The sequence below is a fragment of the Streptosporangium longisporum genome (genome assembly GCF_039534895.1).
In the GTDB taxonomy this organism is placed as follows: Bacteria; Actinomycetota; Actinomycetes; order Streptosporangiales; family Streptosporangiaceae; genus Streptosporangium; species Streptosporangium longisporum.
Genome location: NZ_BAAAWD010000010.1, coordinates 113387 through 167647, shown reverse-complemented (window position 1 = coordinate 167647; position 54261 = coordinate 113387). Strand labels below are relative to the sequence as shown.

The following is a 54261-nucleotide window of genomic DNA, read 5'->3' as shown; positions in this document are numbered from 1 at the left end:
GCCTCGGAGAGCGCGCGATCCCCTTCACGGTCACCGGGAACAGGAACAGGGTCTCCGGGCGTGGAAGCGCCGGAAGCCGCTCCGGGCGTGCCGGAGATCGTTTCCGGAACCGCGGAAGCCGTAGCCGTCCGGGAGGTCCCGGAGGCCGTTCCGTGAGCCGGGGAACCGGCCGCCCCGCCTTCGGTCCCGGTCTCCGTGCCGGTCTTCGTCTCGCTCTCGGGGGCCGCGGGCACCGGAGGAACGCCGTCCGTCGAGTCACCGAGCCCGTCCCTGGACCGGACGGGCCGCTTCCACCGGTAGGTGTTCGCCTTGATGTACACGTCGTCGTGCCTGGACAGCCGTGCCTGCACACTCCGCCAGGTCCGGTCCACGATCGCCGGGTCCAGGCCCAGCTCGACGAGGAGCTCCTTGATCGCCGGCGCCTTGAGCCCTCGCGGGCTCTCTCGCAGAAGGTCCAGGACCACGGTGACCGGATCGGCCGTGAAGCGCTCGATCAGGGAGGGCAGGTCCATCAGGAACTGGTGCCGCCGGGTGCCGACGACGGCCAGCAGGTTCTCACCGCCGAGTCGTACGTTCTCCTCCACCACACCGTCGTCGTTCCACCGGACCCTGGCGAGGGTCCCGGTGCGTGAGAGCACCGCTCCCACGCGGAGTCGCTCATCCGGACCCTGCGGCCTGCGTACCGCGACCTCGACTCGATCCACGACAGCAACTGTAGGGCCATCGGCCCGGTACCTCCGTCGCGGGATCCGCGCGCCGGCGGCCGACTCCGGCCAGACTCGCTCACCCAAAGTGCCCACTGTGTCACGCTCCGACTTCCTAGCATCGGGGGCATGAACCAGTCCACGGCACCCGCGCCCCGGCGCGTTCACGAGATCGACGCCGTGCGCGGCTTCGCACTGGGCGGCATCCTGGCCGCCAACATCGGTTTCTTCGCCGACCCCGGGTACGCCGCCGACCTGGGCACCATGCCGCTCAGCGAGGGTCCGGTCGATCTGGTCGTCCGCACTCTGACGCTGACGAAGTTCTACGTCGTCTTCGCGTTCCTGTTCGGCTACTCCTTCACGTTGCAGCGGCGGGCATGGGGTGAGGGGGACGTCAGGACGCGCATGCTCCGCCGCTGCCTGAGCCTGTTCGTCCTGGGCGTGCTGCACGGGCTCCTGCTCTGGGCCGGCGACATCCTCACCCTGTACGCCGTGCTCGGCGTGCTGCTGCTGAGAATGCGCGGCATCCGGCCCGGGACCGCGATCAGGGCCGGATGCTGGATCATCGGCGTGACGGCGGCGATCTGGCTCGTGCTGGCCGGGCTCGTCATGTCCGGCCTGGTCGGCATGCCCGCCCCGGCGCCCGACGGTGCGGCCTCCGCGCGGGTGGAGGCCATGGTCACCGGCGGTCCGCTGACCTTCCTGCGGTTCCAGCTGGAGACCTATCCGGTCCTCGCGCCGATCGTGTGGCTCGGCCAGGGCTCGATGGCGATGGCGATGTTCCTGTTCGGCATGGTGGCCGGCGAGTACCGGCTCTTCGAGGAGCGGGAGCGCTGGGCCCACCTGGTCCCGCGGATCCTGTGGCTGGGGTACGGCGTCGGCATGCCCGTCGCGGTCGCCGTCACCTGGACGTCCCAGTCCCACGGCGCCACGGAGCTGTTCGGCCTGGCGGTCAACACGGTGACCTCGCCCCTGCTGTCGGCCGCGTACGTGGTCACCCTGCTCGCCCTGATCGGCCGCGTCCCGGCGATCGGCAGGGCCCTTGCTCCGGCCGGCCGGGCCGCGGCCTCCAACTACATCGGCCAGTCGGTGCTGGCCTGCCTGGTCTTCACCGGGTACGGCCTGGGACTGGCCGGCAGGCTGACGCCGGTCGCCGTGATGGGCGTGGCCGCGGCGATCCACGTGATCCTGCTGGTGCTGAGCGACCGCTGGCTGCGCCACCACCGGCAGGGCCCGGTCGAATGGGTGCTGAGACGCTTCACCGCCTCCGCCCCGGCTCCGGCACGAGCCCGCTGACCGGCCCGTCCCCCCGCAGAACGGCGGTTACCCGGATGGGACGAGGTCAGGGCATCATGCCTCCATGGATCTGAACTACTACGACACCCTCATCGCGGTCGCGGACGACTGCCCGGTCGACGGTGCCGTGGTGCCGGCGCCCAGGGCCGGGAAGAGGACGGTCGCGGTGGTGCAGTTCGAGATGATCGACGCTGATCCGGGTGGCCTGACCCAGGAGGACGTGCTCTTCGGAAGCTGGCTGAACCGGCAGGAGCCGCAGCCACCGGCGGCCGAGTGGGTAGAGCTGCGCGAGCGGTTCTTCGCCACCCCGCAGGCGTGCCTGCGCTCGTCGCCACTGCCGAAGAAGTATGGCTGGGGACTGCTGTTCGACGAGGCCGGGCGGGTGAGGCTCTGCCCGATGGACTCGGCGGAGTACAGGGACATCGTCACCGGAGAGGTGACCGGGGTGAAGATCCTCAAGGCGCTCCGCTCCCGCCGGGCGTAGCACCCCCGGGCGGCAGGGCACTCAGGCGGTGGCGTCGGTGAGGGCCTGGAACAGGCGCCGGGGGTCCTCGGCCAGCCGGTTGCACACGTACAACCACCATTCGGTGCCGAAGACGACGTACTCGCGGGTGGGGTGACCGCGTTCGGCCATCGCGGCGAGACGGTCGGGACCGAGGCCGAGCAGGGTCTCGAACTCCCACGGCGCGTCCTTGTGGCCGGTCCCGCCGAGGTGGTGGTCGATGCGGTGGATCAGGTCCCAGTCGTGGGTCGCGAACGAGCACGCGTGTCCCGAGTCGGCCAGCATCTCGGCGTAGCGCAGGTAGGCGGCGGGGAGCGCGGGGTCCTCGCGGGCGTAGGCGAGGTCCTCCGGCTCCAGGAACGCCCCCTTGACCAGGCGGATGCGGCCCGGCAGGGCCAGGAGCGCCCGCAGGTCGTCGCCGGTGCGGTGCAGCCTGGCCTGGACGGTGATCCCGACGTGGCCGAAACGCTCGCACAGCCCGCGGTGCACCGACAGGACCGCGTCGGTGCGGTCGGAGCCCTCCGCGGAGATGATCATCTCCCGTCCGGTGTCGGCGGTGGCCCGGGCGATGCGGGTGGCGTTCTCGAGGGCGAGTTCCTCGTCGATCGCCAGGCCGATGTGCGAGAGGTCGAGGGAGACCGAGCAGCCCGGCGGGAGCCTGCGGGCGGCGTCGACGAACACGTCCGTCTCGGTGCGGGACCGCTCCGGGTCGCGGCAGCTCTCCCCCATGTACTCGGCGTTCGCACGGTGGCCGCTCGCGATGACCTCCGCCACGCGTCCCAGGGCGTCCTGGAGGCCGTCACCGGCCACGAAGCGCCGGGCGACCCGGCGGGCGATGGGGCCGAGCACCGGGTCGGCGGGGATCCGCCACTTGAGCTCCTCGTCCAGGGCGAGCGTGCGCAGGACCTGGGCCGCATCGGCGGAGGCGTCGTCGGTACCGGTGAGCTGGGTGATCGTCATCGTGCGCCTAGCTGTCGAAGGTGAAGGGACCGCCGCGGGGACGGGCGGCCCGGTGTCAGCCTTCCAGCCGTCCGGCCGCACAGAAAGTGGCAGCAATGCCTAATATGCTGAAATTACTGCCATGGTTCTCATGTCAGGTTCGCCCCATCCACTCGGAGGACCTCGGTGCTGAGCAATGTCGCCGTCCTGGCGCTCGACGGCGGGCACGCGTTCGAGCTCGGGGTGTTCTGCGAGGTCTTCGGCATCGACCGCAGCGACGACGGGCTGCCCGCCTACGACTTCGCGGTCGTCTCCGCCACCGGGAGGAGCGTACGGACCAGGCACGGCTTCCAGGTCGAGACCCCGCACGGGCTGGAGCGGCTGGAGTCGGCCGACCTCGTCGGCGTACCGGCCTCGGATCCGGACGTACGCCATCCCGGGGAGCTGTTCGAGGCGCTGCGGGCGGCGGTAGGGCGCGGGGCGCGCGTGCTCAGCATCTGTTCCGGCGCCTTCCTGCTCGGCGAGGCCGGTCTGCTGGACGGCCGCCGCTGCACCACCCACTGGCGCTACGGCGAGGAGCTCGCCCGCCGTCATCCCCTGGCCCGCGTCGAGACGGACGTCCTCTACGTCGACGACGACCCGGTCATCACCGGCGCCGGCACCGCCGCCGGGATCGACACCTGCCTGCACCTGGTACGCAAGGAGCAGGGCAGCGCCGTCGCGAGCGACATCGCGCGGCGGATGGTGGCCCCGCCGTATCGCGAGGGCGGCCAGAGCCAGTACGTCAAGCGCCCGGACCTCAAGCCCGGGACCGGTCATCTGGCACCGCTGCTGAGCTGGCTGGAGGCCAACCTCCACGAGGAGCTGACCGTGGGGGGCATGGCCCGACGGGCCGGCATGTCGCCGCGGACCTTCGCCCGCCGCTTCCACGAGGAGATCGGGACCACACCGCTCCAGTGGATCACCGGTCAGCGCGTCCTGCTGGCCCAGCACCGGCTGGAGAACACCGACGAGCCGATCACCACCGTCGCCGAACGGGCCGGTTTCGGCTCGGTCGCCACGTTGCGCCACCATTTCGCCCGGCGCCTGGGCACCACCCCCCATGACTACCGGCGCGCCTTCCGCGGCACGGCGGGTGACCGGTCACGGTAGGCGCGCTCCGCGAGCCGTCCGCCCCCGGTCCCGGACGTACCAGAAACCGGACGTCCCGGAAACCGGACTCCCGGAAACCGGACGGCCGGTCCCGCCGGGGAACCACAGGCCCTACGAGCGCACGACCGCCACGGTGCAGCGGGCGTGGTGCAGGACACCCCGGCTGACCGAGCCCAGCAGCAGCGAGCTCAGGGCACCGCGGCCGTGGGAGCCGACGACGAGCATGTCACTGCCCTCGGAGGCCTCGACGAGCGCGTCGACGGGGTGCGCGCACCGGACGTCCTCGACGAGATCGACCCCGGGGTACTTCTGCCGCCAGGCGGCGAGCCGTTCGGCCACGACCACGTGCTGGGCGGCGCGGATGTCGTCCATGGCGTAGGCGGCCTCCGGGGCGAAGGCGTGCACCGGGAGCTGCCAGGCGTGGACCGCGCGCAGCGTGGCACCGCGCAGGCCCGCCTGGTGGAAGGCGTAGGCGAGGGCGGGTTCGCAGGCGTCGGAGTCGTCGACACCTACCGTGATCTCGTCGCGCGCCGGCCCGGCGCTCGGGTGGACCACCACGACCGGGCAGTGCGCGTGCCCGGCGACGTGCATGCTGACCGAACCGAGGACGGCCGCGGCGAAGCCGCCGAGCCCCCGGGTGCCAATGACGATCTCCTCGGCGGCCTGTCCCTGGTCGCGCAGGACCAGCGGGGGCGGGCCCTCGATCAGGGCCGTGCTCACCTCGACGAAGGGCCGCCGGGCGCGCACCGTGGCCTCGGCCTCGGCCAGCACCCTGCGGGCGTCGGCGGTGATCACGTCTTCTTCGAGGACGATGGACCTGGGGACGTCGCTCGGCCGGGGGTACACCGCGTTGACGACGCGCAGCGGCAGGCCCGCGCGGGCGGCGTCGTCGGCGGCCCACTCGACGGCGGCGGTCGCGCCGGTGGAGCCGTCGGTCCCGGCGATGATCGGACCGGACATGGCCGTTCTCCCTTCGTCCGGAGGATCCGTCGGATCCTCCTCCACCATCGGACCTCGGCCGGGCATCCCGGTTCCAGGGTCGCAGGTCCCGACCTCACCGCCTCGGGACAGGGTCTTTCGTCCCTTCCCGCCGGGAGGACGCACCACACGCGGGCACACCGCGCCACCGCGCCACCGCGCCATCGCGCCATCGCGCCATCGCGCCATCGCGCCATCGCGCCACCATGGGACCGAAGTCCCTGCCGGGAGGGTCGTTCGGCCGCTGTGGAGACCAACCGGGCCGTGGTCGTATGGAGAGGTGAACCGAGGATCGGACACGTCGAGGAGGCCCGCATGACGGCGTACCTGGTGGGAACGGGCGGTCCGGCCGCGGACTCCGTGCGGATCGTGGTGGACGGGCGCGGGCCGGGCGGGTTCACCGGGCCGCCGCCCGACCGGGGCGGCCACGGAGGCCCGCACCACGTCCGCTGCCCGGTCGCCGTGGTACGCACCGCCGGGAGGGCGTGATGGAGACCTCCCCGGAGATCACCTCGGTGCTGCGCGCGGCGGTCGAGGCGGGCAGGTGGGCGCCGTCGGTGCACAACACCCAGCCCTGGTCGTTCGTCATCGACGGCTCCGAGCTCGCGCTGCGCGCCGACGACGAGCGCAGGCTGCGCCTGGGCGACGCCACCGGCCGGCAGATGCTGATCGGCTGCGGCGCGGCCCTGCTCAACGTCCGGCTCGCGCTGCGCGCCCTGGGCCACGAGCCCGTGGTGCGCGTCCTGCCCGACCCCGACCGGCCCGTCCTGGTGGCCATCGTGCGCGCCGGTCAGGCCGTGACGGCCGACGACGACACCCGGCTGCTGTACGCCGAGATCGAACGCCGGCGTACCCACCGGGCCGGTTTCACCGACCTTCCCGTCCCCGACCGGCTCCTGCGGGCCCTCGCCGCCCGCGCCGGGACCGAGGACGCGCACCTGCACCTGGTGTCCTCCGAGGCCGAGACCCGGATCCTGGCCCAGATCACCGGCGCCGCCCAGGACGCCCTGTCCCGGGACCGTCCGGCCGACCTGGAGGTGGCCCGCTGGGCCCGTCGCCCGGGCAGCGGGCGGACCGACGGCGTACCGGCGACGGGTTACCCGCGCGAGCCCCGGGTCACCCGCCCGCACTTCGCCCAGCGCGACTACGCCCACGGCCACCCCTGGGGCGGTGACGACGACCAGTTCTTCTCCACCTCCACCGGCGTGGTCGCGATCCTGACCACCTCCGGTGACCGGCGTCCCGACTGGGTCGGCGCCGGGCAGGCCCTGCAGCGTCTGCTGCTGCACGCCTGTGCCCACGGCGTCAGCGCGGCCTTCCACACCCAGGCCCTGGAGAACCCCCACCTGCGCGCCTTCCTGAGCGAGGAGCTCTGCGCCGGACGACACCCGCAAATGATCATGAGGTTGGGCGTCACGTTCGACGGCTCCTCGGCCGTCCGGCGTCCCGTCGGCGACATCCTCGACGAACGCTGACCTCCGGCCCCGCTATCGGCCTCCGGCCCCTGCCCTCCGCTCCCCGGCCGGCGGGCGGCCGGGCACACCGCACCGGGACGGGCCCGGAAAGGGCTCCTAGCCCACGTCCACCGAGGACAGGCGGCGGCCGGTGACGTGCTCGGTCCCCACCACGATGTAGTGGTCCCGGCTGCCCGGCGCCCAGGCGTGCAGCGGAAGCCCGGCCAGGTACTCGATCTCCTCCGGCTCGCGCACCGCCCGTGCGGACCCGACCACCGTGACCGACCATCCGGTACGCGTCCCCGGGTCGAACTCGTCGGCCTCGAACGCCACGATCGCGTCCTGTGCCGCCGCGGCCAGCTTGGAACCGACGGCGGTACGGATCACCAACCGCTCGGCGTCCAGCACGAAGTTGACCGGCTGCACCGCGGGCAAGGCGCGGTCGGTGAACACGATGCGCCCGATCGGGACCGACCCCAGGAGCGCCACGCACTCGTGCCGGGAGAGGATCTGCAGACCTGCCGAGTCGAGCTTCATACCCTCCAGGCTGCCTCCTGGTCTTCGGCGGGCGTTAGGGACCAAAGTCCCCTCCTTCCCGGCGATCTGCCCCGGCCGTCCCGTCGCGGCCCTGACCAGGCGTTCTCACCGCCGGACACCCCCGCAGGTTAGCCCCCGCGGCGTGGGGGCACGGAGGTGCGTATGGCACAGGTGTTCGACGAGTGGGAGTCCACGATGAAGCTGCCCACACCCCGAGGTCCCCTCACCGCCTTCCTCTTCGAGGAGCTGGCGAGCCCGCCCCACCGTTTCGATCCGCCCCCTTTTTTCTCCCCTCAGGGACCTGTGCTGTACGACGAGGACCTGCAGCTGGCCCTCTTCGCCTGTTACGAGCTGCACTACCGGGGTTTCGAGGAGGTCGACGACGAGTGGGAGTGGAACCCCTCCCTGCTCGCCGTGCGACAGGACCTGGAGCGTCTGTTCGAGGAGGGCCTGCGCCGCACCGTCCCCCTCCCTCCCCCGCCGGGCGGCACGCCCATGCGCCGCGCGCTCGCCGACCTGGTGGCGACCACCGACGGTGGCCCCGGGCTCGCCGCCTTCCTGGCCAGGAAGGCCGATCTGGAGCAGTTCCGCGAGTTCGTCGCCCACCGCTCGGTCTACCACCTCAAGGAGGCCGACCCGCACACCTGGGCCATCCCCCGCCTGCACGGCCCGGCCAAGGCGGCCCTGGTGGAGATCCAGATCGACGAGTACGGCGGCGGCCGCCTGGACCGCATGCACTCGGAGCTGTTCCGCGCCACCATGCGCTCCCTGGACCTGGACGACTCCTACGGCGCCCACCTGGAGCGGGTCCCGGCCATCACCCTGGCGATCGGCAACACCATGTCGCTGTTCGGCCTGCACCGCCGCCACCGCGGTGCCCTGCTCGGGCACCTCGCGGCCTTCGAGATGACCTCCTCGCTGCCCAACCTCACCTACGCGCGCGGGCTGCGGCGGCTGGGCGGGGACGCCGTGGCCTGCCGCTTCTACGACGAGCACGTCCAGGCCGACGCCGTCCACGAGCAGATCGCCGCCCACGACATGTGCGGCGGGTTCGCCGACGCCGAGCCCGGCCTCGCCCCGGACGTCCTGTACGGCGCGGCCTGCGGCCTGACCCTGGACCGCCTGTTCGCCGAGCACCTGATGGACCGCTGGCGGCTCGGCGTCTCCTCGCTGCGCCAGGCCGACCTGATGGCGGCGGGCCGGTGACGGACATGCCGACCATGGACTACGTCCTGCCGCTGCGCTGGGACGACGACGGCGACCTGGACGAGCTGACCGGGTACCTGCGCGGGCTCAGCGGGCTCGTGAACGTCACCGTCGTCGACGGCTCCCCCTCCCCCCTGTTCGAACGGCACGCCGACCGCTGGAAGGGGCTGGTGCGTCACGTGCCCCCCGACGCCGACCTGCGGTTCGCCAACGGCAAGGTCAACGGGGTGATCACCGGCATGCGCCTGGCGCGCGCCGAGCACGTCGTCATCGCCGACGACGACGTCCGCTACGGCGAGGCCGAACTCACCAGGATCGACGCCCTGCTGCGCACCACCGACCTGGTCCGCCCGCAGAACTTCTTCGACCCGCTGCCCTGGCACGCCCGCTGGGACACCGCCCGCAGCCTGCTGAACCGCGCCGTGGGCGCCGACTATCCCGGCACGTTCGGCATCCGCCGCTCGACGTTCGTCGCGATGGGCGGCTACGACGGCGACGTGCTGTTCGAGAACCTGGAGCTCATCCGCACCGTCCGCGCCCACGGCGGGCGTGAGGAGCGCCCGCTGGACCTCTACGTCCGCCGCCTGCCGCCGGATCCGGCCAGGTTCTGGTCGCAGCGGGTCCGCCAGGCCTACGACGACCTGGCGCAGCCGGCCCGGATGGTGCTCTTCCTGGCCGTCGCTCCTTTGCTGGTCGCCGGCCTGCTGCGGCGCCGTCCCCGGCCGATCCTCGCCGGTGCCGCCCTGACGGTCGCGATGGCCGAGACCGGCCGCAGGAAGGCGGGCGGGCGCAGGGTCTTCCCCGCGGTCACCGTGCTGTTCGCGCCGGTCTGGGTGCTGGAGCGCGCCACCTGCATCTGGCTGGCCCTGGCCTCGCGGGTCGTCCACGGCGGTGTCCGCTACGCCGGCCGTCGCCTGCGGACCCCCGCGCATCCCGTCCGCCATCTCAGAAGGCTCCCGCCGTCGGATCGTGTCCTGACCGGCCGGTGAGGGAAAGCGACCGGCCGGTGAGGGAAAGCGTCGGTGGCCGGTGACAGACTGCGACCCATGACGATGGAGACGGTCGTGCTCACCGGTGCCGCCGGGCGGGTCGGGTCCGTGCTGCGGGGGCCGCTGCGCGCCCGGGTGCGCCGGTTGGTCTCGGTGGATCGGGTGCCGCTGACCGCTGAAGGGCCGAACGAGGAGGTCCGCCGGTCCGACCTGTCCTCGGCCGGGGAGGTGGCGTCGGTCGTCGAGGGCGCCGACGCGGTCGTGCACCTGGCCGGGGTCCCGGACGAGGCTCCGCTCCCCGACCTGCTGGAGGGCAACGTCCTGGGCACCCAGTACGTGCTGGAGGCCGCGCGGCGCACCGGCGTCGGGCGCGTGGTGCTGGCCAGCAGCAACCGGCTGACCGGCTGCTATCCGGCCGGCCGGACGGTCTCGGCGGACATGCCTCCCCGCCCGGACGGGCTGTACGGGGTCAGCAAGGTCGCCGTGGAGGCGCTCGGCCGCCTGTACGCCGACAAGTTCGGGCTCCAGGTGGTCTGCCTGCGCATCGGCAGCCTGGAGACCGAGCCCGCCGATCCCCGGCACCTGGCCACCTGGCTGAGCCCCCGCGACTGCGCGGGCTTCGTCTGGGCCGCGCTGACCGGGCCGGACGTCACCTTCGCCGCCGTGTACGCGGTCTCGGCCAACACGCGCCGGTTCTGGCAGCTGGACGACCGGCTCGGATACCGTCCGCTCGACGACGCCGAGGCGTACGCGGACCGGTTCGCGGGGGCGGCGGGTCACCTGGGCGACGACGACCCCCAGGGCGGTGACTTCGCCTCCGCCGACTACACCCTTCGGCACCTCTCCGGCGGGTGAGCGTCCGGGAAGCGCCGGGGGCGTGGGCCCCTCCTGGAACGGGTCTTCGGGTGAGCGCCCGTCCGGAACGCGCCACGGCCGTCCCCCTCTCTCCGAGGAGCGGACCGTCGGTCTCTCCGGGAAGCGGGCCGTCAGCGGCTCGGCGCCTCGCCCAGCAGGCGCAGCTCCTCGTCGAGGATCGCGCGGACGTCCTCCGGCGTGAACAGATGCGGATGGGTCGCGGTCTGCAGCGTCAGGCCGTCCACGAACACGTGAAGCCGTGCGGCGTGCCGCTCCAGTCCGGCGTCGCCGAGTTCCCGCCCGATCTCCTCGGGGAACGGCACCCCGCGGCAGGAGGCGACGGCGAGGCGGCAGACGTGACGCTCCCCCGCCCAGGCCGTGGCGCGCAGCTCCGCCAGCGACTCGTCGACGCGCGAGCGCACCAGGCAGGCCAGCCACACGTCCACCTCGACGCGGCGGTTCTCGTCCAGCGGGAGGAGCTCTTCGAGCATGAGCCGGGCGCGCCGCGCGCCCGGCAGATCGGCGCGCAGATGCCCGGCGATGCGTGAGGCGAAGCTCCGGCCGATCGCCCGCGCCGCGAAGGCGAGCAGGGCGGGCTGGTTGTCGAAGTAGTGGCGCAGCCCGCCGGGTGAGACGCCCGCGGCCTCGGCGACCCTGCGGACCGTCGCGCCCTCGATCCCCTCCCTGCTGATGACCCGCCACACGACGCGGACGAGCTCCTCCCGTCGCTGCTCATGGTCGACGATCTTCGGCATGGCTTCCATTACAGCACGCCCGTACGATTTCCTATAAAGTACAAACGTGTTAAATAAGACGTCACGACGGTCGCCGTCCCCCGGAGCGCCCGCCCTGGCCGTGCTGGTCACAGGCCTGGCCGTGATCGCCGGATCGGCCCTCTGGCTGGCCTGGACCACCGGCGGCGAGATCAGGTACACGGCCGACCACGGCGGCACCCGGCCCATGTGGCACGTCTGGGTCCCGGTCCTGGCCGGGCTGCTCCTCACCCGGCTGCTGCCGCCCCGGCCGCCTCGGGGCGACGGCGCGCCGGTGACGCGGGAGCTCCGACTGCAGGCGGGCGTCCTGCTGGCCGCCGCCGTACTGTTCGCGGTGACGCTGCGCCTGGTGACGGCCGGCCACGCCGCCGAGCCGGCGCACACGATCCTGAAGCTCGTCCTGCTGGTGGCGGTTCCGCTGCTGCTGTTCCGGCTGACGCGCCGTGGCGCGCCGGACCGGGAGGTGGCGGCACCGGCAAGCCGCGACGCCTCGGACCGGGAAGCGGTGCCGTCGTCCCGTACGGCACGCCGCGACGCCACGAGGGGACAGGAGGCGCGCGAGCGGCCCTCGGCGTGGCGCCGTTACGGACCGGCGGTGCCGGTGGCGGCCTGGATCGTCCTGTCCTTCGCCGGACCGTTCGCCCGGCCGTACGGCGACTGGACGTCCGGCCTCGACCCGGTGACGGTGCTGGTCACCATGGTCACGGTGTTCGTCCTCAACGCCCTGATCGAGGAGATCTTCTACCGGCGCTGGCTCCAGACCCGGTGGGAACACCTCCTCGGCCCCTGGCCCGCCGTCGTGCTCGCCTCGCTGGCCTTCGCGGCCTGGCACATCGGCATCCAGGGCACCGGCGACCTTCCCACCGATCTCGCCTCGGTGTTCGCCGGCCAGGGGGTGCAGGGACTGTTCCTCGGCTACCTGTGGAGCCGGTACCGGCTGATGTGGCCCGTCCTCACCGTCCACGGCGCGATGAACGCCGCCCCCACGCTGCTCGGCCTGCTGTAGCGCCCGTCACCGCGGGCCGCCCCCGGTCGCTCCGGTCGCCGATGAGCACGGTGAGCGCCGGTAGCACCGTTGAGCGGTGAGCACCCGGCGGGCGATGAGCACCGACGGGCACCGTGAGCGCGGTGAGCGCGGTGAGCGCGGTGAGCGCGGTGAGCGCGGTGAGCGCGGTGAGCGCGGTGAGCGTCGCCCTGCCCGCGGCGAGCGGCGATTGCCGGTACGGCCCCGGCCCCGCTAGCATCTCCTCCATGACGTTCGCGTTCTTCTTCAGCCTGCGTTAGGCCCCCACCGGCGAGACGAGGTCGTCCCGTCGCCGGTGACGCGAGGCGGCGTGGCGCCGCCTCGGGCCGACGTGGGAGAAGAACGATCATCATGCGCGAACGCGCACGTTTCCTCACCGCTCCGCGTCCCAGCGTCCTCGCCGTCCGGTGACGGCGGCGCGCCTGGTGGCGCGGTGCCTCCGTGGTCTGGAGCAGGCGGTCGCCGCCGAGATCCTCCAGCCCGGGCTCTCGACGGTCACCCGTCTGGGGCATCGCGAAGTCCACTTTCACACCCTCCGCCCTGGGCCGCGGGCCGTCGGGCTGAGCACCGCCGACGACGTGTTCCTTCTGGCCGCGCAGGGGGCCGACATCGGCACCGCCAAGGAAGGACTCTCCGGGCTGGCCGAGCTGGCCGATGAGGCCGACCTCGACGAGCTGACGCGGTCGCGGCGGCGGCACGGCGGTTCCGGTCCGGTCACCGGCGTCGAGGTCTCGGCGTCGTTCCTGGGCGGGCGGAACTTCAACCGCTACGACGCCGAGGACGCGGTCGGCCGGGTCCTGGCACACCGGCTGGGGGTGGGGTACCACTCGCGCCGCACGGGCCTGGCGCCGCCCGCCGGTCACACCGGGTGGCGGCTGACCCTCGACGGCGTGCGGGCCACCCTCATGCTGAGGATCACCGACCGGCCCCTGCACCGGCGCGACTACAAGCGGCGTTCCCTGGCGGGGACCCTGCACCCTCCGCTGGCCGCCGCCATGGCGCGGATGGCCGACCTGCGGCCGGGGCTGACGGTCCTCGATCCCTGCTGCGGCGCCGGGACCCTGCTGATCGAGGCCGCCTCCCAGCGGCCGGGGGTGTTGCTCCGCGGCTTCGACCTGTCCCCGGACGCGGTGCGGGCCGCCCGGGAGAACGCGGGCACGCTGCCGGTGACCGTCACGCGGGCCGACGCCGGCCGCCTGCCGCTGCCGGACGGCGGGGCCGACCGCGTCCTGTGCAACCCGCCCTGGGGCGGCCAGGTCGCCGCGGGCGGCCTGCTCGCCTCCTCCCCGGAGCGCTGGTGGGCGGAGCTGCGGCGCGTCCTGGCCCCGGCCGGCACGGCCGTGCTGCTGCTGCCCGACGCCGGTGACATCGCCACCGGCATCCGGTGGGGCCTCGTCCCGACGCACGTGCAGCGGGTCCGGGTCTCCGGTGCGCAACCGTTCGTCGTCCGGTTCACCGCCCCCGGCCGACCTGACCGCACGGGCCGCCAGGGACGCCCAGGACATCCAGGACATCCGGGAGGGGACGCGGGATGACGGGCCCTCCGTCGGGCGGGGCACGCGGGCCCCCGGCCCGGACGCCGCGTCGGGCGCGACCGGCGGGCTCATCCGTCCCCGGTCCCGCGGTGGCGCGCCCCCAGCTCCGTCACGAAGGCGGTGAGCAGGCGGGCGAACTCCCGCCGGTCGCGCTCGGGCCAGCCGCGCATCGCCGCACCGAAGACCTCGCGGCGGAACCGGTGGACCCGCTCGGCGTGCTCGGCGCCGAGCGCGGTCAGCTCCAGCGTGCTGCGACGGCCGTCGTCCGGGTCGGCCACCCTCCGGACCAGCCCCGCCTCGACCGCCCTGGCCACCAGCCGGCTGGCGCGGGGCTGGTCGACGCCCAGCCGGTCGGCGACCGAGGTGACCGTCACGGCGCCCTCCCCTTCCTCCACCGCGTCGATCACCCCGAACAGGGCGGGATCGAGCGGGGCGGGCACTCCGGGGTCGGCTCCGGCCGCGAGACGCTGGAGCGCCCGGCGGGTCTGGCTGCGCCGGATCTCCACCATGGCCCGTTCGACGGCGGCGACCGCCTGCTCATCCTCCATGCCCCGATTGTACATGTAAGAAGACATGTTAATGTCAAAGAACATGCTTCTCTCGAGAAAGGCGATCACCATGGAGACCTCCGAGATCATCGGGCAGGGACGTCCCCTCGGTTACTGGATCAAGCACCTGCACGGCGCCCTGGAGGGGTCCCTGGACGACCTCCTCGCCGGCCAGGGGCTCACCCGCCGTCACTGGCAGGTCCTGAACGTCCTCGCCACCGGCTCCCCCACCGGCTCTCCCACCCTCTCCGAGCTCGACACCGTCCTGGCCCCCTTCCTCGACGAGGAGACGCCGACCCTGCGTCCCGTGGCCGGCGACCTGCGCGAGCGCGGCTGGCTGTCGGACGGGGAACGGCTCGCCCTCACCCCGGACGGGGGCCGGGCGCACGGGGAGCTGCGGGTGCGGGTGGACGCCGTCCGGGCCCGCGCCACCGAGGGGATCGGCACCGAGGAGTACCTGGCCGCGATCGACGTGCTGGCGCGGATGTCGGCCAACCTGCAGGCCCGCTGACACCCGGGCCCGGGAGGCGGGGCCCCCGCGGTGATTTCCGGATCGGGGAACCGGCCCGGGCCGACCCTGCGATAGACCCGAGTGTGCGCCCCTTTCTCCCTCGCCGCGACCCGCCCCCCGTCGGACCGCTCAGTGACGACGCCGAACTGCTCGCGGCCGTCGTCGCCGGGCGGACGGAGGCGTTGAGGATCCTGCACCAGCGGCACGCCCCCTGGCTGCGGGCACGGCTGGCCCGGCGCTGCGCCGACCCCGACCTCGTCGACGACGCGATCCAGGACACCTTCGTCGCCGTCTGGCGTGACGCGCGCCGGTACCGCGCGGCGCAGGGACAGGCGGCGGCGTGGATCTGGACCATCGCCGTCCGCAGGCTCATCTCCGCGCTGCGGCGGTCCGGCACGGGCCGGGACGTCGTGCTCCCGACCGAGGACCACCGCTCCCCGGCCTCCTCCGCGGTCACCCAGTCGGCCGAGGACGCGGTACTGGTCGGGGTCGAGCACGGCGACCTGGGCGGCGCGCTGGCCCGGCTCTCCCCCGACCTGCGCGCTGCCATCCAGGCCACCGTGCTCGACGGCCTCACGGTGCGGGAGGCCGCACACCTGCTCGGCGTTCCGGAGGGCACCGTCAAGACCCGCGTCATGCGGGCCAAGGCCCGGCTCAGGGGGTATCTCGCGTGAACACGCAGTGGCATCTGCCCGGCGAGCTGATCGAGCGCTACACGACGGGCCACCTGGAAGCGGTCCAGGTCATGTCCGTGGAGACCCACCTGATGGGGTGCGCGCGCTGCCGTGAGGCGGTGCCGTACGAGCGGGAATGGCTCACGGCCGGGTGGGAGAGGATCGCCGACGCCGTGGACCGGCCGCGGCCGAGGCCGGTCGCGCGGATCCTGCGGCGGTGCGGCGTCCCCGAGCACGTCGCCGTCTTCCTGGCGGCGACCCCCGCCCTGGCGCGGGGCTGGCTGGTGGCCGTGACCGCGACGGTGGCCGCCGCCGTGGCCGTGGCCCACCTCGTCGACTCCACCGGCGCGGCGTGGACCGTTCACCCGCTGTTGTTCTTCCTCACGGTCGCCCCCGTGCTCCCCTTGGCAGGGATCGCGCTGGCCTACGGGCCGCGCGTCGACCCCGTCCACGAGACGCAGGCCGCCACGCCCATGGCGGGTTCCCGGTCGCTGCTGCTGCGCGCCCTCGCGGTACTGGTGTGCGCGATCGTCCTGACCGGGCTCGCCACGCCGCTGCTGCCGGGCCCGCCGGGCCTGGCCGCCGCGTGGCTGCTGCCGGCCCTCGCCCTGACCGCCACCACGCTCGCCCTGGCGACCCGCGTCGCCCCGCCGGTCTCGGCGGCCGTGCTCATCGTGGCCTGGTCCTGCGCGGTGCTGACCACCGGGGGACTGACCGGCGACGGGCTGGTGCTGTTCTCCCCTGCCGCGCAGATCCTGTACGGCGCGGCGACCGTGCTCCTGATCCCCCTCGTCCACCTGCGGCGTGCCCGCTTCGACCCTGGAGAGCCCCGATGGAACCGACCGTCAGCGTCCAAGAACTGACCAAGAGATTCGGCCGCAAGGTGGTGCTCGACGGCCCGACCCTGCGCTTGGGGCCCGGTGTGACCGGACTGCTCGGCCCCAACGGGGCGGGCAAGACCACCCTGCTGCGGATCCTGGCGACCACGCTCGCCCCCGACGGCGGCCGGATCCGCGCCCTCGGCCTGGACCCCGCCGACCGCGCGCAGCGCACCGAGTTGCGGCGCCGCCTCGGCTACCTGCCACAGGATCCCGGCTTCTACCCGCATTTCACCGTCTTCGAGCTGACCGAGTACGTCGCGATCCTCAAGGAGCTCAACGGCCGGCACGAGCGTCACCGGCAGGTGCGCCGGGTGCTGGCGGAGGTCGACCTGGCCGACCGCGCCCGGACTAAGGTCCGCAGGCTCTCCGGCGGGATGCGGCAGCGGCTGGCCCTGGCCCAGGCGCTGCTCGGCGATCCCGGCCTGCTCATCCTGGACGAGCCCACGGTCGGCCTCGATCCCGAGCAGCGGATGCGGTTCCGCGCCCTGGTGTCGCGGCTCGGCGAGAGCCGTACCGTGCTGCTGTCCACCCACCAGACCGAGGACGTCGCGGCGCTGTGCGAGCGGGTGGTCGTGATGAAGGGCGGCCGGGCGGTCTTCGACGGCACCCCTGCCGGCCTGGCCGCCACCGCCACCGGCCGGGTCTGGTCGTCCGAGCGCTCACCGGCGGCCTCGGAGCTGTTCTGGCGGACCGCCGACGGCCGTTACCGGACCCTGGGCGCCCGGCCGCCGGGAGCCGTCCCGGCCGAGCCCGGCGTCGAGGACGGCTACCTGCTGCTGCTCGGCGGGGACGCGAGGGCCACCGCGTGAACGGGGCCCTGGTGCTCTTCGAGGCACGGCGCCTGGCGCGCCACCCGGCCCCCTGGGCGGCGGCGGCACTGGCACTGGCGTCGGTGGCCGTCCGAAGCGGCGCCTGGCTGCCCGACCTGACCGTGGTGGCGATCGACACGGTCACCGGGTCGGCGCTCGTCGCCGCGGCCGTGCTGGTCGTCGCCCACCTCGCCGCGAGCCGGGACCGCAGGCACGGCCTGCCCGAGACGCTGGCCGCGATGCCCGCGCGCGAGGCGGCGCGCACCCGGGCCGTGGTCCTGGCGGCACCGGCCGCCGGCGGCCTGGTCACGGCCACGATGATCTTCCCGTACCTGCTGGTCGTGTCGGCGTCCGACACGGCGGCGGGGCGGCTCGACCCCTACGAGGCGCTCGGCGGGGTGGCGCTGACGATGCTCGCCGCGTCGGCCGGTGCGGCGCTCGGCCGCTGGACGCCCTGGCCGGTCGCGCCACCGGTCGCGATCTTCCTGGTGGCCTTCACCGTTCTCGGTGATCCCCGGGGCGAGTACGGGGGCTGGTTCCTGCCGGTGATCTCCGGCCACGACGTGAGCTGGGGGGGCCAGGCCCACCGGGTGGCATCTGGTCTACCTGCTCGCGGTGACGGTGTTCTGTGCCGCCGTGGCCCTGCTGCGGCACGGCCCGCGTCCCGTCCGCGTCGTGGCGGCGCTGGCCGCCCTGCTCGTCGCGGTACCGGCGGGAGCCTCGGCGACGGCCGCGGCGCCCTCGGCGACGGGGACGGTGTCGCGTGCCACCCCGGAGGCGCCGGATCAGGTGTGCGAGCGGCACGACGGCGTCTCCTACTGCGCCCACCCCGACTACCGGCCGTGGATCTCCATCTGGGCGCGGGCACTGCGGCCGATCGTGTCGGTGGTGCCGCGACGGGCGCGAGAGCGGATCCCGGTCATCCGGCAGGTACCGGCCGGTGGCCCGGCCTCTGACGACCCGGGCACGCCGCGGACCTGGACGGTATGGTCCACCGACCCCGGCCGGCACCGCGCGCTGCTGGCCGGACGGGTGGCCGCCACGGTCACCGGACTGGAGCACGGGTGCGCCGGTCCCGGCCGGGCCCGTACCGTGGTGGCACTCTGGCTCGCCGGGCGCGCCGGGCCGCTGCTGGAGGCCCCCGGCCCGGACGACTGGCGCAGAGGGCACTCCGAGGAGGCCTCGCCCGCGTGGCAGCTCCGGGTGCCGATGGGCGGCGACGGCCGCGAGCTCCGGCTTCCCGGCCAGCTCGGCGTGCGCTACGGCGCCGCCGAGGTCGGCTACGCCCGCCGCTTGCTGGAGCGGCCCGACGCGGTCCGCCGGGTACGGGCGGGATGGGACGTGCTCACCGCCCCCGAGACGACGGTCGAGCAGGCGCTGCCGCTGCTGGGCCTGCGCTCCGAGTTCCCCGCCGACGAGGACGTCCCATGCCCGTGACCCGTTCCGCCGTTCCCCGTCGCGACCCCCGCACCCCGGGAGGCGGCCGATGACCACCGCGGGAGTACGGACACCTCCGGCGCGTCCGGCACCCGGCGCGCCGCCGCTGCTCGCGCTGCTGCGCCCGCTGGTGCGGGCGACCGACTGGACGCCCCTGGCGGTCGCGGCCCCGCTCACCACCGCTCTCGCGGCCGTGGTCCAGCCGGGCGAGCCCGTCGACCCCCGTCTGGGGCTCCTCGTCCTGCGGGCGTCCGCGATGCTGCTCGGCACGGCGGCCGCCTTCGCCCTGGTGGACGCCATGGACACCGGAACCGCGGCCACCCCGGTACCCCGCTGGATCCGCCAGTGGACACGGACCCTCATGGCCGCCGCGCTCGCCGCCGCGGGCTGGGGCGTGACGTACGCGATCGTCACCGTACGGCTCGCTCCCGGCGACGCGCCGCCCCTGCCCGGCACCGCCGTCGAGGCGGCGGGGTGCGTGCTGGCGGCCCTGGCCGGAGCGGCGCTCGCGGTACGGCGCCACCCGGGCAGGCAGGCCGCGCTCGCGGGCGCGGCGGTGCTGCTCGCGCTCACCGTCGCGGCGCGCCTGCCGGGGAGCGCGGCCTGGCCGGAGCCCGGCGACCCGCGGTGGGACGTCGTCCACGCCTGGTGGTCGGCGGCGCTGCCGCTCCCGGTCCTGGTGCTCGCCTGGGCCCATCGCGACGCGCGAGAAAGAACGCGCCGCACGCGGGCCTGACGGGCCCGGCCGGGGATGCAGGTGCCGCCTCGCGAGGCCGGCGGCACACCGCATCCTCAGCCGGGCCCCCCTCGGCCGGGCCCCGGATCGTCCCGGACCGGATCCGCAGCCGGTTGATCGGGTGACGGCCGGCTGCTTCACTGAGGCCGTGGACGCGCCGACCTCCCGCCCGGCCGGCCCGCCCTCGGTCGGGATCGCCGGGCACACGACGCTCGATCCGCGGGCGCTGTACTTCGTCTCCTACGACGGCCTGGTCAACACGGCCTCCTACCAGCAGGACGGCATCCTCACCCACGGCGGCCACCAGTACGCCGCCTGGTACACGGCCGACCGGCGCGCTCTGGTCGCCCGGCGCGACGTGACCGGCACCGGCCGCCCGTGGGAGGTCGTCGCGCTGCCCCACCGTCTCAGCGCCGACGACTCCCACAACACGATCTCCCTCGGGGTGTCGGCGAAGGACGGCCGGCTGCACGTGGCCATGGACACCCACGGCAACCGGGTCTTCTACCTCCGGTCCGTACCGCACCTCGCGGGCGGGGCCGGCGGACCCGCGTGGACGGCGGCGGCGTTCGGCGAGGTGGAGCGGTCGTTGTGCGGGGTGGACCTGGGCGACATCACCTATCCCCGCTTCCTGAACACGCCCCGGGGCGACCTTCAGCTCAGCTACCGGACCGGCCACTCCGGCAACGGCTGGTCCGAGCTGGCGGAGTACGCGGGCGGGACCTGGAGGAGGCTCGGCCGGTGGTCGTCGGCCGCGGGCCGCTACACCACGGCCTTCGGCGTCAGCGACACCCGCAACATGTACCTGCACGGCATCGGCTACGACACCCGGGGGCGGCTGCACGCGACCTTCACCTGGCGCGAGGACGCCCGGGGCGGCGCGGTGCTCTGCCACCCGGGAGGGTGTTCCAACCACGACACCGGTTACGTCCACAGCGACGACGAGGGCCGTACCTGGAGGACCGGGGACGGTGCCGTGGCCGCCGTGACCGGGACGGACCTGCTGGTGTCGCTGGACACGCCGGGCCACGTGGTGGACCCGCTGGGGGTCGACCACGCCCTGATCAACCAGGAGGCGCAGGCCGTCGACTCCCAGGACCGCCCCCACGTGCTGATCAGCCACGTCCCGCTCCGCTTCACCCGGTGCGTCAGCGACTTCGCCGCCCAGCGCCGCACCCACGGCCGCGTCTTCCACCTGTCCCGGCGGGCCGACGGCCGCTGGCGGAAACGGGAGCTCCCCGAGCCGCTGGACGACCACGGGCGTTCCCGGCTGGTGCTCGACCGGAACGACGACGCCTACGTGATCATGCCGAGGGGCCGCATCGTGACGGCGAGCGCCGCGAGCGGCTGGACGGACTGGAGGACGCGCCACGACGGCACCGGCCTGAACGCCTTCGGCGAGGTGCTGGTCGACGCCTCCCGCGTCCGGACCCACGACCTGATGTCGATCATGTACCAGGAGGCGTCGGAGGGCACCAGGCCCTCGGCGCTGCGCGTCCTCGACGTCAGGACGGCCGCGTCCCCGCCCTGAACGCGTCCTCGGTGCCCCCCCGCCCTCCGATCCCGCAGGCCAAGTGCTCTACGCTCTGCGGATGAGCGACGATCTCCGTCTCACCGTCCTGGGAAGCGCGACGCCCTACCCGGACGTGGACAACCCCTGCTCGGGCTATCTGGTCTCCGGCGGCGGCGCGCGGGTGTGGATGGACGCGGGCACCGGCACGCTGGCCCGGCTCCGGCGGCACGTCGGGCTGGACGAGCTGGACGCGATCTGGATCTCGCACCTGCACGCCGACCACAGCGCCGACCTGCTCACCGCCTACTACGGTGCCCTCTACGCCGACGTACGGCTCAGCGCGCCGATCCCGCTGTACGGCCCGCCGGGCATCGCCGACCGGCTGGCGCACTTCCTCACCAACGGCCCGTCCCGCAGCCCGATCGAGTCGGCCTTCGCCGTCCACGAGCTGCACGACGGGCACCGGGCACGGGTGGGCCCGCTCACCCTGACCAGCCGCGAGGTGGCGCACGGCATGCCGGCCTTCGCCGTACGCGTCGAGGACGGGGACGCCTCCCTGGTCTACTCCGGGGACACGGCGCCATGCGCGAACCTGACGAGCCTGGCCCAAGGATGCGACGTGCTGCTGTGCGAGGCCGACAGCGGGCAGGCACCGGCCGAGGGCGAGCGGGTGCACCACACGCCCGAGGAGGCCGGCGACACGGCCGCCTCGGCCCGGGCGGGCCGGTTGATCGTCACCCACGTGGGCCCGTTCCTCACACCGCTGCAGGCGGTGGAACGCGCCTCCACCCGGTTCACCGGCCCCGTCGAGCACGCCGTTCCCGACGCCGTCTTCCCGATCGGCTAGCGCTCCGGTCCGGCCCGGACCGGCTCGGACCGACCGCCCGGACCGGTGCGCCGGACGTTCCGCGAGGGGATCCGCACGAGAAGGCCCGCCGTCAGGTCCCCGCGACCGTGCTGCGCCGTTCCAGCATGATCACATCGCGCCACACCCCGTGGTGACGGCCGACGCGCTCGCGGACGCCGACCACGCGGAATCCGAGCGACAGGTGCAGGGAGAGGCTGGCCGTGTTCTCGGGGAAGATCCCGCTCTGGATCGTCCAGATGCCCGCCTCCTCGCTCGCGGTGACGAACGCGGCCAGCAGCGCGCGGCCGACACCGCGGCCCCGAAGACCCGGGCGGACGTAGAGGCTGTGCTCGACCACGCCCGCGTACACCGGGCGCGCCGACACCGGCGAGGCCGCCACCCAGCCGACGACCTCACCGGGAACGGGGCCGGCACCGCTCCCGGCACGGGCGCCGATTCCGGTACGGGTGCCGGTGCCGGTTCCGGCGGGGGTGCCGGTGAGGACGGCGACGTAGCGCGGATGGGCCAGTCTTCCGGAGACGAAGCGCTCCCAGGTCGGGACGGTCGTCTCGAAGCTGGCCTGCCCTCCGTCCAGGCCGGCCTGGTAGATCGCGAGCACCGGTCCGGCGTCGTCGTCGCGCATCGGCCGGATCTCCAGACCGGGCGACAGGACGGGCCCGACGGGCGCTCCCGCGTCACGGCCCGCGGCTCCCCGCCCGTCCGCCGGACGGCCCGGTTCCGGGTCCGGTCCGGGACCCTGTCCGAAGTCCGGTCCGGGACCCTGTCCGGGGTCCTGCCTGGGGGCCGGTCCGGGCTCGACGTCGGTGTTCATCGCTGACCGACGATAGGCGATCGATCCCCCGCCGACAACGGTCACACGGCGTACAGGTACCACCAGGTGAGGAAGCCCGCGTACACCGACCCCGCGAGCAGGTGGACGCCCCGGCGCCTCCACGCCCCGGGCCCTCCCGCTTCCCCCGGGGCCGTTCTCTCGGCGGTGACTCCCCCGGAGCCCGCTTCGCGACCGGTCTCCTCCCTTCCGCTCGCGTCCCGACCGCTCGCATCCCGACCGCTCGCATCCCGACCGGCCGGGTGCCGGGCGGCGCCCCGGGCGGCGGCCACGAGGGTGGTGGCGAGAGCGAGTCCGACCAGCAGGCCGTACCAGGGCACTGCGGAGGGGACGCCCACCGCCGCCACGATCTCGTTCTCCGCGATCGTCCCGTACAGCGTGACGGCCGTCAGGCCGATGAAGGCCAGGCCTGACGCTCCCGCGACCAGCGAGGGAAGGCGGCGGCGCGGGCGCCGCAGTCCCGCGCCGAGCTGGACCAGCGCGACGACCAGGAGCGGCACGACCGGCAACAGCGTCCACGGTTCACGCTGGGCCCGGTAGAGGGCGGAGGTCAGGTGGAGCTCCCCCGGCCGCAGGATCCGGTAGGTGGCCTTGGACGGGTCGCAGGGCGGCCCGGCCGCCGGGTCGGAGAGGAACACCGCGATGGTCTGCCTGCCGCACCGGCTGGACGCGAAGACCGCGTGCCCGACCCCGGCGAACTCGACGAACCGGGCACCGGGCAGTGCCCCGGCGGCGGGACGGGCCGTCCGGGTGGGCGTGGTCGGGTCGTACGCGCCGCCGACCACCAGGACCGGCGCCCGCGTGGTGGCCGGGGTGACGGTGGCGGGCGGCAGCCTCCACTCCCCGCAGACCGCGCGGTCGTGGACCGCGGTGAACAGCCGGGGCCGCGCCGGGGCGAAGGTGTTGTACGGCACCTCGTCCTGGCACTGCACCGCGTGGTAGAGGCCGTACTCGTGGGTGGCCAGCCCGGGGCCTGCCGCGTCGGCCAGCGGCTGGAGCACCTCGTGACGGCCCGCCGCCAGCGCGTCGACGAGGACCGGCACGATCGGCAGGACCTCGACCGCCTGCATGGCCTCGCCGAGCATCGTGGCCACGTCGTCACCGGTGAGCCGCAGGGTGAGCGGCCCGCCCGTCAGCGGGTCGCGGACGGCGACGACGGCCGGTGTCCTGTTCAGGGCGGTGACCATCTCCGTGAACCGCGCCGGAAGGCCGGGCCATCCCTGGCCGGCCAGCTTCGCGACCGTGTCGGTCAGGTCGCGGGTGGCCTGGTCGTACCAGTCCACCGGGGCCGGGAGGAAGGAGTCGAGCACCACCGAGCGGGTGCCCTCCGGGTCGGCGGCGGCGGCCGCCAGCATCGACCGGGTCGAGTAGCTCACCCCGAACAGGTTCCACCGCGGGTATCCCAGGGCCCGCCGCAGATCCACCACGTCGGCGGCGATCTCCCCGGTGCGGTACCCCCGCAGGTCCACGCCGAGCCGTTCGCGGCACGCCGCCGCACCGGCGGCGATCACGGACGTCTCCCGCGCCGCCTGCCCCGGGGTGGCGAGCGTGTCCAGCATCGCCCGTACCGTCTCCGGGCAGCCGAGCGAAGGGCTGGACCATCTGCTCCCGCGCTGTTCCAGGACGACCACGTCCCGGTCCCGGAACATCTCGACCATGAGGCCGGTGAGCGGGATCGAGGCGGAGGCCGGGCCCCCGCTGGTGAAGACGACCGGGTCCGGCCTGCGTCCGGCGTCGGTGGAGCGGTGGACGGCGAAGCCCACCCTGGTACTCCTCCCATTCGGCAGGTCACGCCGTTCGGGGACCACGAGGTATCCGCACCGGGTGCCCTCGGGCAGCCGTACGGGACAGGGACGGTCCTCCAGGGCCGGGGTGTTCTGCGCGACAGCGGAGGACGACGCGGCAGGAGGTGGCGCGGCCGGGGGTGACACGGCCGACGAGGGCGAGGCCGGGACTGGTGTGGCAGAGAGCGACGCGGCCGGAGGCGGCGCGGCGGACGCCGGTGCGGTGACGGTGACGAGGACGGTGGCGAGGGCGGTCAGGGCGGCGGCGAGGTGCTTCGGCGGGAGGAGGGGCATCGCGGGGGGCGTTCCTTCGTCAGTTCCGGGCGCCGTCGAGGGCGGTCGCCACGAGGCGTTCGGTGTAGGCGCGGTCCACCGGGGCCCCGGTGATCAGGACGCGGTAGTAGAGGGCTCCGGCGAGCTGGTCGAGGAGCACGACGGGGTCGAGACCGGGGCGGAGCTCCCCGCGTTCGCGGGCCCGGGTGATGAGGGCGAGGGCCAGGGCGTTGCGCCGGGCGAAGACCTCGCGTCCCAGCCGCCCGATGTCGTCGTGACGCGCGCCCGCGGCGACCAGTTCGGCCACCACCCCGGCCGACGCGTCGTGGTCCCCGGCCGGTCTGCCCGCGGACCGCATGCGTTCGAGCGCCGCGGCGATCTTGACCATGTAGCCGGTCAGGTCGCGCCGGATGTCACCGGTGTCGGTGATCTCGTCGTCCTCCTGCAGCCGGGCGACCACCGCGATGGCCAGGTGGTCCTTGGTCGGCCAGCGGCGGTAGAGCGTGGTCTTGGCCACCCCGGCCCGTTCGGCGACCTCGTTGGGGGACAGCCCGGCATAGCCGTGTTCGAGGAGCATCGCGGTGGCCGCCCGCAGGACGCGCTCGTCGATGTCGGTGTCGCGGGGCCGGCCGCGACGGCTCTCGGTCATGCTCCCCCTATTTTCGATACGTGAGTAGCGAAATTGAGAGTACAAGCCCGGTCTTGTATTTCGCTACCGATGTTTCGTAAGTGCCCTGCCGACACCGGTCCCGACGATCACCCGTACACGGAGAAGGATCACGAAGCGGGGGCCTGAAAGTTTCAACTTCTTACCTTGACACTTCCCAACGCGACTTTGTCAGGTAATATCGCCATAGCGCATGGGAGCGCTCCCATTTCCCGGAACCCCCCGCCGGAAGAGGAGAACGCACGATGCACCGTCCTGCACTCCCCGCACCACGCCCCAGGACGACGACCCCCGCACGACGCCGCTCGGCGTTCCGCGCCGTGGCCCTGCTCACCGCACTGGTGCTCGCCATGATCCCCTGGGCGAGCTCCGCCTCCGCGCACGGATCGGTCGTCGATCCGGCGTCGCGCAACTACGGCTGCTGGCTACGCTGGGGCAACGACTTCCAGAACCCCGCCATGCAGCAGTCCGACCCGATGTGCTGGCAGGCGTGGCGGACCGACACGAACGCCATGTGGAACTGGAACGGGCTCTACCGCGAAGGCGTCGGCGGCAACCACCAGGCCGCGGTCCCGAACGGCCAGCTGTGCAGCGCCGGCCGCACCCAGGGCGGCCGGTACACCGCCCTGGACACCGTCGGCGCCTGGAAGACGACGAACATCGGCGCCAACTTCACCCTGCGCCTGTACGACCAGGCCAGCCACGGCGCCGACTACTTCCGGGTCTACATCACCCGCCCGGGCTTCGATCCGGCCACCCGGCCGCTGACCTGGAACGACCTGCAACTGGTCAAGACGACCGGCCGGTACGCGCCCAGCCAGAACTACCTGATCGACGTCAACACCTCCGGCCGCAGCGGGCGGGCGGTCGTCTACACGATCTGGCAGGCCTCGCACATGGACCAGTCGTACTACATCTGCAGTGACGTGAACTTCACCTGAGCCCCCTGGATCGACCGTCCCCTCGTCCGGCGTCAGCGGCCGGCCCGCCGACCAGGGCGAGGGCGGGACCCGGAAGGGCCGGAGCCAGGAACGGCGAAAGGCCCGCTCCCCGCGCGGTGCGGGAAGCGGGCCTTTCGTGCTCTGCGGAGGGTCAGCGCAGGACGGGATGGCGGCGTACCAGGTCGGTGGCCGCCCACCGGGCGCCGAGGCCCCAGGTGGCACCGGCTCCGCTCAGCGCCAGCCCGGCCAGTACCACCGCGTAGATCAGGTGGTCGTCGAGGAAGGGGTTGGTCTCCAGCGGCAGCGCCGCGGCCCACATCAGGACCATCATCAGGCCGCCCGCCACGGCGGCGATGCGCAGGCCGATGCCCAGCAGCAGGGCGGTGCCCACGCCCAGCAGGCCGAGCATGAACAGCCAGTCCACCCACCCCTGTCCGGCCAGCGCGGTGAACACCCCGCCCAGCGCGTTCTCCCCGGTGCCCTTCAGGAAACCGGTGGTGGGGCTGCCTCCGTTGAGCCAGGCCCGCTCGGCCGGGGTGGCGAACCCCAGGCCGAAGGTCTTGTCCAGGAAGGCCCACAGGAAGATGAAGCCCAGCCCGATCCGGGTGATCGCCCAGGCATAGGCCGCCGGCCGGTGTGCCTCCGGCGTGAAGGTGGCGTCCATGACCTGCCCGGCATTGGTGCCTCGTGCGTTCGTGGTGGCCATGACGGCTCCCCTTTCCATCCGCTGTGGTGATTTCCGCTCTCTCTTACGTCCTCATTCCATCGCCTGCCCGCCTTCGCCCACAGTGCCCAACGACACCCCGTCCGGCCCCAAACGTCCCTCCCCCATGGGACTTTCGGCCCTGCCGGGTCCCGCCCGTACCCCGTGGAACCGCCGACGTGCGCCCGTACGGCGGACCCGGTCGTGTCCCACGGCACCGGGTGGCGTGAGAGTTGCCGTTCGATGATCGAAAGCGGTGGTCCTTGCGTAGAGTCTCCGGACATGACGAGCGCATCCACGCCCGGCGTGCGGGCCTGTACGACCGGAGGCGGCCGACCGGCCTTCGTCGTGAACGTCGAGGTCTTCCTTCGCAGGGACGACCGCTGGCTGCTCATCAGGCGTGGCGCGCGGGAGGCGCACGCCCCCGGTGTGCTCGCCGGGGTCGGCGGCAAGGTCGAGATCGAGGGCGCCGGGGTCGACGTGCTGGAGGAGACCGCGCGCCGGGAGGTCATGGAGGAGATCGGCGTCGACATCACGGAAATCGGGCTCACCTACGTGGAGAGCACGTTCTTCGTGACCGACGACGGCGACCCGGTGATCAACGTGACGTTCTCCGGCCGGATGCCGGACCAGGCCAGGCCCGTCCCCGCCGCTGTCCTGGAGGTCGCGGAGACGGTCTGGCTCACCCTCGCCGAGGCCGAGGCCGATCCGGACTGCCCGCCGTGGACGCTGCGGATGCTGCGCCGCATGACCTCCTAGAGCGCGGCCGGACGGGCGGCCGGACGGGCGGCCGGACGGGCGGCCGACGGTGCCTTCGACGAAGCACCGGGAGGGGCGTCACCGGCGACGGTAAAATCCCCTAAAAGTGGAAATGACCTGCGCATATGCATTGTTACCCCTCACGCCAGAGCCACTCGCGGGGCGCTGCGACGACGGGGAGAAAATGACCATGACCATGACCGTGCCGGCACAGGGCAACGACCAGGTGACCCGGGCGGCGCTCGGCCTGTTCTCGGCGAACGGCTACGAACGTACGACCCTGCAGATGATCGCCTCCGCCGCCGGCCTGTCCGGCAGGGCCGTCACCGGCCTGTTCCGGACCAAGGACGCGCTGCTCGACGCGGCCCTCGCCCCCGCCCTGGCCGACCTCGAACGGCTCTCCGCGGAGAACGGCTCCGGGTGCGCCCGCCCCCCGCTGGACGGTTTCATCGGTTTCCTGGTCGAGCACCGGATCGTGATAGCCCTGCTGGAGCGGGATCCCGAGATCCGCACCAGGCCGGCCATCCGGGAGCGGATGGACCGCTACCGCGACCAGGTGCGCGGCCTGTGCAACGACGGGCGGACCGAGGCGTGGGAACGCGTCTACCTGACCGCGGCACTGGCCGGGCTGATGAGCGCGGTGGCGTCGTTCCCCGAACTGTCCGACGAGGAGCTGCACCGCAGCCTGCGGCTGACCGGCATCCGCCTGCTGGGAAGGGGCCGCAGGACGCCCCGGCCGGCCCCCGCCCCCGGCCCCCGGCACCGCTCCGAGCTCACGGACGCGGGGATCACCCCCGCCTGATCATGCTCCCGGGGAGCGCCCGGGACCGGAACGGCCCGGCTCGGGCGGGACGGAACACGGCGAACAAAGCCGTAGTCGGACGATACAGGATGGAACCGGACACAGCGGGACGCGGCAGGACGGAACAGAGCGGTCGCGTGCCCCCGCCCATCGGATTCCAGCGGGACCACCGGTAAGGTGGATGCCACAGGTGCGCCGGGAAGTCTGGTCGGCAGTCTCCGACCCGACCCGAAACGGAGCCCGATGTCCAGTCCCCTGTCCGGCATGTCCAGCCTGTTCAGCCGCGGTTCGTGGGCCGAGACCAGCCGTATCACCGCCATCCTCCGCAGGGAGACCGTCGGCGGGGCGTTGCTGCTGGTGGCCACGGTGGCGGCGATGATCTGGGCCAACTCCCCCTGGGCGGACGGGTACCAGACCCTGCGCGAGGTCACGGTCGGCCCGCACGTCCTGCACCTGGACCTGACCCTGGCCACCTGGGCCGCCGACGGCCTGCTGGCGATCTTCTTCTTCGTGGCGGGCCTGGAGCTCAAGCGCGAGTTCGTCGCCGGTGACCTGCGTCAGGTGCGGCGGGCCGCGGTGCCGGTGGCGGCCGCGCTCGGCGGTGTGATCGTCCCGGCCGTGCTGTACCTGCTGGTCACGCTGAACGCCGGGGACGGCGCGGGGCGGGGCTGGGCGATCCCCACGGCCACCGACATCGCGTTCGCCCTGGCCGTGCTGGCGGTCATCGGCCGCCACCTGCCCTCGGCGCTGCGCACCTTCCTGCTCACTCTGGCCGTGGTCGACGACCTGGCGGCCATCGTCATCATCGCCGTCTTCTACACCGCGCAGCTGTCGATCCTGCCGCTGCTGGGCGCGCTGGTGCCGCTGGCGGTGTTCGCGGTGCTGGTCCAGCGCCGGGTGCGCAGCTGGTGGCTGCTGCTGCCGCTGGCCGCGGCGACCTGGGCGCTGGTGCACGCCTCGGGGGTGCACGCCACCGTCGCGGGCGTGCTGCTGGCCTTCACGGTCCCGGTCCTGCGCAGCGAGCAGGCGGGCGGGCCCGAGGCCGGTCCCGGCCTGGCCGAGCACTTCGAGCACCGGCTGCGGCCGCTCTCGGCCGCCGTGGCCGTGCCGGTCTTCGCGTTCCTGTCGGCCGGGGTCGCCCTCGGCGGCCTGAGCGGCCTGGTCACCGCCCTGACCGACCCGATCTCGGTGGGCATCGTCGCCGGGCTCGTGGTCGGCAAGCCCGTCGGGATCATGGCCGCGACCTGGCTGGTGGCCCGCTTCACCCGCGCGCACCTGGACGAGGGCCTGTCCTGGGTGGACGTGGCCGGGCTGGCGATCCTGGCCGGCATCGGTTTCACGGTCTCGTTGCTCATCGGGGAACTGGCCTTCGGGATCGGCAGCGAGCGCGACGATCACGTCAAGGTCGCGGTCCTGGTGGGCTCGCTGACCGCCGCGCTGCTGGCGGCGGTGATCCTGCGCCTGCGCAACCGCGTCTACCGGCGCATCAGCGAGGCCGAGGCGGCCGACGACGACCACGACGGCATCCCCGACCTCTACCAGACCACCCCCTCCGGCCGGGAGCGGCCACAGGACACCCCGTGACGGAACGACCGCCCGTGACGGGAACGACGCGCGGGCACGCGCGAGCACTGACGGGGCGGCGGGGACCTTGGCCTCTATGCGGCCCGTCCGCCGAGCGGCTAGCGTTCGAGACATGATTCGCGTTTTCCTGGTGGACGATCACGAGGTGGTGCGGCGGGGTGTGGCCGCGCTGCTGGGCTCCGAGGACGACATCGAGGTGATCGGCGAGGCCGGCACCGCCGAGTCCGCCATCGCCCGCATCCCGGCCCTCAAGCCCGACGTGGCCGTGCTGGACGTGCGCCTGCCCGACGGCAGCGGGGTGGACGTGTGCCGTGAGGTCCGCTCGCGGCTGCCGGGGCTGGCGTGCCTGATGCTGACCTCGTACGCCGACGACGACGCGTTGTTCGAGGCGGTCATGGCCGGGGCGTCGGGGTACGTGCTCAAGCAGATCCACGGCTCGGACCTGGTGGGCGCGGTCCGTACGGTGGCCGCCGGGCAGTCGCTGCTGGACCCGCAGACCACCGCCTCCATGCTGTCGCGGCTGCGGGACAGGTCGCGCAAGGAGGATCCGCTGGCGGCCCTGTCGGACCAGGAGCGCCACATCCTGGAGCTGATCGGCGAGGGCCTGACCAACCGGCAGATCGGCGAGCGGATGTTCCTGGCCGAGAAGACGGTCAAGAACTACGTCTCCAACCTGCTGGCCAAGCTCAACATGCAGCGCCGCACCCAGGTGGCGGCCATGGCGGCGCGGCTGAAGAGCGACGGCAGGGGCTGAGCCGGGACCGGCCGGTGCCCCGGGCGGGGGCGCCTCGGCGCCGGTGATCATGGCCGGGCCCTCGTGGCACCCGCGGTCGTGACGGCCGTTCAGGCCGACCTCTCGCGCCGCTCCCGGTCGTCGTCGCGCCGCTCGCGCGGCACCAGGGTCGGGTTGACCCTGTCCAGGACGGTGTCGCGGCCGACCACGACCCGGGCCACGTCGTCGCGGCCCGGCACCTCGTACATCACGTCGAGCAGGACCTCCTCCAGGATCGCGCGGACCGCGCGGGCGCCGGTGCGGCGCAGCAGCGCCTGGTCGGCGATCGCGGCGATGGCCTCCTCGGTGAACTCCAGCTCCACGCCGTCCATCGCGAAGAGCCTGCGGTACTGCTCGACCGGTGCGTCGCGCGGCTCGGTGAGGATCCGCGTCAGCGCCGCCCGGTCCGGGGCCCGCAGGGTCGAGATCACCGGGAGGCGGCCGACCAGCTCCGGGATCAGCCCGAACTCCAGCAGGTCCTGGGGCATGACCCCGGCGAGCGGGTCCTGTTCCTCGCGTTCCCGGCGGGTGCGGATCGTGGCGCCGAACCCGCTGCCCGAGCGCTCGGTCCGCCGTTCGACGATCCGTTCCAGGCCGTCGAAGGCGCCCCCGCAGACGAAGAGCACCCCGGTGGTGTCGATCCGGAGGAACTCCTGCTGGGGGTGCTTGCGTCCCCCGTCGGGGGGCACGTTCGCGACGGTGCCTTCCAGGATCTTGAGCAGGGCCTGCTGCACGCCCTCCCCGGAGACGTCCCGGGTGATGGACGGGTTCTCGCTCCTGCGGGCGATCTTGTCGATCTCGTCGATGTAGACGATGCCGGTCCCGGCCCTGGCGACGTCGCCGTCGGCGGCCCGGATCAGGCCGAGCAGGATGTTCTCCACGTCCTCACCGACGTACCCGGCCTCGGTGAGCGCGGTGGCGTCGGCGATCGCGAACGGGACGTCCAGCGTCCGGGCGAGCGTGCGGGCCAGGTGGGTCTTGCCGGAGCCGGTCGGGCCGATCATCAGGACGTTGGACTTCCCGATCTCGACCGGGCCGTCCCTGCCGTCCCCCGCCGCCGCCGACCGCAGCCGCTTGTAGTGGTTGTGGACGGCCACCGCGAGCGTCCTGCGGGCGTCCTGCTGGCCGACCACGTACCGGCCGAGGAAGTCGTCGATCTCCCGGGGCGCCGGCACCCGCGACGGCCCGGCCGTCGGGACGTCCTCGCGGTCCTCCTCCATGAGCTCGGTGCACACCGCGATGCACTCGTCGCAGATGTGGACACCGGCCGGGCCCGCGATCAGCCGTGCGACCTGCCTGTTGCTCTTGCCGCAGAACGTGCACCTCGGCAGGGCGCCTCGGTCACCGATGCGTGCCATGGAAAGCGTCTCCTCGATGTTCGCGCTCCGGAGAACCGGAAAAAGGGGCCGGGCCCCCACGTCACCGGGAACGGCCCGGTGGCACGGGGGCCGTCCGGCGGTGTCAGAGGGTCACGGGAAGCGAGACCAGGCGCCAGGTCCCCGGGTCGAGGGCGCGCCCGGCCCCCTCCCCGGGCGGGACGGCTGCCAGGTCCGGGAAGCGGCGCAGCAGCTCGGTGATCGCGACCTCGGTCTGCACCCGGGCCAGCGAGGCCCCCAGGCAGAAGTGCGGGCCGTGGGCGAACCCGAGGTGGCCCGGCGTTCCGGCGGGCCTGGTGAGGTCGAACCGGTCGGGGCCGTCGAACGCGCGCGGGTCGCGGTTGGCGGCGGCGACGACGGCGGTGACGGGCTCGCCCCTGCGCACCGGCGTGCCGAAGAGCTCGACGTCCTCGGTGGCGTAGCGGGGGATCGACAGCAGCACCGGCCCGCACCAGCGGGTCAGCTCGTCGACGGCGCGGGGCATCAGCGAGGGGTCCTCGCGGAGCGCGGCGAGCTGTCCGGGGTGGGAGAGCAGGAACTCCACCGCGTTGGCGATGAGGTTGGCGGGTGTCTGCCCGGCCAGGACGAGGTGCCAGACCAGGGTGACGAGCTCGACGTCGTCGAGCCGGTCGCCGTCCTCGGCCTGGGCGCGGACGAGGTCGGAGAGCAGGTCGTCGCCGGGCTCCTCGCGCCGCCGGGCGACCGCGGCCTTGGCGCCCTCGATGATGCCGGGAACGGCCGCGGTGAACTCGGGGCCCATGACCGACGCCACGGTGAGGCCGTACTCGCGCCAGCGCGGGCGGTCGGACTCGGGGATGCCCACCAGCTCGCAGATCACGTCCATCGGCAGCGGCCTGGCGAAGTGCGGCAGCAGGTCCACCGTGCCGTTCTCGGCGTGTCCCGGCAGGGCGTCGAGCAGCCGGGCGACGAGCGGCTCGATCCTCGGCCGGAACCGCTCGGCGCGGCGCGCGGTGAACGCGGGCGAGACCAGCCTGCGCAGCCGGGCGTGCTCGGTCCCGTCCATCTCGCTCATGGTCCGCATGTAGGGCACGCAGTCCTCGGGGACGTCGGGCCGCATGAAGCTGCCGGCGGTGATCACGAACCGCGGGTCGCTCAGCATCGTCCTGGCGTCCTCGTGGCGGGTGACGGCCAGCATGGGACCGAAGCCCGGTGCCGACAGCCGCGCCAGCGGTGACCGCTCGCGCGCCCGGCCGTAGACGGCGAAGGGGTCGCGCATCACCTCCGGGTCGGTGAGCAGGATCTCCGGGATCTCCGGGATCTCCGGGACCTCTGGGACCTCTGGGATCCCCACGCCCTCCGGGGCCTGGTCCACGTGCCGGTCGGCTGCGGTCATACGTCCTCCCGATTTCGGATGGTCACATCATATGATCTCATCATCTGAGTGGTGACGGTATCTTGGATCGGAATCGGCGGCAACGTGAGGCGGGAGGGCGATGGGCCGGCTCAGCAGGGCACAGTCGCAGGAGCACAACCGCGCCAGGGTGCTGGCCGCGGCCAGGGAGGAGTTCGCCGAGCGCGGCTTCCGGGACGCCAAGATCGACGGCATCGCCGAGCGCGCCGAGCTCACCCGGGGCGCGGTCTACTCGAACTTCTCCGGCAAGCGGGCGCTGTACTTCACGGTCCTGGCCGACCTGGCCGAACGCGGCCCCGAGCCGCCGCACCAGGAACCCGGCCTCACCCCCCGCGAGGCCCTCGGCGCGCTGGCCCGCGCCTGGCTGGCCCGGCTCCCCCTCACCACCGACGAGCCCCGCGGTCCCGCCCGGCTCGGCATGGACGTGATGCCCGAGATCCTCGCCGACGAGCGGCTCCGGCTGTCGTTCGCGCAGTTGATGAAACTCGACGCGATCCTGCTCGGGCTGGCCCTGGAGGGGCTGCGCCCGTCCGCTCCGTCCGGTGGAGGGCTGGTGTGGATGGCCGAGGCCGCGCTGACCACCCTGCACGGGGCGAGCCTGATGGCCGCCGCCGCGCCCGGCTTCACCGAGCCGTTCAACATCGTCAGCGCCTGCGAGCACCTGACGGAACTCGATCTCGGCGACCGCCGGTTCGCCACCCCGTGGAACACCCGGGCGCGACCGGCCGACGAGCCCTGGTCACCGCCCGAGGCGACGGACGCGGTACGCGGCGAGCCCGCGCCGCTCGCCGCCGACGGCGTGGTGGCGATCCTCGGCCTGCACCGGCTGGAGGCCGTCGAGGAGGCCGTACGGGCCGCGCCGCCGGGGGTCGCGATCACCGTCGTCGTGGTCACCGGCGGTTCCGACGAGCTGGCCCCGCTGGCCCGGCTGGCCGTCGCCGACCTCTGCGGCTGCCTGCGCCAGGCGTTCCCGCGTCCGGCCTGGCCGCGGCTGCGGGTGGTCCTCGACGGGTCGGGCGCGATCGCCGCCGCGGCCGGCCTGCCCTCCGCCGGCGAGGGGACCGAGTCCGCGGTACGCGTCGAGGACGGCCGGATCGTGCTGCGCGCCGACGGCCGCGGAGCGTGCCACAGGGTCGCCTCGGCCACCGTGGGCACTGCGGGCACCGTGGGCACCGTGGGCACCGTGGGCACCGTGGGCACCGTGGGCACCGTGGGCACCGTGGGCACCGTGGGCACCGTGGGCACCGTGGGCACTGCGGGCACCCGTACCGGCGGCACCACCACCGGCACCGCCACCGACGCGGCCACCGGTACCGATCCCGATGTGACCACCGGCACCGGGGCGGTCCCGCCCGGCCGGGTCGCGTCGGACGGCCCGCTCCCCCCGGGGCGGGCGGGGCACCGCGGCTGACCCGCGGGGCCGTGCCGGGGGCCGTCCCGGAGGGGGCACGTTCTCAGCGCAGCGGTACGCGCCAGACCAGCCGGGTCCCGCCGGTCGCGGACGCGCCCGCCTCGAAGGAGCCTCCCAGCGCCGTGGCCCGGTCGGTCATGTTGCGCAGGCCGCTGCGCTTGCCCTCGCCGGGCAGGCCGACCCCGTCGTCGGTGACGGTGAGGGTGAGGGTGTCGCCGGCGGCCTCGGTGAAGACGTCGGCCCGGCTCGCCCTGGCGTGGCGCACGATGTTGGACAGCGCCTCGCGCAGCACGGCCAGCAGGTGCCCGGCGACCGGTTCGGGGACCTTGTTGTCGAGCTGGCCCTCCATCCGCAGGCCCGGCATGAAGCCCAGGTGCCCGCGCGCACCCTCCACCAGCTCCACGATCCGCGCGCGCAGGCTCGGATCGGCGGCCTGGCGGGGGGTCTGCAGGGCGAAGATGGTCGAGCGGATCTGCCGGATCGTCTCGTCCAGCTCGTTGATCCCGTGCTGCAGACGGTCGGACGCCTCGGGGTGCTCGACGAACCGCACGATGCTCATCAAGGTCATGGCCACCGCGAACAGGCGCTGGATGACCACGTCGTGCAGGTCCTTGGCGATCCGGTCGCGGTCCTCCAGCAGCCCCAGCCGCTCGGCGTCCTGGCGGGCCTCGGCCAGCTCCAGCGCGATCGCCGCCTGACCGGCGAAGGAGTGCAGGGTGCGCAGCTCGGTGGGGTTGAACGGGATACGCCCCGGGCGCTTGCCCAGCGTCAGCACCCCGCGTACCGCCCCGGCGGCCCCCAGCGGCACCGCGGCCACCGGTCCCACCGACAGGCGGCCGGCCAGCGCGTCCGGCAGGCCCGCCTCGGACAGGGCGCTGACCATGAGGGGTTCCCCGCTCGACAGGGCCCGCCCGGCCAGCGAGCCCTCCACGTCCACCTCGGTCCCGCCGGCCTCCTCGACCTCCTCGGCCTCCAGGCCGTCGGCGATCACCACCCGCAGGATCTTCCGGCCCCGGTCCGGGAGCATGATCATCGCGATGTCGGCGCCGGCCAGGCCCCGTGCCCGGTTCGCCATCAGGGTCAGCACCTCGTGCGGCTCGGCCCCCGACAGCAGGCCGGTCGTGACCTCGGCCGAGGCCTGCAGCCACATCTCCCGCCGCCGGGTCTCCTCGTACAGCCGCGCGTTCTCGATGGCCACGCCCGCCGCGCCGGCCAGCGCGGACACGATCGCCTCGTCCTCCTCGTCGAACTCCCCGCCGCCGCGCTTCTCGGTGAGGTACAGGTTGCCGAACACCTCGTCGCGCACCCGGATCGGCACCCCCAGGAAGGACCCCATGGGCGGGTGGCCGGGCGGGAACCCGTAGGAGGCCGGGTGGTCGGTGATGTGCGCCAGCCGCAGGGTCTGCGGTTCCTTGATAAGCAGTCCGAGCAGGCCCAGCCCGTGCGGCCAGTGCTCGATCCGGGCGATCTCCCCCTCGTCCAGGCCCACCGGGACGAACTGCACCAGCGTGCTCTCCTGCCCGACCACGCCCAGGGCTCCGTAGGTGGCGTCGACCAGTCTGGTGGCCGTCTCCACGATGCGGCGCAGCACCACCTCCAGGTCGAGGTCGCTGCCCACCGAGACGACCGCCTCCAGCAGCGCGTGCACCCGGTCCCGGGTGGCCAGAACCGCCTCCAGACGCCCCTGCAGCTCGGCCAGCAGCTCGTCCAACCGCATGTTCGGGATCAGGGAACGTGGCTCCTTTTCCGTCATAGGGGGAAGTGTGGCATCCGGTGGCGCCGCGGCCCACCTCGTCCGGGGTTCACAGGTACGGTGCCGGGACACGGGCCAGGTCGTCGGACCGGAAGGCCGGGGCGCCCCTGACGTCCACCACCCCGTCGATCTCGCGGACGGCCTCCAGCAGCGGCGCGACCTGCGAGCGGCGGGCGACCTCGCCCCCCAGCGTCACGACGCCCGCCTCCACCGCGACGGTGACCTGCCCGCCGGGAAGACGCAGACGCCGCAGGCTCAGCTCGACGTCGCGGCGGACGTCCTCCTCCGGGCGCAGGAAGACCTTCAGCAGATCCCGCTGGTGGACGGTCCCGGCGATCCTGCCCGTCACGGCGTCGATCACCGGGAGCTGCTTGATCCGGTGCGTGTGCATGAGCCGGGCCGCCTCCCGCGCCGGGGTCGCCGTCGTCACCGTGATCGCGGGGCTGGTCATGATCTCACCCGCGACGGTGCCCGTGGCCTTGCGGCGCTCCTGACGGCGCTCCTGACGATGGCCGAGCCCGCCGAGGAGAACGCCGGAGAAGCCGCACTCGAAGGGCACACCGCCCGCGTCCTGCCCGGCCGTCTCCCTGATCAGGAGATCGTCCTCCGAGACCAGGCCCACCGGCCGTCGGTCGGCGTCGATCACGGTGACCGCGCCGACCTTGAAACGCCGCATCGTGGTGACCAGGTCGGCGAACGAGGCGTCCCGTCCGACCGCGATGGCCACCCTGCCCATGATGTCCTTCACCTGAATCGTCATCGTCGACCTCCCCTTCTCGTCCCCCAGTGTGGTCCCGGCGACCGGGCCGGCGTCATCGTCGAAGGTCCCTGGACGATGGGACGTTCGCCCCCCGTACCGACACCCCGTATCGACCCCCCGCCACGCCCCCGTAGCGCCCTCGCCACGCCCCTCACCGTGCCGCCGCCCGCCGCCACTGTGCCGCCGTCGTGTCCCCGCCGTGTCCCCGCCGTGTCCCCGTCGCCCCCGGCTCGGCCGGTCGTGCCCGGCGGTAACGTTTCCCCTGAGGGGACGTCTCCCTCGCGAGGCCAGAGTGAAGGGGATCGACCGTGGAGGAGCGTATGGGCGAGCAGGGTGCGGCCGGCGACGGGCACGGGGGCGTTCCCGGCGCACTGGAGACGCTCGACCGGCAGGAGTGCCTGCGGCTGATCGCCCCGGGCGGGGTGGGCCGGGTCGCCTTCGACGATCAGGGCGGGCCGGTGATCCTCCCGGTCAACTACGTGCTGCACGAGGGAACGGTGATCTTCCGCACCGCCGTGGGCGGCCCCTTCGACGCGGGCCTGCGGACCGGCGTGGAGGGCGTCGAGTTCAAGATCGCCTTTGAGGTCGACCAGCTCGACGCCGCCGCCAGCGAGGGGTGGAGCGTGCTGGTACGCGGTGGCGTGCACCACGTCTCCGACCCCGAGGAGCTGGCCGCGGCGCAGGCCACCGGCGTGCAGCCCTGGGCCGGCGGGGACCGGACGCTCTACGTCCGGATCTCCGCCGACGAGATCACCGGCCGCCGGGTCCACGGCGGCCGATGACGACGGTGGCGTCCAGCTCCTCGGAACGGGCCACCTTCGCCTCAAGCCCGTTCCGGGCGAAGGCCGCCACGGTCCGCGGCGCCTGCCGCTCGCTCGTCTCGACCAGCAGGTGACCGTCCGGCGCCAGCCAGAGCGGCGCCCCGGCGGTCACCCTCCGCTGGACCTCGACACCGTCCTCGCCGCCGTCGAGCGCCACCAGCGGCTCGTGCACCCGGGCCTCGGCGGGCAGCGACCCGATGGCCTCGGTGGGCACGTAGGGCGCGTTGGCCACCAGAAGATCGACCCGGCCGCGCAGCGCCGCGGGCAGCGGCTCGTACAGGTCGCCCTCGTGGACCTGCCCGCCGTCGCCCACGTTGCGGCGAGCGCACCGCACCGCGGCGGGGTCGATGTCCACCGCGTACAGCTCGACCCCGCCCAGGGCCGCGGCCAGCGCGGCGCCCACCGCGCCGGAGCCGCAGCACAGATCGACGACCACCCACGGCCGTGCCGGACGGCCGGGACGGGCGGGAAGGGCACGACGGGCCAGGGCGACGGCCCGGTGCACCAGGAACTCGGTGCGGCGGCGCGGCACGAACACCCCCGGATCCACCGCCATCCGCGTGCCGCAGAACTCCGCCCAGCCCAGGACGTGTTCCAGAGGCCGGCCCTCGGCCCGCCGCTCCACCATCCCGGCGAGATCGGCGGGCGTGCGCGCGGTGGACATCAGCAGCTCCGCCTCCTCCTCGGCGAAGACACAGCCGGCGGCACGGAGCCTGGAGACGACGACGGGCAGGGACAGGAGCGAGGGAAGAAGCGACATGGAGAACCTTTCGGGAAGCCCGCGGGGCTCCCTCGGTCTCCTATGCCGGACGGACCGCGCGGATGCGGGAAGGGAGCACCCGACCTGATACAGCGGTAATGGGTCTCACCTCCTCGGTAGGTCCTGCGGACGGGGCAACACTACCGGATCCGGGTCAGAGCCGGGGAGTGGCGTGCGGTGAGCCCTTGAGCTCGTGGAAGGCCGGGGTCCCGGCCACCAGCAGCGTCCCGTCCCACAGCCGACCGGCCTGCTCCCCCGTGGGGACCTGTGAGAGCACGGGACCGAAGAACACGACGCGCTCCCCGTCCGTGCCGGTGACCGCCACCACCGGCGTGCCCACGTGCTCGCCGATCAGGCCGATGCCCTCGGCGTGCGAGGCGCGTATCGCCTCGTCGTGGACGGTCGACGCACCGGCCTCGGCCAGGTCGGGCGGCAGGTCCGCGGCGGTCAGCGCGTCGTGCAGGGAGTCGGGCCACTGCTGCCCGCGCCCGCGCCCGGCGGTCCACATCGCGGTGTAGAACCGCGCGAGGGCCTCCTGCCCGTACCGCTCCAGCACGGCGGCGCAGACCCGCACCGGCACCCACAGGTATCCCTCGGTGTCCCCTTCGGGGTCGTCGTCGCGGCCCTCGTTGAGCACCGACAGGCTCATCAGGTGCCAGCGCACCTCGACGGGACGGACCTTCCGCGCCTCCAGCAGCCACCGGGAGGTGATCCAGGTGTAGGGGCAGGAGGGGTCGAACCAGAAGTCCGCGATCGCCTTGTCCGTCATCGCACGCTCTCCGCTCGTCGTCACCGGCGCCATGGCCGCCTCACGCACCGCTCCGCACGCTTTCGCGCGGCCCCGCGCGGCCCCGCGCTGTTCCGCGCTGTTCCGCGCTGTTCCGCGAGAGGCGGGCCGGGCGGGGGCGGGGCGGCGCCTGGGTCGCCCCCGTCCTGGCGCAGTGTACGGAGCCCGCGGCCAAGGCGCGTGCCGCCGCGCCACCGCGATGCCCGGCCGTTGTCCCCAGTTTGATTACGACGTAAGCTTACGTCGTAATCAAACTGGGAGAGGCACCGTGACCACTGTTGCGATCATCGTTCCGTTCGTCTGGCTGGGCTGGCTGGTCCTGACCGACTGGGTCCCCCTGTTCCCCCTGAACGACCTCTCCCCCGGCAACGTCCGCGGGCGCGCGCTGGCGGCGTCCGTCAACTACCCGTTCCCGCTGCTCATCGCCGCGGGGATCGCCCTGCACCGGAGCTGGTCGCTGGTCGCGGCCACCGTCCTGTGCTGCCTGATCGTGGCCGGTCACGTCCGCAGCTGGTGGCTGCCCTACTTCGGCACCGCCTCCGCGGCCCAGCGGGAGATCTACCGGCGCGATCACTCCCGCACCCTGAAGGTCCTGCCCACCGAGGGCCGTGACGTCGTCATCGACGTCCAGCACCTGGTGGTGGGGGTGCTCTCCCTGGTGATGCTGGCCACCACGCTCACCGCTACCCTGGGCGCATGACCCAGCCGGCCCCGCGTCCGCGCCGTGAAGCCGGGCGCGGTGGCCGGCCGGCCGTGCTGACCCTCGGGCGCATCGTCACCGCGGCCGTCGAGGTGCTGGACGCCGAGGGGCTCGACGCCCTGACCATGCGCCGCCTCGGCTCCCGGCTCGGCGTCGCGGCGATGTCCCTGTACCGGCACGTCGCCGACCGCGGCGCCCTGCTGGCCGCGGTCGTCGACCACCTGTTCGCCGAGGCCGTGGTCGAGCTCGACCCCGCGGACACCTGGGACGAGGCGCTGTCCCGCTTCGCCGTCGCCTACCGGGGCATGCTGCTCGCCCATCCGCACGCCGTGCCCCTCCTGGCCACCCATCCCGTCGACACCGACACCGGCACGGCCCTGCTGGCAGGTCTGCTGGACCGTTTCGACGCCTCCGGCATCGACCGGCAGGACGCGCTGATCTGCGTTCAGTCCGTCGGTGTGTACGTCCTCGGTCACGCTCTGGCCCAGGTCGGCACGCCTCCGGGGACGTCCCCGGGATCGGGCCCGGAGGCGGGGCCGGACGCGACCGCCTTCTACGACCACTGGTTCGACACCGGCCTGCTCGCGATGGTCTCCGGGTTCGAGCGGCGGCTCACCCCGTAGCGGACCGCGGGCGTCAGGCCGGGCCGGACGCGCCCGGCGCGGACCCGGCCGGTTCGTAGGTCGCGATCACCACACCGGTGGTCGTGGTCACGGAGTCGGCGAGCCGCAGGGCGTCGAAGGCGCCGTCCTCGGCGAACAGGCGTCGTCCGGCTCCCAGCACCAGCGGGTGGATCAGCAGGACGTACCGGTCGACGAGCCCGCGCCGCATCAGCGACCGGAGCAGGTCCCCGCTGCCGAGCACCACCAGGTCACCGCCGGGCTCCTTCCTGAGGCGGGCCACCTCGTCCGCGGCGTCGCCGGCCATGAGGACGGAGTTGGCCCAGGGCAGCGGTTCCCGCAGCGTCCTGGACGCGACGTACTTGGGCGTGGCGGCGAGCACCTCGGTGAAGGGGTTGTCCCGCTGCCCGGGCCAGAAGCCGTAGAAGTCCTCGTAGGTCCTGCGGCCGAGCACCAGTGCCCGCGTCCGGCTCATCCCCTCGCCCATCACCCGGCCCGCGACCTCGTCGCTGTAGGGCCGGGCCCACCCGCCGTGCTCGAACCCGTCGCGCGGGTCCTCGTCGGCCCGGCCGGGTGCCTGCATCACGCCGTCGAGCGACATGTTGTTGACCGTTACGACGATGCTCATCGTCTCTCCGCCTCAGGGGTTCCGCCGGCCCGGTGCCGGCGTCTCACCCCCTACACGAACGGCCGGTGCGCGGATCGACATCGGGGCGACGAGATCGGGGCCGAGAGGACCGGGCGCCCGGTCCTCTCGGCCCGGTCCTCTCAGCGGCGCCGGCCCGAGCGGGGCAGGGGCCTGGTCTTCTGCGAACCGTAGGCGCGCCTGCCCCCGCGCCCCTGCTCGACCTGGGCGCGCTGCTTGCGCCGGCCCAGCAGCCAGCCCACTCCCAGGACGGCCAGGCCCAACGGCGTACGGGCCAGCCAGCGTGCCACCACGACCTTGAAGAACTTTCTCATGGGACGGTTCCTGCCCTGGGGAGAGCCGATTAGACGGGCGGCACGCAGAACGATGCGGTGAACTCCCGGCCCGATCCGGCCCGATCCGGCTCCGAGGACCCTGCCACGGCGCCCGGCGGGCCGGTGACTCCGAGCGCGGGCGCGGGCCCGCCCTCCGCCGGACCGGCGATCGTTGATAGGGTCCGTCGAAGGTGAGCCGGGAAGTCTGGTCGGCAGTTGTGCCGTCGACCCCGGAAGGGCCCTCATGCGTGCTCGCGACCTGCTCGCCGACTTCCCCACCGTCACCCTCGACACCTCCGTCCTGGACGCCGCCCGGCTGCTGGCCGACCAGGACCTGCCGGGCCTGATCGTGGTGGACCCCGATGGGCTGCCGCTCAGCATCCTGGCGGGCACCCAGGTGCTGGCCCTGGCGGTGCCCGGCTACTGCCAGGACGATCCCGCGCTGGCCCGGGTGGTGGACGAGGCCCACGCCGACGCCTTCCTGCGCGACGTGGCCGACCGGACCGTGCGCCAGGCGCTGCCGCCCACGCCGCGCGAGTTACCGGTCACCGACCCGGACGCCACCGTGCTGGAGATCGCCGCGCTGATGGCCCGTACCCACAGCCCGCTGGTGGCCGTGGTGGACCAGGGCCGCCTGCTCGGCGCGGTGACGCTGCAGGCGCTCATGGACGGGGTGCTGGCGTCGTGACGGCTCTGGCCTGGCTGTCGGTGGCGGTCTTCCTCGGCGCTTATGCGCTGATCGCGACCGAGCGGATCCACCGGGTCGCCTCCGCTCTCGGCGGAGCCGGGATCATGCTGGCCGTTCACGCCAGCGACGCGCAGGCGGCGTTCTTCTCCCCCGAGAGCGGCATCGACTGGAACGTCATCTTCCTGCTGCTGGGCATGATGGTCATCGTCGGGGTGCTGAAGCAGACCGGGGTCTTCGAGTACCTGGCCATCTGGGCGGCCAAGCGGGCCAGGGGACGCCCGTTCCGGCTGATGGTGCTGCTGGTGCTCATCACCGCGCTCGCCTCGGCGCTGCTGGACAACGTCACCACGGTGCTGCTGATCGCGCCGGTGACGTTCCTGGTGTGCGAGCGCCTGGCGCTGCCGGTGGTGCCGTTCCTGCTCGCCGAGGCGATGGCCTCCAACATCGGCGGGGCCGCCACCCTGGTCGGCGACCCGCCCAACATCATCATCGCCAGCCGGGGCGGGCTGAGTTTCAACGACTTCCTCGTGCACATGGCACCGATGGTCGTCGTCCTGGTCGTGGTGTTCGTCGGCCTGTGCCGGATCCTGTTCCGCAAGGCGTTCGTCTACGACCCCGAACGCGCCGCCGGCATCATGGCCCTGGACGAGCGCGAGGCCATCGCCGACCGCACCCTGCTGTGGCAGAGCCTGGTCGTGCTCGCCGTGGTGATGGCCGCCTTCGTGCTGCACCCGGTGCTGCACTACGAGCCCTCGGTGGTGGCGATCCTCGGCGCCGGGATCCTGGTGGCGGCCACCAAGGTCACCACCGAGCAGGCCATCGCCGAGGTCGAGTGGCCCACCCTGGTGTTCTTCATGGGACTGTTCGTCATGGTCGGCGGCCTGGTCGAGACCGGTGTCATCGGCCAGATCTCCCAGGCCGCGGTCGGCGCGACCGAGGGCCGGCTGGGGCTGACCGCGATCGGCCTGCTGTGGGCCTCGGGCGGCATCTCGGCGATCGTGGACAACATCCCGTACGTGGCGACGATGAGCCCGATCGTCGCCGACCTGGTGCAGGCCAACGGCGGAGGCGACCAGGCGCAGGTGCTGTGGTGGGCGCTGGCCTTCGGCGCCGACCTGGGCGGCAACGCCACCGCCGTCGGCGCCGCCGCCAACGTCGTCATCATCGGCATCGCCGCCCGCAACCGCACCCCGATCAGTTTCTGGGAGTTCACCAGGTACGGCCTCGTCGTCGCCTTCGTCACGGTGGCGCTGGTGACGCCCTACCTGTGGCTGCGCTACCTGATGTGAGCCCTCCGTCCCCGGGGCGACGCGTGCCGGGGACGGAGGGCCGGGTGAGCGCTCACCCGGCGCCGAGGAACTCCTTGATCCTTCCTGCGATCGCGGGATAGTCGGGGGCGAACCAGATCATGTGACCGTCGGCCCGGCTCTCGGCCGGCTCGGCCCGCGGGACGGCCGCGGCGAGGGACTCGGCGTGGGCGAAGGGCACCGAGCCGTCGGTGCGGCTGGCGATGACCAGGACCGGCTGGGTGACCTGCCCGGCGCAGTCGGGCACGGGCAGCATGTCGTTGACGAAGCCCTCCCCTGAGCGCATGAGCGTGAACAGCGCGATGAGTTCGGCCCGGTCGTGCTCGCTCAGGCCGGCCATGACCCGGCCGGGCGGCCGGGTGGACAGGTCACGCAGCAACAACCGCAGTCCCGCCCGTGGCGCCGCGCGCATCAGCAGCCGTACCACCGCCAGGTGATGGCTTCGGCGCGGGCGTTGAACACCAGGCGGCCTGCCAGGCGGGTGCGCCGGTCGGGCCAGGGCACGAAGGCGACCGCGCTCTGCAGGATCACCCGCTCCACCAGGTGCGGATGACGCGCCGCCATGGTGAGCGCGGTGCGTCCGCCCGCCGAGACGCCCACCGCCGCGGCGACGCGCTCGACGCCCGGTTCGTGACAGAGCCGGGCGGTGAGGTCGGCGAAGGCGGCGGGCGTGGTGGCGGTGGTCAGGGGGGTCCGCCCGTATCCGGGACGGGAGAGGGCGAGCACCCGGTGGCCCGAGGCGGTGAAGACCTCCTCCCCCAGCGCCAGCCCGGCCCGCATGTGACCACCGTGGAAGATCACGACCGTCCGAGGGCCGTCGCCCTCCAGCCGGTACTCCACCACGCCCTCCGCCAGGCGGGCGGTGGTCGTCTCTCGCTCCGCGATCGTCATGGATCGTCATGCTCGCATGCTCACGAACAGGCGCGTAACCGGTTCACCGACGGGTTCGGGACGTCTTGCCCCTTCCCTCATGGCTGAACGCTTGTTTAGTATACTGAACATGCGTTCAGACAGTGATCTCACCGCGCGGGCCCGGATCGGGAACGCGGCCCTGGAGTTGTTCGGCTCCGAGGGCGTCAATCGGGTGAGCATCCGAGCCATCGCCGCCAAGGCGGGCGTCTCACCCGCCCTCGTGGTACACCACTTCGGCTCCAAGGAGGGCCTGCGCGCGGCATGCGATCACTACGTGATCTCCCTGGTACGCGGGGATCCCGACGACCCGGTCGACCTGGCCGACACCTCCGGCCTGGCCGCCATGCTGGAGGCGGCCGAGCCGGTGCGACGCTATCTGGCCCGCGCCTTCCTGGACGGCACCGAGCAGGCGGCCGCACTGTTCGACGAGATCGTCGAGACCACCGCCGCCTGGCTGCAGCAGGGCAGCGACGAAGGATGGGTGCGCCCCGCCGCCGACGCGCGGGCCCGCGCCGCCCTGTACGTGACCTGGTTGCTGGCGCCGTTGGCCTTCGGCGAGCACCTGTCACGGGTGCTGGACGTGGCCGACCTGCACCACACCGACGCGACCTTGCGCTACTCGCGCACCGCCGTGGACATGCTCACCCACGGCGTGTTCAGCGACGAGCGCATGCTCAGCGCCTGGGACGGCGCCGCCACGAAACGAGGAACGCGATGAAGGTCCTCATCCTCGCCCACGGCACCCGCGGTGACGTCCAGCCGTATGCCGCCCTGGCCCTGGCCCTGCGCCAAGCCGGTCACCACGCGCTGCTGGCCGCCCCGGCCGCTTCGGCCGCCCTCGCCGAGCCCTACGCCCTGCCCTTCGCGCCGGTGCACGACGGCCCCAACACCCTCCTCGACGACCCCAGGATCCGCACGGCGATCGAGACCAACTACCGCGGCCTGGCCGGCAAGAAGATCGCCTTGCAGGTCATGCGAGCCGGCAGAGCGCTCATGGCACGAGTGTTCACCGACATGGTCACCATCGCCACCAACGACACCGGCGATGGCATCGGCGGCGGCGCCGACCTGGTCGTGCACGGCCCCAGCATCCCGGGCCATCGCATCGCCGAGGCCCTGGGCGTGCCCTCCGTGGCGGCGCTGCTGCAGCCGGTGTGGGTGCCCACCGCCTCCTTCGCCAACCCGATGATCCCGCTACCACTGCCGCGGGCGCTGAATCGCGCCTCCTACCTGCCGTTCCGGGCGATGCTGCGCTCCTTCGGCGCGGTGGCCGACACGACGCTCGACCTGCCTCGCCGGCGCGGCCGCCACGACTTCCTGCGCCGCCCTGATGGGGGCCCTGCCACCGTGCTGCACGGCTTCAGCCGTCACCTGCTCCCCTCCGGCGCCGACTACCCGCCTCAGGTCCACACCACCGGGTTCTGGTTCCTGCCCGCCGCCCCCACCTGGAGCCCGCCGCAGGAGTTGGCCGCGTTCCTGGCTGCTGGTCCGGCGCCGCTCTACATCGGGTTCGGCAGCATGGCCGGCACCGACCCCCACCGCATCGGCCGCGTCGTCCTGGACGCGGTTCGCCTGACCGGCATGCGCGCGGTGCTGGTGTCGGGCTGGGGCGGCATCGCCGTCGACGACCCGCCCGGCCTGCCCGAGGAGGTGTTCGTGCTGGACCAGGCCCCGCACGACTGGCTGCTTCCCCACATGGCCGCGATCGTTCACCACGGCGGCAGCGGCACCACCGGCGCGGCACTGGCCTCGGGACGGCCGCAGGTCATCTGCCCCTTCGTCGCCGACCAGCCGTTCTGGGCCGCCCGCGCACACGCCGCGGGGGTGGCCCCCGCGCCCCTGCCGCAACGCCACCTCACCGCCGAGAAGCTCGCCGCCGCGATCCGCCAGGCCACCGGCGAGCACGCCATGGCCCGGCGCGCCGACCGGCTCGCCGACGCCGTCCGCGGTGAAGACGGCACAAAGAACGCGATCACCGTCTTGGAATCACTCATCTGATCGCCTCTGCCCCACTGCAGCGTACGCCTCGGCGGGGCACGGTACGGCTCAACACCGCAGGAGTCGGTGGTCGAGGTCGGCGGCACCCGCGGCACCGACCCGGTGAGGACGGCTCCGGGCGGGACTATGCCGGGTCCCCGGTTTCCCTGCCGCCTCGCAGCTTGGCCCGGACCCGGCGGACGGTGTGGTGCCAGGCGGGGGTCTCGCGCTCGTCGTCGAACCAGCGGGCCACCACGACGTCGGTGGAGGAGTGCAGCAGGATCGACAGCACGATGGTCACGGCGACCAGGGTGAACACCTGCTCGGCCGCGGTGATGGCGGAGTTGAGCACGATGAGGGCGTAGACGACCGAGGCGAAGCCCTTGGGGCCGAACCACATCACGGCCGCCACCTCCCGGGTGCCGAGCCCGGAGCGCAGGAAGGACAGCCAGATGGCCAGGGGGCGGGCCAGCACCAGGGCCAGGATCGCGAACAGCCATCCCTGCCAGCCCACCGAGGCCAGCAGGGCCGGGGAGATGAGCACGCCGAAGACCAGCAGCGCGGCCAGTTTGAGCAACTCGGCGACGAGCTCGCCGAACTGCTCGAAGGATTCGCGCTGGCGCTCTCCGAAGGTCGCCACCGTGATACCGGCGGAGAAGGCGGCGAGGAACAGGTTGCCGTGGGTGGCCTTGCCCAGGGCCAGCACCAGCAGGCCGATGGCCACCGCGTTGAGCGGCTCGTAGTGGTGGGAGGCCGAGAACCAGCGGGTGCGCTCCAGCATGATGGCCGCCCACGGCACCGCGACGCCGATCAGCACGCCCAGGCCCAGCTCCAGGGCCAGCTCGCCCAGGTGCAGATCGGCCGAACCGGCCGCGATGGCGAGGAACACCATGACGAACGGCAGCGCAAGGCCGTCGTTGACGCCGGATTCCACGTTCAGCAGCTGGCGCAGCCGAGGGGGCACCCGCTCGTTGCCGACCAGCGCGGCGGCGAACACCGGGTCGGTGGGGGCCAGGATCGCCCCGATGAGCAGTGACTCGATCCAGCCCAGCCCGACGAGGTAGTGCGCCGTCAGGGCGGTGATGATCAGGGTGAGCGGCAGGCCCCAGCCCAGGGCACGGCCGGGCAGCCGCCAGGCATGGCGCAGGTCGGTCCAGCCCACCCGCATGCCGTCGGTGAACAGCACCGCGAACAGCGCCAGCTCGGCCAGCGTGGCCACCACCGGATCGCCCGGGGTCAGCGGGATGAGCCCGCTGACCCCGTCGCCCAGGACGAACCCGGCCAGCAGGAACAGTGCCGCGGTCGACAGGATCGTCCGGTTGGCCAGGTTGGAGACCAGGACCGCGAGCAGCAACAGCGCGGAGTAGGCCAGCAGCAGGTTCATCGGGGCTCCGGTGCGGTAGCGGGACGTGCGTGAAGAACTGCCGACCAGACTTCCCGGCGCACCGCCGCACACCCTAACAACCCCGTCCGGGCACCGGTACACCGCCTGACGGTGAACGTCGCACGTCCTCCTGGCTCGTCCCACCGGACGCAGGAAGGGTGTGTGCGATGGCGTGCGCCGCCCGGTCGGTCCATTCGCCTCCGAAGGACTGCTCGACGGGTGACCCCGCTCCCGGCCCGGCCTCGGCGCCACCGGTGTGAGGGCCTGCGGGCCGGTCCTGCTCATCGGTCCAGTGCGGGCGCGCTCCTTCAGCGGGGCAGCGGCGGTGGCGTCCAGTCCCATACCGGGGCGAGGGCCTTGGCGGCCAGGGCGGGCCAGCGTGAGGAGGGGACCAGGCGCAGGGCGGTCGTCCGCAGGTGGTAGCCGACGGCGTTGCCCGAGGTCGACCCCAGGCCCTTGGCGCGTGCTTGCCGGACGATGGTCTGGGTGCGGGGACGTCGTCGTTCGTCGTAGCGGGCCAGCGCCGCAGGGATGTCGTCGCCGCTCTCGGCGAGAGCGGCGGCGAGCACGACGGCGTCCTCCAGCGACTGGGCGGCACCCTGGGCCATGTCGGGGTGCATCGCGTGGGCGGCGTCGCCCAGCAGCACCACCCTTCCGCGCACGTAGCCGCTCAAGGGATCCAGGTCGGTGATGTCGTGATGCAAGACCGCCTCGGGCGCGGTCGCCTCCAGCAGGCGAGGGATCGGGTCGTGCCAGCCCTGGACGCGGCGGCGCACCTCGGCGAGCTCGTCGTCGTAGCGCACGCCGGGCCGGTCGGCGCGAGCCCCCAGTGCCCAGTACACCCGGCCGCGCCCGACCGGCATGGCCAGGAAGTACCGGCCGCGTCCCAGGGTCATGGCGGCGTCGACGCCGTCGGCGTGGGCGATGCCCCGCCAGACGGTGTTGCCCCAAAATCGCGGGTCGCGGGCCTCGGGCCACAGCAGACGCCGGACCGTGCTGTGCACCCCGTCGGCCGCCACCGCCAGATCGGCCCTCAGCTCCTCGGCACCCCAGCCGACGACGACCTCGTCGCCGTCCTGGCGGACGGCGCTCACCTGCGCGCCGGTACGCACCCACCCGGCGGGCACCGCGTCCAGGAGCACCCGGTGCAGGTCGGCGCGGTGGAAACCGAGCAGCGGGCCGGTGGTGCCGGGCAGCGCGCGGGCGATGTGACCGCCGGAGGGGACGCGCAGGTTGAAGATGCCCGGAAACGGCACCCCGGCGGCCCGCGCCGCATCGGCGACACCCAGCTCGGCCAGTGCGCGCAGGGCGTTGGGCGACTGGGACATGCCGGCGCCGATCTCCCCGAGTTCGCAGCTGCGCTCCAGGACGGTCGCCGTCCAGCCGATCCGCCTCAGCCCGATGGCGGCGGCCAGGCCGCCGATACCACCGCCGACCACCACGGCGTTCCCGGTCACGTCAGGTCTCCGTGACGGGGGTGGGGGGCGGCGCGTCGTCGAACACCTTCGCCATCCAGTCGAAGATGTGATGCGCCTCGCGGATCCGCGCGGCCCGCGCGCCGTCCGGGCCGATCAGGTCCATGCCGTCACCGGCGACCTCGCGAAACGCGGTCAGGGTCGCGATCTGCCGCCGCACGACCCTCTCCCAGGCCCCCTCCTCCACCCGGTAGTAGGCGGTGCGCTCACCGGGCCGGGTGCGCCGGCTGACGAACCCCATGGCCTGCAACACCCGCATGTTCGTGGTCAGGGCCGCGGGGCTGGCCCCGATCGCCCGGCCGATCTGCCCGGCCGACTGCTCGGGCGGATCACAGATCATCAGCCAGCCCAGTACGCGCCCCGCGACCGGCGGCAGACCGTCGGCGGACAGGAACATCGCCACCCGCTCGACCCAGCCCAGCACCTCCTGGTGATCCGCCTCACGCGCCATGTCCACCGCGTCTCCCACGAAGCCAGCTCCTTCACAATAAGAAAGTTACTTCACAATATTGTGAAACAAAGGAACAGGCAAGACCGCGAGGATGCCGGGTTCACCGCCCCCTTCCCGCCGGACCCCCGTTCCCGTCCGTCGCACGCACACCTGCCGGTGGACCCGGCGGCCTCACCGGGGGCATGGACGCCGGAGGTGCCGGGGGCTCCGTCAAGGACGTCCCGAGGTCCGGCCGGCGCCGTTCCGGCTCATGGCGGTCTCGATCCCGTCCAGGAACACGGCGAGCCCGGCCGCGAAGGTCTCCCTGGCCTCCTGCTCCAGGTAGGGGACGGTCTCGTCCTCGGAGCGGTAGGCTCCCTCGCCGTCCATCCAGGTCATGACGGGGAAGCGGTCGGCGAAGTCGGGGGCGACCTCCTGGAGCAGGGCCGAGCGGGCGTACCACCACTCCTCGTCGGACATCCCGGTCTCGGCCGGGGCCCGCCGGGTCTCCGCGATCGTCTGCGCCGCCCCGCGCACGAAGTGCGTCAGCGCGCCGACGACGCGGCGCAGCACGCCGGCCGGCAGCCCGGTCCCGCGGAGCGCGCGCAGCACCGTCTCCAGCATGACGTACTCGTTGGGACCGAGCACCGGGCGCGCCGGGGAGACCTGCAGCATCCACGGGTGCCGCAGGTAGAACTCCCAGACGTCCTCGGCCCAGGCGGTCACGGCCGCCCGCCAGCCCGCCGCGAGGTCGTAATCGGTGGGCAGCTCGGCCAGCGCGTGGTCGTACATCAGGTCGACCAGCTCGCTCTTGCTGGGGACGTAGGTGTAGAGGGCCATGGCGGTGCGCCCGAGCCGTTCGCCCACCGCGCGCATGGACAGGGCGGCCATCCCCTCGGCGTCGGCGACGGAGATGCCCGCCGTCACGATCAGGTCCACGCTCAGCGCGGGCCTGGGCCCGGGACGCACCTGCGGGGGGTCGGCGGTGCGCCAGAGCAGGGCCATGGAGCGGCGCGCGTCACCCTGTCCGGCGAAGACCGTCACTTGCAACTCCTTACGACATAAACTAACTTGTCCGGGCCATCTCCTTACACCCTAAGGATATCAATGAGAAGGTTCGCATTCCCGTCCGACCGGCCGGCTCCCGGCGGTCGTGCCCGGTGGCGGGCCCGCGCCGCGGACGGTCACGACGTGATCGAGGTCCGCGGGGCCAGGGAGAACAATCTGGCCGACGTCTCCCTGGACATCCCCAAGCGCCGCCTGACCGTCTTCACCGGCGTCTCCGGGTCCGGGAAGTCCTCGCTGGTCTTCGGCACGATCGCCGCGGAGTCGCAGCGCCTGATCAACGAGACCTACACCGCCTTCATCCAGTCGTTCATGCCGAACCTGGGGCGGCCCGACGTCGACTCGCTGCGCAACCTGAGCGCGGCGATCATCGTCGACCAGGAGCGGATGGGCGCCAACTCCCGGTCCACGGTCGGCACGGCGACCGACGCGCAGACCATGCTGCGGATCGTCTTCAGCCGGATCGGCGTCCCGCACGTCGGCACCTCGAGCGCGTTCAGCTTCAACAGCGCCGAGGGCATGTGCCCGGACTGCGAGGGGCTCGGCCGGGTGTCGGACATCGACGTCGGCGCCTTCGTCGACGGCGACCTCTCGCTCAACGAGGGGGCGATCACCGCGCCCAACTTCACCGTGGGCTCCTGGTACTGGCAGAACACCGCCCTGTCCGGCTTCTTCGACCCCGACGTCAAGCTCAGGGACTACACCCCGGCCCAGTGGGACGACCTGCTGAACAGGCCCGCCACCAAGATCAAGATCGGGACCACGAACACCACCTACGAGGGGCTGCTGGTCAAGCTCCGGCGGACCTACCTCGGCAAGGACCGCGAGTCGCTGCAGCCGCACGTCCGGGCGTTCGTGGACCGGGTCGTGACCTTCACCGGCTGCCGCGCGTGCGGCGGCACCCGGCTCAACCCCGCGGCACTGGCCTCCAGGATCGACGGCCGCAACATCGCCGAGTGCTCGGCCATGCAGATCAGCGACCTGGCCGCCTTCGTCGCGGGCATCGGGCACGCGTCGGTGGGGCCGCTGGTCACCACCCTGCGCAACACGCTGGACTCGCTGGTGGAGATCGGGCTGGGCTACCTGAGCCTGGACCGCGAGTCCGCCACCCTGTCCGGCGGCGAGGCCCAGCGGGTGAAGATGGTCCGCCACCTCGGCTCCAGCCTGACCGACGTCACCTACGTCTTCGACGAGCCCACCGTGGGACTGCACCCGCACGACATCGAGCGGATGAACGGGCTGCTGCTGCGCCTGCGCGACAAGGGCAACACGGTCCTGGTCGTCGAGCACAAGCCCGAGACGATCGAGATCGCCGACCACGTGGTCGACCTGGGCCCGGACGCGGGCACGTCGGGGGGACGGATCTGCTACACCGGGGACGTGGCCGGCCTGCGGCGCTCGGGCTCCCTCACCGGCCGTCACCTGGACCACCGGGCCCGGCTGCGCGAGCGGGTGCGCCGGCCCTCCGGCCTGCTGCCGGTCAGGGGCGCCTCCCTGCACAACCTCAAGGAGGTGGACGTCGACATCCCGCTCGGCGTGCTGACCGTGGTCACCGGTGTCGCGGGCTCCGGCAAGAGCTCGCTGATCCACGGCTCGCTCCCCCGCTCCGAGGACGTGGCCGTGGTCGACCAGAGCCCGATCCGCGGCTCCCGGCGCAGCAACCCGGCCACCTACACCGGGCTGCTGGACCCGATCCGCACCGCCTTCGCCAAGGCCAACGGGGTACGGGCGGCCCTGTTCAGCGCCAACTCCGAGGGGGCCTGCCCCAACTGCAAGGGCATCGGCCTGGTCTACACCGACCTGGCGATGATGGCCGGGGTGGCGTCGGTGTGCGAGGAGTGCGAGGGCAGGAGGTTCACCCCCGAGGTGCTGACCCACAAACTGCGCGGCAAGGACATCAGCGAGGTGCTGGCGATGTCGGTGACCGAGGCGCGCGACTTCTTCGGGTCGGGCGCGGGCTCCGGCGCGGCGCGGGCCGTCCTGGACCGGCTCTCCGACGTGGGCCTCGGCTACCTCGGTCTGGGCCAGCCACTGACCACGCTGTCCGGGGGCGAGCGGCAGCGGCTCAAGCTGGCCATCCGGATGGCGGAGAAGGCCGCGACGTACGTGCTGGACGAACCCACCACCGGCCTGCACCTGGCGGACGTGGACCAGCTGCTGGCGCTGCTCGACCGGCTCGTCGACGACGGCAACACGGTCGTCGTCATCGAGCACCACCAGGCCGTGATGGCGCACGCGGACTGGATCGTCGACATGGGCCCGGGGGCCGGTCAGGACGGCGGCCGGGTGGTCTTCACCGGCACGCCCGCCGAGCTCGTCGCGCGGGGGGACTCGCTCACCGCCCGGCACCTGCGCGTCTACCTGGGGAAGAACACCGGCTGACCACCCGGGGCCGGGTCCCGTCCCGACAGCCCTGCCGGGACGGGCGGGCGCACGACGGGCTCGCCCCGTGCGGCACATGGCCGCCGGGCGGGAACGGGAACGGGCCCGTCCCGGTCGTCGTGGCACGTGGCCGCGACGACCGGAGCGGGCCCGCCGTCGTGCGAGGGTGTCCGGTGGCTAGCGCTGCCAGACCCGTACGTAGTCGACCTTGAAGTCGGCCGGGAAGACGGTGGTGGCGTCCGGGTCGCCCAGCCATCCGCCGACCTGGAAGTTCAGCCGCAGGTTG

The 54261-nt window shown here is 73.3% G+C and carries 59 protein-coding genes (2 of these 59 only partly in view); 34 read left to right on the top strand and 25 right to left on the bottom strand.

All coding sequences use genetic code 11. From position 1 onward, the window contains the following. Positions 1–704 carry the start of a hypothetical protein gene (locus ABD832_RS19640; RefSeq protein WP_344897260.1) on the bottom strand. It extends 790 nt beyond the left edge of the window, so the window shows 704 of its 1494 coding nt (coding positions 1–704); the start codon lies at positions 702–704; its stop codon lies off the left edge, out of view. A 129-nt stretch (positions 705–833) separates the two neighbouring features. Between ABD832_RS19640 and ABD832_RS19635 the strand changes: the two genes are divergently transcribed. Together ABD832_RS19635 and ABD832_RS19630 are read left to right on the top strand one after the other, a co-directional pair. Beyond that, the gene (locus ABD832_RS19635) at positions 834–2000 is read left to right on the top strand and encodes a DUF418 domain-containing protein (protein WP_344897257.1); all 1167 of its coding nucleotides are present in this window, start codon (positions 834–836) and stop codon (positions 1998–2000) included. A 64-nt stretch (positions 2001–2064) separates the two neighbouring features. Then, positions 2065–2484, top strand: a complete 420-nt coding sequence (locus ABD832_RS19630) for a DUF6157 family protein (protein WP_344897254.1) — start codon at positions 2065–2067, stop codon at positions 2482–2484. Positions 2485–2505: 21 nt separating this feature from the next. Here ABD832_RS19630 and ABD832_RS19625 read toward each other — a convergent pair whose 3' ends face one another. After that, positions 2506–3462, bottom strand: coding sequence for a proline dehydrogenase family protein (locus ABD832_RS19625; protein WP_344897251.1), 957 nt, complete (start codon positions 3460–3462; stop codon positions 2506–2508). A gap of 165 nt (positions 3463–3627) precedes the next feature. Here ABD832_RS19625 and ABD832_RS19620 point away from each other — a divergent pair, with 165 nt between their 5' ends. Further along, positions 3628–4593, top strand: a complete 966-nt coding sequence (locus ABD832_RS19620; RefSeq protein ID WP_344897248.1) for a GlxA family transcriptional regulator — start codon at positions 3628–3630, stop codon at positions 4591–4593. A 111-nt stretch (positions 4594–4704) separates the two neighbouring features. On the opposite strand, the gene ABD832_RS19615 is transcribed toward ABD832_RS19620, so the two are convergent. After that, positions 4705–5553, bottom strand: coding sequence for a universal stress protein (locus tag ABD832_RS19615; protein ID WP_344897245.1), 849 nt, complete (start codon positions 5551–5553; stop codon positions 4705–4707). A 333-nt stretch (positions 5554–5886) separates the two neighbouring features. Between ABD832_RS19615 and ABD832_RS19610 the strand changes: the two genes are divergently transcribed. Together ABD832_RS19610 and ABD832_RS19605 are read left to right on the top strand one after the other, a co-directional pair. After that, positions 5887–6060 carry a hypothetical protein gene (locus ABD832_RS19610; RefSeq protein WP_344897242.1) on the top strand — a complete coding sequence of 58 codons (174 nt, stop codon included), beginning with the start codon at positions 5887–5889 and terminating at the stop codon, positions 6058–6060. Then, the gene (locus ABD832_RS19605) at positions 6060–7046 is read left to right on the top strand and encodes an Acg family FMN-binding oxidoreductase (RefSeq protein WP_344897239.1); all 987 of its coding nucleotides are present in this window, start codon (positions 6060–6062) and stop codon (positions 7044–7046) included. The genes ABD832_RS19610 and ABD832_RS19605 overlap by 1 nt, the downstream gene beginning before the upstream one ends. 96 nt (positions 7047–7142) lie before the next feature. Here ABD832_RS19605 and ABD832_RS19600 read toward each other — a convergent pair whose 3' ends face one another. Beyond that, a complete protein-coding gene (locus tag ABD832_RS19600) occupies positions 7143–7562 on the bottom strand; it encodes a pyridoxamine 5'-phosphate oxidase family protein (RefSeq protein ID WP_344897236.1) in 420 nt (139 codons plus the stop codon). A 162-nt stretch (positions 7563–7724) separates the two neighbouring features. Between ABD832_RS19600 and ABD832_RS19595 the strand changes: the two genes are divergently transcribed. Genes ABD832_RS19595 through ABD832_RS19585 form a run of 3 tightly spaced genes read left to right on the top strand, consistent with a single transcriptional unit; the run spans position 7725 to position 10612 of the window. Beyond that, the gene (locus tag ABD832_RS19595; RefSeq protein ID WP_344897234.1) at positions 7725–8768 is read left to right on the top strand and encodes an iron-containing redox enzyme family protein; all 1044 of its coding nucleotides are present in this window, start codon (positions 7725–7727) and stop codon (positions 8766–8768) included. A 5-nt stretch (positions 8769–8773) separates the two neighbouring features. Continuing rightward, the gene (locus ABD832_RS19590) at positions 8774–9757 is read left to right on the top strand and encodes a glycosyltransferase family 2 protein (RefSeq protein WP_344897231.1); all 984 of its coding nucleotides are present in this window, start codon (positions 8774–8776) and stop codon (positions 9755–9757) included. 57 nt (positions 9758–9814) lie between these two features. After that, positions 9815–10612, top strand: coding sequence for an NAD-dependent epimerase/dehydratase family protein (locus ABD832_RS19585; protein ID WP_344897228.1), 798 nt, complete (start codon positions 9815–9817; stop codon positions 10610–10612). Between the two features lie 131 nt (positions 10613–10743). Here ABD832_RS19585 and ABD832_RS19580 read toward each other — a convergent pair whose 3' ends face one another. Then, complete coding sequence (locus ABD832_RS19580) at positions 10744–11367, bottom strand: TetR/AcrR family transcriptional regulator (RefSeq protein WP_344897225.1); 624 nt, start codon at positions 11365–11367, stop codon at positions 10744–10746. Positions 11368–11413: 46 nt separating this feature from the next. On the opposite strand from ABD832_RS19580, the gene ABD832_RS19575 reads away from it, so the two are divergent. The 3 genes from ABD832_RS19575 to ABD832_RS19565 all read left to right on the top strand — a co-directional run bounded on the left by ABD832_RS19575 (position 11414) and on the right by ABD832_RS19565 (position 13944). Next, positions 11414–12391 (top strand): CPBP family intramembrane glutamic endopeptidase, encoded by a 978-nt coding sequence (locus tag ABD832_RS19575; RefSeq protein WP_344897222.1) that lies wholly within the window; start codon positions 11414–11416, stop codon positions 12389–12391. Positions 12392–12513: 122 nt separating this feature from the next. After that, positions 12514–12669, top strand: a complete 156-nt coding sequence (locus ABD832_RS19570) for a hypothetical protein (protein WP_344897219.1) — start codon at positions 12514–12516, stop codon at positions 12667–12669. Positions 12670–12816: 147 nt separating this feature from the next. Next, on the top strand, positions 12817–13944 hold the full coding sequence (locus ABD832_RS19565; RefSeq protein ID WP_344897216.1) for a methyltransferase domain-containing protein: 1128 nt from the start codon (positions 12817–12819) through the stop codon (positions 13942–13944). 68 nt (positions 13945–14012) lie between these two features. Here ABD832_RS19565 and ABD832_RS19560 read toward each other — a convergent pair whose 3' ends face one another. Beyond that, positions 14013–14492 carry a MarR family winged helix-turn-helix transcriptional regulator gene (locus ABD832_RS19560; protein ID WP_344897213.1) on the bottom strand — a complete coding sequence of 160 codons (480 nt, stop codon included), beginning with the start codon at positions 14490–14492 and terminating at the stop codon, positions 14013–14015. A 43-nt stretch (positions 14493–14535) separates the two neighbouring features. Between ABD832_RS19560 and ABD832_RS19555 the strand changes: the two genes are divergently transcribed. The 9 genes from ABD832_RS19555 to ABD832_RS19515 all read left to right on the top strand — a co-directional run bounded on the left by ABD832_RS19555 (position 14536) and on the right by ABD832_RS19515 (position 21900). Continuing rightward, entirely contained in the window at positions 14536–15003 is a 468-nt protein-coding gene (locus tag ABD832_RS19555; RefSeq protein ID WP_344897210.1) for a MarR family winged helix-turn-helix transcriptional regulator, read from the top strand. A gap of 83 nt (positions 15004–15086) precedes the next feature. Then, on the top strand, positions 15087–15677 hold the full coding sequence (locus ABD832_RS19550; RefSeq protein WP_344897207.1) for an RNA polymerase sigma factor: 591 nt from the start codon (positions 15087–15089) through the stop codon (positions 15675–15677). Then, complete coding sequence (locus tag ABD832_RS19545) at positions 15674–16540, top strand: zf-HC2 domain-containing protein (protein ID WP_344897204.1); 867 nt, start codon at positions 15674–15676, stop codon at positions 16538–16540. The genes ABD832_RS19550 and ABD832_RS19545 overlap by 4 nt, the downstream gene beginning before the upstream one ends. After that, the gene (locus ABD832_RS19540; protein ID WP_344897201.1) at positions 16510–17367 is read left to right on the top strand and encodes an ABC transporter ATP-binding protein; all 858 of its coding nucleotides are present in this window, start codon (positions 16510–16512) and stop codon (positions 17365–17367) included. Before ABD832_RS19545 ends, ABD832_RS19540 begins: the two co-directional genes overlap by 31 nt. Continuing rightward, on the top strand, positions 17364–18323 hold the full coding sequence (locus ABD832_RS19535; RefSeq protein ID WP_344897198.1) for a hypothetical protein: 960 nt from the start codon (positions 17364–17366) through the stop codon (positions 18321–18323). The genes ABD832_RS19540 and ABD832_RS19535 overlap by 4 nt, the downstream gene beginning before the upstream one ends. Then, a complete protein-coding gene (locus ABD832_RS19530; RefSeq protein ID WP_344897195.1) occupies positions 18256–18804 on the top strand; it encodes a hypothetical protein in 549 nt (182 codons plus the stop codon). The genes ABD832_RS19535 and ABD832_RS19530 overlap by 68 nt, the downstream gene beginning before the upstream one ends. Positions 18805–18853: 49 nt before the next feature. Beyond that, positions 18854–19540: a hypothetical protein gene (locus ABD832_RS19525; RefSeq protein ID WP_344897192.1), complete on the top strand. Its 687-nt coding sequence runs from the start codon at positions 18854–18856 to the stop codon at positions 19538–19540. 148 nt (positions 19541–19688) lie between these two features. Further along, positions 19689–21071 carry a BNR repeat-containing protein gene (locus ABD832_RS19520; protein ID WP_344897189.1) on the top strand — a complete coding sequence of 461 codons (1383 nt, stop codon included), beginning with the start codon at positions 19689–19691 and terminating at the stop codon, positions 21069–21071. Positions 21072–21132: 61 nt separating this feature from the next. Further along, a complete protein-coding gene (locus ABD832_RS19515) occupies positions 21133–21900 on the top strand; it encodes an MBL fold metallo-hydrolase (protein ID WP_344897186.1) in 768 nt (255 codons plus the stop codon). Positions 21901–21991: 91 nt separating this feature from the next. Here ABD832_RS19515 and ABD832_RS19510 read toward each other — a convergent pair whose 3' ends face one another. The 3 genes from ABD832_RS19510 to ABD832_RS19500 are packed head-to-tail and all read right to left on the bottom strand — an operon-like array spanning position 21992 to position 25456. Beyond that, positions 21992–22732, bottom strand: coding sequence for a GNAT family N-acetyltransferase (locus ABD832_RS19510; protein WP_344897183.1), 741 nt, complete (start codon positions 22730–22732; stop codon positions 21992–21994). A gap of 41 nt (positions 22733–22773) precedes the next feature. Then, positions 22774–24828, bottom strand: coding sequence for an alpha/beta hydrolase (locus ABD832_RS19505; protein WP_344897181.1), 2055 nt, complete (start codon positions 24826–24828; stop codon positions 22774–22776). A gap of 19 nt (positions 24829–24847) precedes the next feature. Beyond that, a complete protein-coding gene (locus ABD832_RS19500; RefSeq protein ID WP_344897178.1) occupies positions 24848–25456 on the bottom strand; it encodes a TetR/AcrR family transcriptional regulator in 609 nt (202 codons plus the stop codon). A 263-nt stretch (positions 25457–25719) separates the two neighbouring features. Between ABD832_RS19500 and ABD832_RS19495 the strand changes: the two genes are divergently transcribed. Further along, positions 25720–26415: a lytic polysaccharide monooxygenase auxiliary activity family 9 protein gene (locus ABD832_RS19495; RefSeq protein ID WP_344897175.1), complete on the top strand. Its 696-nt coding sequence runs from the start codon at positions 25720–25722 to the stop codon at positions 26413–26415. Positions 26416–26566: 151 nt separating this feature from the next. On the opposite strand, the gene ABD832_RS19490 is transcribed toward ABD832_RS19495, so the two are convergent. Beyond that, entirely contained in the window at positions 26567–27121 is a 555-nt protein-coding gene (locus ABD832_RS19490; RefSeq protein ID WP_413224448.1) for a hypothetical protein, read from the bottom strand. Between the two features lie 279 nt (positions 27122–27400). Between ABD832_RS19490 and ABD832_RS19485 the strand changes: the two genes are divergently transcribed. The 4 genes from ABD832_RS19485 (at position 27401) to ABD832_RS19470 (ending at position 31017) form a co-directional block, all read left to right on the top strand. Then, complete coding sequence (locus ABD832_RS19485) at positions 27401–27877, top strand: NUDIX hydrolase (RefSeq protein ID WP_344897172.1); 477 nt, start codon at positions 27401–27403, stop codon at positions 27875–27877. A 190-nt stretch (positions 27878–28067) separates the two neighbouring features. Beyond that, positions 28068–28679 (top strand): TetR/AcrR family transcriptional regulator, encoded by a 612-nt coding sequence (locus tag ABD832_RS19480; protein WP_344897170.1) that lies wholly within the window; start codon positions 28068–28070, stop codon positions 28677–28679. Positions 28680–28922: 243 nt separating this feature from the next. Further along, positions 28923–30263, top strand: a complete 1341-nt coding sequence (gene nhaA / locus ABD832_RS19475) for a Na+/H+ antiporter NhaA (RefSeq protein ID WP_344897167.1) — start codon at positions 28923–28925, stop codon at positions 30261–30263. Between the two features lie 112 nt (positions 30264–30375). Further along, positions 30376–31017 (top strand): response regulator transcription factor, encoded by a 642-nt coding sequence (locus ABD832_RS19470; RefSeq protein ID WP_344897164.1) that lies wholly within the window; start codon positions 30376–30378, stop codon positions 31015–31017. Positions 31018–31106: 89 nt separating this feature from the next. On the opposite strand, the gene clpX is transcribed toward ABD832_RS19470, so the two are convergent. Both clpX and ABD832_RS19460 read right to left on the bottom strand, forming a co-directional pair. After that, the gene (gene clpX, locus ABD832_RS19465) at positions 31107–32393 is read right to left on the bottom strand and encodes an ATP-dependent Clp protease ATP-binding subunit ClpX (RefSeq protein ID WP_344897161.1); all 1287 of its coding nucleotides are present in this window, start codon (positions 32391–32393) and stop codon (positions 31107–31109) included. Between the two features lie 103 nt (positions 32394–32496). Further along, entirely contained in the window at positions 32497–33765 is a 1269-nt protein-coding gene (locus ABD832_RS19460; RefSeq protein ID WP_344897158.1) for a cytochrome P450 family protein, read from the bottom strand. A 100-nt stretch (positions 33766–33865) separates the two neighbouring features. Between ABD832_RS19460 and ABD832_RS19455 the strand changes: the two genes are divergently transcribed. After that, on the top strand, positions 33866–35194 hold the full coding sequence (locus ABD832_RS19455; RefSeq protein ID WP_344897155.1) for a TetR/AcrR family transcriptional regulator: 1329 nt from the start codon (positions 33866–33868) through the stop codon (positions 35192–35194). Positions 35195–35237: 43 nt separating this feature from the next. Here the strand turns inward: ABD832_RS19455 and ABD832_RS19450 are convergent, their stop codons facing one another. Both ABD832_RS19450 and ABD832_RS19445 read right to left on the bottom strand, forming a co-directional pair. Beyond that, the gene (locus ABD832_RS19450; RefSeq protein ID WP_344897152.1) at positions 35238–36947 is read right to left on the bottom strand and encodes a sensor histidine kinase; all 1710 of its coding nucleotides are present in this window, start codon (positions 36945–36947) and stop codon (positions 35238–35240) included. A gap of 49 nt (positions 36948–36996) precedes the next feature. Continuing rightward, positions 36997–37707, bottom strand: coding sequence for a CBS domain-containing protein (locus ABD832_RS19445; RefSeq protein WP_344897149.1), 711 nt, complete (start codon positions 37705–37707; stop codon positions 36997–36999). 308 nt (positions 37708–38015) lie between these two features. Here ABD832_RS19445 and ABD832_RS19440 point away from each other — a divergent pair, with 308 nt between their 5' ends. Further along, a complete protein-coding gene (locus ABD832_RS19440) occupies positions 38016–38489 on the top strand; it encodes a pyridoxamine 5'-phosphate oxidase family protein (protein WP_344897146.1) in 474 nt (157 codons plus the stop codon). Here the strand turns inward: ABD832_RS19440 and ABD832_RS19435 are convergent. Next, on the bottom strand, positions 38458–39288 hold the full coding sequence (locus tag ABD832_RS19435; RefSeq protein WP_344897143.1) for a putative protein N(5)-glutamine methyltransferase: 831 nt from the start codon (positions 39286–39288) through the stop codon (positions 38458–38460). The genes ABD832_RS19440 and ABD832_RS19435 overlap by 32 nt on opposite strands. Positions 39289–39442: 154 nt before the next feature. Further along, positions 39443–40057 carry a mycothiol-dependent nitroreductase Rv2466c family protein gene (locus tag ABD832_RS19430; RefSeq protein WP_344897140.1) on the bottom strand — a complete coding sequence of 205 codons (615 nt, stop codon included), beginning with the start codon at positions 40055–40057 and terminating at the stop codon, positions 39443–39445. Between the two features lie 286 nt (positions 40058–40343). On the opposite strand from ABD832_RS19430, the gene ABD832_RS19425 reads away from it, so the two are divergent. After that, positions 40344–40775 (top strand): hypothetical protein, encoded by a 432-nt coding sequence (locus tag ABD832_RS19425; protein WP_344897138.1) that lies wholly within the window; start codon positions 40344–40346, stop codon positions 40773–40775. Further along, positions 40772–41398, top strand: coding sequence for a TetR/AcrR family transcriptional regulator (locus ABD832_RS19420; RefSeq protein WP_344897135.1), 627 nt, complete (start codon positions 40772–40774; stop codon positions 41396–41398). The genes ABD832_RS19425 and ABD832_RS19420 overlap by 4 nt, the downstream gene beginning before the upstream one ends. Positions 41399–41411: 13 nt before the next feature. Here ABD832_RS19420 and ABD832_RS19415 read toward each other — a convergent pair whose 3' ends face one another. Together ABD832_RS19415 and ABD832_RS19410 are read right to left on the bottom strand one after the other, a co-directional pair. Then, positions 41412–42023 carry a dihydrofolate reductase family protein gene (locus ABD832_RS19415; RefSeq protein ID WP_344897132.1) on the bottom strand — a complete coding sequence of 204 codons (612 nt, stop codon included), beginning with the start codon at positions 42021–42023 and terminating at the stop codon, positions 41412–41414. Positions 42024–42163: 140 nt separating this feature from the next. Next, on the bottom strand, positions 42164–42355 hold the full coding sequence (locus ABD832_RS19410) for a DUF6203 family protein (RefSeq protein WP_344897129.1): 192 nt from the start codon (positions 42353–42355) through the stop codon (positions 42164–42166). A gap of 244 nt (positions 42356–42599) precedes the next feature. Here ABD832_RS19410 and ABD832_RS19405 point away from each other — a divergent pair, with 244 nt between their 5' ends. After that, the gene (locus ABD832_RS19405) at positions 42600–43043 is read left to right on the top strand and encodes a CBS domain-containing protein (RefSeq protein WP_344897126.1); all 444 of its coding nucleotides are present in this window, start codon (positions 42600–42602) and stop codon (positions 43041–43043) included. Beyond that, positions 43040–44332: an ArsB/NhaD family transporter gene (locus tag ABD832_RS19400; protein ID WP_344897122.1), complete on the top strand. Its 1293-nt coding sequence runs from the start codon at positions 43040–43042 to the stop codon at positions 44330–44332. The genes ABD832_RS19405 and ABD832_RS19400 overlap by 4 nt, the downstream gene beginning before the upstream one ends. A 52-nt stretch (positions 44333–44384) precedes the next feature. Here the strand turns inward: ABD832_RS19400 and ABD832_RS19395 are convergent, their stop codons facing one another. Further along, positions 44385–44777, bottom strand: a complete 393-nt coding sequence (locus ABD832_RS19395) for an alpha/beta fold hydrolase (RefSeq protein WP_344897119.1) — start codon at positions 44775–44777, stop codon at positions 44385–44387. After that, complete coding sequence (locus ABD832_RS19390; protein WP_344897116.1) at positions 44762–45241, bottom strand: alpha/beta fold hydrolase; 480 nt, start codon at positions 45239–45241, stop codon at positions 44762–44764. The genes ABD832_RS19395 and ABD832_RS19390 overlap by 16 nt, the downstream gene beginning before the upstream one ends. Positions 45242–45350: 109 nt before the next feature. On the opposite strand from ABD832_RS19390, the gene ABD832_RS19385 reads away from it, so the two are divergent. Together ABD832_RS19385 and ABD832_RS19380 are read left to right on the top strand one after the other, a co-directional pair. After that, positions 45351–45980 (top strand): TetR/AcrR family transcriptional regulator, encoded by a 630-nt coding sequence (locus ABD832_RS19385; protein ID WP_344897113.1) that lies wholly within the window; start codon positions 45351–45353, stop codon positions 45978–45980. Next, positions 45977–47260 carry a glycosyltransferase gene (locus ABD832_RS19380; protein ID WP_344897110.1) on the top strand — a complete coding sequence of 428 codons (1284 nt, stop codon included), beginning with the start codon at positions 45977–45979 and terminating at the stop codon, positions 47258–47260. The genes ABD832_RS19385 and ABD832_RS19380 overlap by 4 nt, the downstream gene beginning before the upstream one ends. A 124-nt stretch (positions 47261–47384) precedes the next feature. On the opposite strand, the gene ABD832_RS19375 is transcribed toward ABD832_RS19380, so the two are convergent. From ABD832_RS19375 to ABD832_RS19360, 4 genes are all read right to left on the bottom strand, one after another. Then, on the bottom strand, positions 47385–48623 hold the full coding sequence (locus ABD832_RS19375) for a cation:proton antiporter (protein WP_344897107.1): 1239 nt from the start codon (positions 48621–48623) through the stop codon (positions 47385–47387). A gap of 308 nt (positions 48624–48931) precedes the next feature. Further along, positions 48932–50080 carry an FAD-dependent monooxygenase gene (locus tag ABD832_RS19370; RefSeq protein ID WP_344897104.1) on the bottom strand — a complete coding sequence of 383 codons (1149 nt, stop codon included), beginning with the start codon at positions 50078–50080 and terminating at the stop codon, positions 48932–48934. 1 nt (position 50081) lies between these two features. Then, positions 50082–50567, bottom strand: a complete 486-nt coding sequence (locus ABD832_RS19365) for a GbsR/MarR family transcriptional regulator (RefSeq protein WP_344897101.1) — start codon at positions 50565–50567, stop codon at positions 50082–50084. Between the two features lie 192 nt (positions 50568–50759). After that, the gene (locus ABD832_RS19360) at positions 50760–51572 is read right to left on the bottom strand and encodes a TetR/AcrR family transcriptional regulator (protein ID WP_344897098.1); all 813 of its coding nucleotides are present in this window, start codon (positions 51570–51572) and stop codon (positions 50760–50762) included. A gap of 63 nt (positions 51573–51635) precedes the next feature. On the opposite strand from ABD832_RS19360, the gene ABD832_RS19355 reads away from it, so the two are divergent. Beyond that, positions 51636–53975, top strand: a complete 2340-nt coding sequence (locus ABD832_RS19355) for an ATP-binding cassette domain-containing protein (protein WP_344897095.1) — start codon at positions 51636–51638, stop codon at positions 53973–53975. A gap of 177 nt (positions 53976–54152) precedes the next feature. Here the strand turns inward: ABD832_RS19355 and ABD832_RS19350 are convergent, their stop codons facing one another. Continuing rightward, positions 54153–54261, bottom strand: partial view of a family 16 glycosylhydrolase gene (locus tag ABD832_RS19350; RefSeq protein WP_344897092.1) — the end only. 1286 nt of this gene lie beyond the right edge of the window; only the last 109 of its 1395 coding nucleotides appear in the window; its start codon lies off the right edge, out of view; it ends in the stop codon at positions 54153–54155.

What these genes read in the sequence shown, in the direction of transcription:
- ABD832_RS19495 (WP_344897175.1), top strand. Translation starts at nt 25,720, where the DNA reads ATGCACCGTCCTGCACTCCCCGCACCACGCCCCAGGACGACGACCCCC.
- ABD832_RS19480 (WP_344897170.1), top strand. Translation starts at nt 28,068, where the DNA reads ATGACCATGACCGTGCCGGCACAGGGCAACGACCAGGTGACCCGGGCG.
- ABD832_RS19385 (WP_344897113.1), top strand. Translation starts at nt 45,351, where the DNA reads ATGCGTTCAGACAGTGATCTCACCGCGCGGGCCCGGATCGGGAACGCG.
- ABD832_RS19490 (WP_413224448.1), bottom strand. Translation starts at nt 27,121, where the DNA reads ATGGCCACCACGAACGCACGAGGCACCAATGCCGGGCAGGTCATGGAC.
- ABD832_RS19375 (WP_344897107.1), bottom strand. Translation starts at nt 48,623, where the DNA reads ATGAACCTGCTGCTGGCCTACTCCGCGCTGTTGCTGCTCGCGGTCCTG.
- ABD832_RS19560 (WP_344897213.1), bottom strand. Translation starts at nt 14,492, where the DNA reads ATGGAGGATGAGCAGGCGGTCGCCGCCGTCGAACGGGCCATGGTGGAG.
- ABD832_RS19460 (WP_344897158.1), bottom strand. Translation starts at nt 33,765, where the DNA reads ATGACCGCAGCCGACCGGCACGTGGACCAGGCCCCGGAGGGCGTGGGG.
- ABD832_RS19525 (WP_344897192.1), top strand. Translation starts at nt 18,854, where the DNA reads ATGACCACCGCGGGAGTACGGACACCTCCGGCGCGTCCGGCACCCGGC.
- ABD832_RS19410 (WP_344897129.1), bottom strand. Translation starts at nt 42,355, where the DNA reads ATGAGAAAGTTCTTCAAGGTCGTGGTGGCACGCTGGCTGGCCCGTACG.
- ABD832_RS19540 (WP_344897201.1), top strand. Translation starts at nt 16,510, where the DNA reads ATGGAACCGACCGTCAGCGTCCAAGAACTGACCAAGAGATTCGGCCGC.
- ABD832_RS19580 (WP_344897225.1), bottom strand. Translation starts at nt 11,367, where the DNA reads ATGCCGAAGATCGTCGACCATGAGCAGCGACGGGAGGAGCTCGTCCGC.
- ABD832_RS19500 (WP_344897178.1), bottom strand. Translation starts at nt 25,456, where the DNA reads ATGACCGAGAGCCGTCGCGGCCGGCCCCGCGACACCGACATCGACGAG.
- ABD832_RS19430 (WP_344897140.1), bottom strand. Translation starts at nt 40,057, where the DNA reads ATGACGGACAAGGCGATCGCGGACTTCTGGTTCGACCCCTCCTGCCCC.
- nhaA (WP_344897167.1), top strand. Translation starts at nt 28,923, where the DNA reads ATGTCCAGTCCCCTGTCCGGCATGTCCAGCCTGTTCAGCCGCGGTTCG.
- ABD832_RS19405 (WP_344897126.1), top strand. Translation starts at nt 42,600, where the DNA reads ATGCGTGCTCGCGACCTGCTCGCCGACTTCCCCACCGTCACCCTCGAC.
- ABD832_RS19610 (WP_344897242.1), top strand. Translation starts at nt 5,887, where the DNA reads ATGACGGCGTACCTGGTGGGAACGGGCGGTCCGGCCGCGGACTCCGTG.
- ABD832_RS19435 (WP_344897143.1), bottom strand. Translation starts at nt 39,288, where the DNA reads ATGTCGCTTCTTCCCTCGCTCCTGTCCCTGCCCGTCGTCGTCTCCAGG.
- ABD832_RS19555 (WP_344897210.1), top strand. Translation starts at nt 14,536, where the DNA reads ATGCTTCTCTCGAGAAAGGCGATCACCATGGAGACCTCCGAGATCATC.
- ABD832_RS19380 (WP_344897110.1), top strand. Translation starts at nt 45,977, where the DNA reads ATGAAGGTCCTCATCCTCGCCCACGGCACCCGCGGTGACGTCCAGCCG.
- ABD832_RS19590 (WP_344897231.1), top strand. Translation starts at nt 8,774, where the DNA reads ATGCCGACCATGGACTACGTCCTGCCGCTGCGCTGGGACGACGACGGC.
- ABD832_RS19630 (WP_344897254.1), top strand. Translation starts at nt 2,065, where the DNA reads ATGGATCTGAACTACTACGACACCCTCATCGCGGTCGCGGACGACTGC.
- clpX (WP_344897161.1), bottom strand. Translation starts at nt 32,393, where the DNA reads ATGGCACGCATCGGTGACCGAGGCGCCCTGCCGAGGTGCACGTTCTGC.
- ABD832_RS19355 (WP_344897095.1), top strand. Translation starts at nt 51,636, where the DNA reads ATGAGAAGGTTCGCATTCCCGTCCGACCGGCCGGCTCCCGGCGGTCGT.
- ABD832_RS19390 (WP_344897116.1), bottom strand. Translation starts at nt 45,241, where the DNA reads ATGACGATCGCGGAGCGAGAGACGACCACCGCCCGCCTGGCGGAGGGC.
- ABD832_RS19615 (WP_344897245.1), bottom strand. Translation starts at nt 5,553, where the DNA reads ATGTCCGGTCCGATCATCGCCGGGACCGACGGCTCCACCGGCGCGACC.
- ABD832_RS19595 (WP_344897234.1), top strand. Translation starts at nt 7,725, where the DNA reads ATGGCACAGGTGTTCGACGAGTGGGAGTCCACGATGAAGCTGCCCACA.
- ABD832_RS19515 (WP_344897186.1), top strand. Translation starts at nt 21,133, where the DNA reads ATGAGCGACGATCTCCGTCTCACCGTCCTGGGAAGCGCGACGCCCTAC.
- ABD832_RS19635 (WP_344897257.1), top strand. Translation starts at nt 834, where the DNA reads ATGAACCAGTCCACGGCACCCGCGCCCCGGCGCGTTCACGAGATCGAC.
- ABD832_RS19450 (WP_344897152.1), bottom strand. Translation starts at nt 36,947, where the DNA reads ATGACGGAAAAGGAGCCACGTTCCCTGATCCCGAACATGCGGTTGGAC.
- ABD832_RS19505 (WP_344897181.1), bottom strand. Translation starts at nt 24,828, where the DNA reads ATGCCCCTCCTCCCGCCGAAGCACCTCGCCGCCGCCCTGACCGCCCTC.
- ABD832_RS19445 (WP_344897149.1), bottom strand. Translation starts at nt 37,707, where the DNA reads ATGACGATTCAGGTGAAGGACATCATGGGCAGGGTGGCCATCGCGGTC.
- ABD832_RS19420 (WP_344897135.1), top strand. Translation starts at nt 40,772, where the DNA reads ATGACCCAGCCGGCCCCGCGTCCGCGCCGTGAAGCCGGGCGCGGTGGC.
- ABD832_RS19485 (WP_344897172.1), top strand. Translation starts at nt 27,401, where the DNA reads ATGACGAGCGCATCCACGCCCGGCGTGCGGGCCTGTACGACCGGAGGC.
- ABD832_RS19585 (WP_344897228.1), top strand. Translation starts at nt 9,815, where the DNA reads ATGACGATGGAGACGGTCGTGCTCACCGGTGCCGCCGGGCGGGTCGGG.
- ABD832_RS19625 (WP_344897251.1), bottom strand. Translation starts at nt 3,462, where the DNA reads ATGACGATCACCCAGCTCACCGGTACCGACGACGCCTCCGCCGATGCG.
- ABD832_RS19510 (WP_344897183.1), bottom strand. Translation starts at nt 22,732, where the DNA reads ATGAACACCGACGTCGAGCCCGGACCGGCCCCCAGGCAGGACCCCGGA.
- ABD832_RS19470 (WP_344897164.1), top strand. Translation starts at nt 30,376, where the DNA reads ATGATTCGCGTTTTCCTGGTGGACGATCACGAGGTGGTGCGGCGGGGT.
- ABD832_RS19600 (WP_344897236.1), bottom strand. Translation starts at nt 7,562, where the DNA reads ATGAAGCTCGACTCGGCAGGTCTGCAGATCCTCTCCCGGCACGAGTGC.
- ABD832_RS19415 (WP_344897132.1), bottom strand. Translation starts at nt 42,023, where the DNA reads ATGAGCATCGTCGTAACGGTCAACAACATGTCGCTCGACGGCGTGATG.
- ABD832_RS19605 (WP_344897239.1), top strand. Translation starts at nt 6,060, where the DNA reads ATGGAGACCTCCCCGGAGATCACCTCGGTGCTGCGCGCGGCGGTCGAG.
- ABD832_RS19455 (WP_344897155.1), top strand. Translation starts at nt 33,866, where the DNA reads ATGGGCCGGCTCAGCAGGGCACAGTCGCAGGAGCACAACCGCGCCAGG.